Here is a 56,027-nt window from a genome sequence, read left to right on the forward strand (position 1 = left end):
GCCACCCGCTACGAGAAACGCGCCTACATCTACCTCGGTACCGTCACGCTCGCAGCACTCGTCATCTGGCTCAGAACATGATCCGAGAAACAGTGCCTAAGGCTCAGGCGGCAGCAGTTGCTGCAGCGACGGGATGCCCCGAAGCTCTGGGTGCTGCTGGACGAGGCGGTGCTGATGCGGCCGACGGGCGGCGCCCGGGTGATGCGTGAGCAACTCGCCCATCTGCTGGAGATGACGGAGTTGCCGCACGTGATCGTGCAGGTGGCCCCCTTCGCGGTGACCGCCCACACGTCTCCCGGCAACGGCATCACGTATCTGCGGTTCGCGATGGACGGGCTCCCCGATGTCGCGTACATCGAGCACCTGACCAACGCCACCTCCGTGAACAAGCAGGAGAGCACGGACGAGTACCGGTGGATCCTGGACTCGCTCAGCGCTCAGTCGCCGAGCCCGGCCGAGAGCAGGGACCTGTTGAGGCAGGCGCTCAAGCGCTACAGCGTGGGCAACCGGCTCTCCGACGGCTCCGCTGTGTGACCTCGGCATCGGTCCGCTCCCGCGCCGAAGACGCCGGCGGGCGACGGCCCCAGGTTGCGCCCGCTGCCGGACCGGTTGTTCGGCCGATCAGAGCCTCGTTGATCTGCCGGGTGGGTCTGTGCGGCGACCTGTGGATCGAGGAGCCCGAAGCCGGAATCCCGAGGCCGGATCCTCGTCCCACGGGGCTGCTCCGGCTACCCGGGCGCCGGCCCGGACACCACCGTCCCGCCGGTCGTACGACCCGTCACCACTTGCGGCCGACACCGCCGTACTCGATCCACTCCCGGGTCGCCTGCTTCGGCGCCAGATCCGAATCCGGCCGCCACGTCGACACCTCCACCAGGCCCGGCTCCAGGACGTCCAGGCCTTCCAGGAACTCGTGCACGTCCTCCTGCCGCCGCACGCGTCCCCACCGGTTGCCGGTGCTTTTCGCCATGAACTCCGTGACGAAGTCGCGGGTTGCCGCGTCCTCACTCACGAGCTGACAGACCACCAGGAAGCTTCCCGGGGCGAGACGGGCAGCCACCCGGCGAACCAGGCCCGCGGGGTCGTCCTCGTCCGGAACGCAGTGCAGCACGGACACGAACAGGGCGGCCACCGGCTCGTCGAAGTCGATGAGCCGGGTCACCTCAGGATGGCCGAAAATGCCCTCGGTGTCCCGCATGTCCGCCTGGATGACCGCGGTCCTGTCGTTCTCCTCGAGTATGGCTTTGCCGTGCGCCAGGACGATGGGGTCGTTGTCTATGTAGACGATCCGCGCATCGGGGTCCACGAGTTGGGCGACCTGATGGACGTTGTCCTGCGTCGGCAAGCCGGATCCGTGATCGATGAACTGGCGGATCCCGTACTCGGACGCCAAGTGGTGCACGACGCGTCGTAGGAACCTCCGGTTGTTCACCGCGAGCACCTTGGTGCTCGGCACACGCTCCAGGAGCTGCTCACACGCCACCCGGTCGGCGGGGTAGTTGTCCTTACCACCCAGGTAGTAGTCGTACATCCGCGCGACGCTCGGCACGTTCACATCGATGTTCGTCGGAATGGAGGTCTCCCCGTTGCTCATCCAGCGCCTCGCGGTTCAAAGAGAGTGAAGTCGGTGTCCGTGGAGGTCATGCTAGGGACCTCGCGGGGCGGCTGACAGCCCTCGGGCGAGTGAGGCGCGGCCACAGGGAAGTGAATCAGCCAAGCATGGACGAGGGAGTGACACCCTTGTCGCCGGGTCCGCTCCGGCCAGAGCGGCCGTTTCCCGCCACGGTGCGGCAACCCTGCCTGATGGAGGGCCTGTAGCCGTGCGGCAGTGGTTTCGTGGAACCTGTGCGACGGTGCACGAAACCTCAATTCCGGCGCGGCCGGAATTCGACGGCGTGCATTTCCGTGGTCTTCTCGGAACGGGTCCGACAGCACGGGCCTGGACGCGTCGGACGGTAGCCGCTCGAGCGTGGAGGTCTATCGTGGGGGCCATGTCCGTCCCTGAGCTGATCCGCATCGTCTCGCGCGACTCACCCATGGCCCTGGCCCAGGTCGAGCGTGTCAGGGCCGAACTCGCGGCCCTCCATCCCGACACGGTCACCGAAGTCGTCCCGGTCAGAACCACAGGCGACAAATGGATGGGAGATCTCTCCAAGGTCGAAGGCAAGGGGGCCTTCACCAAGGAGGTCGACGCCGCCCTCCTCGCGGGGGCGGCGGACCTGGCCGTCCACTGCGTCAAGGACATCCCCGCCGACCGTCCGCTGCCCGCAGGCACGACGTTTGCCGCGTTCCTCGAGCGCGACGACATCCGCGATGCCCTCGTCCACCCGGGCGGACTCACGCTCGACCAGCTGCCTGACGGCGCACGCGTCGGTACCTCGTCCGTTCGCCGGACCGCGCAGCTTGCGGCTTCCCACCCCCATTTGAACTGCATCCCCTTCCGTGGCAACGCCAACCGGCGACTGGCGAAGCTCGCTGCCGGAGAAGCCGACGCGCTCCTCCTGGCCGCCGCGGGCCTTCATCGCATCGGCCGGTCCGACGTGATCAGCGACATCCTCTCCCCGGAGACGATGTGCCCCCCGATCGGCGCGGGCGTCCTCGCTTTGCAGTGCCGCGAGGACGACACGGCGACCATCGACGCCGTGAGCGTGCTCAATCACCCGGGGACCTACCGGGAGATCACGGCTGAGCGCATGTTCCTCCACGTACTTCAGGGTCACTGCAACTCCCCGATCGCCGGGTACGCCAAAGCCCAACGCAACGGAGATCTCTCTCTGCGTGCCTGCGTGTTCACCCCCGACGGCAAGACCGTCCTCAACGCGCACGAATGGGCAGGTCCGCTCGATCCCGCCACCCTCGGCACCTCCGTGGCCGTGACCCTGTTGCGGCAGGGCGCCCGCGAGCTGATCGACAGCATCGCACACTGAGAAGGGGAGGGGCGGAGGATCCGCGCTGCCCGAAGACCGATCCGGCCTGGGCGGCAGCAGGCCCTGGTGGGTCTGTGAGTGGCGGTGCAGATGTTCCGAGCGCCCGCAGACCGGCGGGATCCACGTCCGCCGGGTTGCGGGCTCAGGCTCCGGACCGGGTGGGCAAGGCCGAGGAATTTTCCAAGGCAGGGACGGGGCCTCCGTCTCCGGTCGCATCGGCGGCGGTCAGGTGCCTGCTCCGGCTCGCCGACGACCGAGGACACCCGATTGCACGCCGGAAGCCTCCGCCCGGCTGCCGAGCGGCCATGGAGCACCGATCCTGGAGACAGCGCCCCTCCAGGGTGCGCCACGCCGCGCGCAACGCCCGTCGTACCTGAGGAGACCTCCATGGCCCAGTTCGAGGCGACGGTCGACATCGACCGTCCTGTCGCTGAGGTGTTCGCCTTCCTCGCGGACGGCGAGAACGACAGGAAGTTCAGCCCACGCGTCCAGAAGATCTCCAAGAGCCCGGCCGGTCCGACAGCAGTGGGCACCGTGTTCCGCAGCACGGTGAAGGACGCGGGCATGACGACACGGCGCGCGTTCCGGATCAGTGAACTCGTGGCCCCTACGCGCATCCGCTGGAACGAACTGTCGGCCAACCTCGTGACGGCCCGGGAAGGCGGTTACGACCTCGAGGCCCTAGGGCATGATCGAACAAGAGTACGGATCTTCAATGATCTGGAGGGCCACCGCCTGGGCAAGCTCCTTGTCGGGCTCGCTGTTGCTGCCGCCCGTAAGGACGCGCCGGCCTTCGGGCACCGGATCAAGGCTGCGGTGGAAGCCGCCTGACCCGCGCGCCTGACCTGCGGCGCGAAGGGTGCCGGCTCCCTCGCACCGGTCGGCGTAGGGTCGGCACCATGGTGCACGTACTGAGCAGCAGGGTGTTGCTGAGGCCCGCCGACCCGGAGGTCTCCCGCGACTTCTACGGGCGGACCCTCGGACTGTCCGTCTACAGGGAGTTCGGCACCGGCCCCGACCGCGGAACGGTGTACTTCCTCGGCGGAGGCTTCCTCGAGGTCTCAGGGAGAGCGGACGTACCACCGACCGGCACACTGCAGATCTGGATGCAGGTCGCCGACTGTGCGGCGGCACACGAGGAGGTTTCGGCCCGTGGAGCAGCCGTCCTGCGCCCGCCGCTCCAGGAGCCCTGGGGTCTGATCGAGATGTGGATCGCCGACCCGGACGGCCACCGCATCGTGCTCACCGAGGTGCCGGCCGGCCACCCCCTCCGATACCGCCCCTGAGCCTCCGGGAAGGCGATCAAGGGAGAGCGACGAGTGCGACGCGAGCCCTGCGCGACGAGCGGGACCTGGTGTTCCGCTCCGGAGGGCATCTGCGGACGGAGGGCTTAGGTACTCCGGCGGATATCGGGGCGTCAGGTCCAGCAGGCCGGAAACGGCCCAGCAGTGGCGTGGCGGACGGGAACCTGAGGGCTCAGGCGTAGCCGTGTGAGCCCGTCCTCGCCGACGGGTCCGCTGCCGGACTTGGCGCTTTCCGCCGCGCGGACAGGTGGGACCTGCTCGACTTCCCGGAGGGCGAGGTCGCTGCTTCCGTGACGTCCGGGAGCAGGGATGGCCGGCCGTCGGTCTCGTCGTCCGTTGCCGTTCGTCCAGGGAGGAGGGCGGGAGTGCGACGGTTGTGCGGACCCGGGGGAGGGGCGCTGCCTTTCGCAGTTGACCTTCGAGTTGGTTGAAGCCCGATGATGGCGACGTGCCAAACAGTGAACTGATGCCGATCGGCGTCTTTGCCCGACGCAGTGGTCTGACCTCCAGCGCGTTGAGGTTCTACGCCGACTCCGGGCTGCTTCCCGCCGCGGTGGTCGACCCGGTCACGGGCTACCGCTACTACAGCCCTGCCCAGGTCCCGAGGGCCACCCAGCTTCGCAGGCTCCGTGAGATCGCCATGCCCCTTACGACGGTCGAAACGCTCCTCGCCGCCGAATCCGACGAGGCGTCCCGGCTGCTCGACGAGCACGTGACAAGGACCGTCGAGGAGGCAAAGGCGGCGCAGCGGACAGCCGCCGTGATCGAGTCCTCGCTCGCCGGTGTGCCCAGCCTGCCGATCGCGGTGCTGAGGGGGCCCGTGCTTGCGGATGCGGTGGAACAGGTCCTGACCGCGACGGTACGTGAGACGGGGATGCCGGTACTCGCAGCCCTGTTCCTCGAGGTCAGTCAGGAAGCGGTCACCCTCACCGCGACGGACCGCTACCGGCTGGCGACTCGAACTCTGGCGCCGGTCGAACCACCGCTGCACACGTGGGCCGCCGCGGTCGACGGCGATGAACTGCGTACCGCCTCCGCCGCGATCCGCCGAAGTGGGACGGTACGGATCGAGGCGACCGCTCGAGGCATCCGGCTACGTCTGGCAGACCGGGAAGACCAGCACTGCCGGTTGATCGCCGACGAGGCATTCCCCGACTACCGACTGGTGCTCGCGTCACTGGGCGAAGCCACCACCCGAGTAAGGGTCTCGAAGGCCCTGCTTCTGCGATCCCTGGAGGAACTCCCCGGTGAGCGGGTCGCCTTGCGGGTCACTGACGGGGCGGTCACCCATCTGTGGGCAGGTGACGGACACTCTGGAACCCGGCTCCCGGCCGCCGTGACGGGGCTGGCCTTCCGGATCTGGTTCGAACTGACCACGCTCTATCCCGCGGTGAGCACTGCCATCGGTCCCGACGTGCTGCTCGACCTGAGGGGATATGACCAGCCCGTCACCGTCCGTTCTGCCGACCGTGGCGATCTCACCACCCTGATCATGCCCATCAGACCGGATCACCTCGAGCAGGACGACAAGGAGAACTCCGCATGACCGCTACTTCCCCCGGCCCGGACCCGACCATGGAAGCCATCGGCCGAGCCGTCACCAAGGGGCGAGCCGGGGACGTCGTTGTCGCCCGCCAAGACCTGTTGGGCCGCTGGTCCGTCATCGGCGTCACGGGCGACCCGCTGCACCGCTGTGCCCTGGCGCACTACTTGGCAGATCTCCAGGAAGACCCTGTCGAGGCCCTGGCCTGGGACATTCGCGCCCTGGATGCTGCCGACGCTGTGACCGAACAGCGGGTCCGGGAACACCACGCCGACCTCCACATCGCCGGCTTCTATCCGTCCCTGCACCTCAATCTCGCTGACAACTACCGGCGCCTCGCATCCTTCGAAGCCGCCGCCGAGCACATCGAGGCTGCCGAAGCACACCTTCCCGACCTTTCCGAGGACGCTTACGGAAAGCTCATTCGCGGTGCCATCCGGGAGGTCGCGGAGGCCATCGCCGCGCGGGACACCACGAAACGGCCTTCCGCACCCGGTCACACCGCATGACGCAGCGGCGCCGCCGACGTGGCGGTCCCTCCTTGCGGCATGATGAGGTCATGCGGACGCGACCTGTACTCATCTACGACGGAGACTGTGCTTTCTGCACCTCCTCAGTGACGTTTGCCGAGCGGCACATCCGGCCACGCTGCGAGGTCACCCCATGGCAGTTCGCGGATCTGAACTCCCTCGGCACGACCCGAGAGCGAGCTGAACACGAACTGCTGTGGATCACGCCGGCCGGCGTGACGCACGGTGGCGCGCAGGCCGTCGCAAAGCTGCTGCTGAACGCGGGAAGACGCTGGGCTGTCCTCGGAGCGCTGCTCAGCCTGCCTCCCCTGCGCTGGATCGCTCACGGGGTCTACCGGCTCGTGGCGAACAATCGCGAAAGGATGCCAGGTGGTACGCCCGCCTGCGCGCTTCCTGCGGACGGCCGGCCGCGCACCCAGGCATCTTCGCCGCCCACCGCACACTGAGTGCCGGGCCGGGACCGACACAGGCAGCGGTGCGTCCGGTCGGCCGGGCAGAAGCGGCACGGGGTGACCGCTCGCGTTTCCCAGGTGACACCTGCTGGTGCAGCCGCGAACCATCCCGCTGATCGCTCGGGGGCGTTCGAAGTCGTTCACCGGCACGTCCACAGGTGCCGGGCACCTACCTCACACGGACGCTTACGGCGCAGGTTGCCGGCCGCCCTGTGTGGGGTGGCCGGCAACCTGTTCGGTTCAGAGCTGGAATTCCGCGGGGGACAGTCCCAGCGCCGTGCACGCTTCACGGAGAACCATGTGCTCGGCCTGGGAGAAGTTGCCGTCCGCACCGGCGATGACGATGCCGGTCTGCAGCACGGCCCTCGCCTCCGTCGGCTTCTTGGCGGCCTTGGCGATCTCCTGCATCACCTCGGCCTTGCCCTGCTGGAAGTTGAAACTCAGCTGGTCCACGTGCTTGTTGAAACGCGTGCGCAACTGCTCCGGCGGGAAGTTCTGCAGGACCTCGTTGCCGAGGATCATCGACTCCACGTGCTGGCGCTCGGCAGGGTCCACCTGTCCGTCCGCAGCTGCGACGAGTGCGCACATCGCCATGCTCGCGTCCCGGTAGGCGCCGCTCTTCAGCTCCGTCTTGAGGGAGGCGAGCTGTGTCTTCAGCGTGCCGACCAGCTGCGCGCGCGAGCCACCGCCGGATCCCTGTCCGCCGCTGTGTCCGGCTGCCGGCCCCCGTGCTCCTTGGGACTGCTGGAGAGTTTTGGCCTGATCCTTGAGCCGGTCCCACACTGCCATTGAGGTCACCTCGGTCTTCGTCTTGGTTGTCGGTCGCGAGCCCGTGCGCTCACCCAGCCAACGGCCGGTAACGGGTAAAGGTTCCGCAAAGTGCCGGTGTTTTATGGTCGGACCGCTTCTGGCGACGTAGCCCTCCCGTCGTCCTTCGGGCCGACGCCGGCGAACGGGCCGGGGCGCATCCCGCGGGAAGTGCGCCCGGTGTTCCCTTGATGATCAAGGTTCTGGACTTCGGCCATGCCCAGCGATCCTCTCCAGCTCACCGTTCTGGGGTCGGCGACGCCCTATGCCGACGTCGGCAACCCGTGTTCCGGCTACCTCGTCTCCGGTGACGGCACCCGGATCTGGATGGATGCGGGCAGTGGAACGCTGGCTCAGCTGCAGCGACATCTACGTCTCGATGAGCTTGACGCGATCTGGATCTCACACCTGCACGCCGCCCACAGCGCGGACCTGCTCACGGCCTGCTACGCCGCGCTCTACGCGGACATCCAGCTCCCCGCGCCCATCCCGCTGTACGGCCCGCCCGGCACAGCTGACCGGCTGGCACACTTCCTCACCAACGGCTCGACCCGCAGCCCGGTGGAGTCCGCCTTTGCCTTCCATGAGCTGCACGACGGGCATCAGGTTCGCGTCGGCACGCTCAACCTCACCAGCCGAGCGGTGGCGCACGGCCTGCCTGCGTTCGCGGTGCGCATCGAGGCCGCGGCCGGATCGTTGGTGTACTCCGGGGACACCGCGCCGTGCGCGAGCCTGGTGGAGCTCTCCGAGGGATGCGACGCGCTGCTGTGTGAAGCGGAAAGTGCGCAAGCGCCTCTTGAGGAGGAGCAGGTGCACCACACGCCCGAGGATGCCGGGGAGACGGCCGCGGCGGCCCGGGTGCGCCGCTTGATCGTCACGCACGTCGGCCGTTCCCTCAGGCCACAGCAGGCGGTGGAACGTGCTTCGGCTCGGTTCGACGGCCCCGTCGACCACGCCTCTCCCGGGGCTGCCTTCCCGATAGGTGACGAGGGCTGACGGAGAGCGCCGGGCCCGCAGCGGAGCATCCCCGGGGGCCGGCACGGCTCCCGGCCGTGGACCCGGCACCCGTCCTCCACCTGCTGAGTCCCGGGAGGTCCACCTCCGCCGTACGACCGTTCCGTGCCTCTGTGTAAATGCGGTGCAACCTTCCGTGCCGTTCGCGGGTCACATCAAGTGGGAGTAAACCGCTCTCAGGGACATAAGGGGGAAATATGAGAATTGCTCGTAGTATCGCGGCTGTCGGGGCATTCGCCGCACTGGCGGTGGGCGGAACCACTGCGTTCGGTGCGACGGCCTCCGCCGCACCGAACGTCACACCGCAGGGAGTCTGTGGTAAGGCGTACAAGACCGTGAACTCCGTGCCTGTCGGCTCGCTGGGCACCGTCTACCTGACGTACAACTCGTCGAACGGCATGAACTGCGTCGCGACCATCCGCGCCAATCCGGGGTCGGCCAAGCCCATGTCCGCGTACATCTATGTCCCCGCAACCGATGAATGGGCCGGGGACGACGGGAACTTCACCTCGTACGCAGGGCCGGGCTACGTCTACGGCAAGGGCTACTGCGTGAGCTGGGGCGGCAGCATCAGCAACGTGTACGTGTCGGTGGAGAACTCCAACTGCGCCGCGCTGAAGGAGCAGCGGACCACAGAGATCCGCTGATCCCGTTCCATCGTCCGCCGCGTGGCCAGGGGCCGGCTTCACTCTCGTTCCGAATGGTGGAGCCGGCCTGTCCGTATGCGCGGTGGTGGGGCCCGGCAGGCACGTCTGCCGGGCCCTGGGTTCGTTTGCTGTCAGCAGCACCGCCTGTCTGCCGGCTCGGGCAGCAGTCGGCGAGCTCCGGGTTCATGAAGGGGCATGCGTAATGGCGTCAGGACCTGCTGCCGATTCGGCATGCCCACACTCTGATGCCTGGGAGGTCCCGGCTCGGTGCGCCGAGGAACGGTCACCTTGTTGGCGATGACTTTGCTCAAGTGAGAGAGTCTCTCCTTCGAACACTCTTCCGGACACACGCGCATTCCGGTCGAGGTGTAATGCAGAACACGGCTCGTGACAGGAGACTCGCCCTTATGACTGGTTCGGAACCGGCAGCAGATCGCAGCCCAGGGACCGAGGTCTGGCCACTGATCCATACGGAGCGAGCGGCACTGGCAGCCGATCTTGCAGATCTGTCTGACGATCAGTGGGCGACCCCGTCACTCTGCACCGGGTTGATGGTGCGTGAGGTGCTGGCGCACCTCACTGCGGGGGCGAGCCTCACTTCTGTGCGCTGGCTTGCGGGCGTGATCCGCTGCCGATTCGACTTCGACAAACAGGTAGCAATGCGGCTGGCCGAACAGCTCGGCGCGACCCCGGCCGAGACACTTGAGCGGTTCAGGCGTGTCGTCCCCAGCAGAACCAAGCCTCCCCTCCCTGCCGTGGCCATGCTTGGCGAGACGATCGTGCATGCAGAGGACATCCGGCGTCCGCTGGGCCTCCATCGCGACTACCCGACTGAGACCGTCACACGGGTGGCTGAGTACTACCAGGGGTCCGATCTGGTGGTCCTCGCCAAGGGACGCATCGGTGACCTGCAGCTCGTCGCAGATGACGGGCCGTTCAAGACCGGCGTCGGGGCACTCGTTTCCGGCAGTACCTTGGCCCTGACGATGGCCATGACCGGGCGCGCGGCGTATCTCGACGACCTGGAAGGCGGCGGTGTCGAGCTCCTCCGCGAGCGCTGCGGAACGGCGTGACCGTGAAGGCGGCCCACCGCTCGTGAGGGCGGCGGGCCGGCCGAGGTCGGCATACGGGAGTCAGCTGACTCTGAGGGGTTCTTCGGTGCGCTCCCGGGCCACGAGGCGTACGCGGTCGCACGCGCAGTCCCCTCGCGATCGAACATCGAGGTAGCACTCCGAGACGGCCCTCCAAGATCTGAGCCAGAAGCCACTCCTCGGGAACAAGGCCGGAGGGGAGTCAGCGGGAAGTGACGTAGCCTTCGCGGAGAGGCCCGCCTGCCAGGTTCAGGACGTCGAGGACCGAGGTCGACAGCGGTCCAGGGTCAGCCCGTCTTGCCAGTGCGAGGTGCCCGTCGAGCAGGCGTCGGCCGAGCTCGGGGTCCGCTGCACTCAGGCGCCTGGGAAGCCATTTGCCGGCGCCGTTCCACTTGCGGTGATGCGCCGTAAGCAAGTGCGCCGCCTCGCGCAGGGCCCGGTCAGCCACGGCCAGTTGTTCGTAGGGGTCGCTGTCGGGCCCGGTGTCCGTGAGGTCGTCCCACAGGTCTGTGAGCAGGGCTCGCTGGGCGTCCCGCTCGGGCTCGGTCAGGGGATCCGGACCCGCAGCCAGCAGGGCCTCCGCCTCTCGGTGCAGTGCCCCGACATGGCCGTGGGGGTCGTGGAGAACGACGGAATCGGCGAAGAGGAAAAGAGCCGTCGCCCTGCGCGTGGTGCGGCTCTCCTCGAAGGCCGTCCGCAGGTCCGCGCGGCTGTTGAGGAAGACCTCCGCCGGCCGGCCTTCGTACCGAAGCACTTCGCGACGTCTCCTGCCGTCGTCAGGGAGAAGGACGGTGATGTCGAGGTCACTGCTGGGCGTGGAACGCCCCCTCGCGGCTGAACCGCCGAGCACCGCCCCGGTCGCTTCCGGGTAGCGGGAGGAGACGAGTAGACAGGCCGTACGTACGTCCGTGGATGTCCGGTCGGGTTCGGACCCACGGTAGGGATCCGGCCGGCGGTTCGTGGCCGTCATCGTGTCAGGTGCGGGCCATGAGGACTTCGGCCTCGCGGCTTCACTGCCTCGCATACCGCCGCGTATCACGGTGACAGACGTGCTCAGCCGACATGCCTGCCTCCCGTCGTACGAGCGGCCCGCCCCTTTCGCGCCCGGGCCGAGGATCACAGCCCGGTGACCTTGGCACTCGCCGACACCTCGTAGACCAGGGTGACCGTGCGGTGTCCGTCGGGTGGGAGACACACGTCCCAGCGGGCGATGCCGTCGGAGTCGACCGAATCGGGCTCGGGGAAGCAGGCCTCCTTACGCAGACGGACCTCCACGGCCGAGACTTCGGAGACCGGGAGCCGCTCCCGAAGAGTGACCACCAGGTCACCCCGCTCTTCGGGGGGAGAGAAGCGGGACACGTGCAAGCGTATGGTGCGGGTGATCACGGTCCGCTGGGTGAGTCCGGCTGTGTCCCGCGTCTCTTCGGCATGCCGGACCACGCGGTAGTCGTCGCAACTCCCGAAGGCAAGTTCGACGGCGGCGCCGGGTGCGGTGAAGTCCAGCGTTCCGCGCCCGCTGAACCCGCTGTCACGGACCAGGTCCACGGGTCCGGCGAGCAGTGCGTGGCCGGCCAGGTTGTCGAACCGCACCACCTGGGTGACCAGGGGGGACAGCTCAGGTGAGCAGGCGTACTCACTGCGTGCGCCCGTGGCGAAGGAGGACAGCGGCACGCGGTGGGCACGGCCGTCACCGGGCACGGAGACCTGCGCCGGGGACCGCAGCACCCTTGCCTCGCCGCCGTCGTCCACCCCCGGCAGGCCGAGCACCGGGGAAGGGCCGAGAGTGCCGGTCTCCTCCTCGCGCAGTTCGACGCTCACGGTGCGGCGCTCCGCGACGGAGCGGTCCGTGAGCGTCAGCCGGTCCTCGCCGAACCGCGGCGGTTCGGTGGCGAGCGCCGAGCGGGCGGTCGACAACGTCAGCCGTACGTCCGACCAGTCCTCCCCGGTGCGCTGCCAGACCATGGCATCGGTCTCCAGCGTGAGGGACTCCCCCTCGAGCACCGCACGGTAGGCGGGCCGCCACAGCGCACACGGGGTGAGGTGGCTGAGGTGCAGCCCGACCGGACCGGCGGCCGCGGTCTCCACGGTCAGTTCGATGTGGCCGACGAGTTCGGCGGGCTCCTCCTCGGATACACCCACGGCCCGCTCGGCCTGCCCGAGCTCGTCGTCCAGGGCGGCCAAGCCTGCCTCCACAGCGCGCAGTCGCTCGCCGCACACGGCGCGCTCTTCGTCGGCCCGGTCGAGTTCGCGGCCCCAGCGGGGTCTGTCGGCCTCCCCGGCACCGGCGCCCTCACCGATCTCCCGAAGCAGATCACCGGCGAGTCGGCCGAGCAGGTCCCGACGGGCGTCCAGCCGCTCGCGCTGCTGTTCCAAGGCGCGTCGTTCGTGTGCGATGGCGTCCATCCGCCGGCGCAGGGCCGAGACGTCGTCGGCGTGCGTCAGCGCCCTCCGGGGTGTCCAACTGCGGGTGATCCGCACATCGAGGACGGTCGCCGGGTGGCGGGCGGACAGTTCGGCGTGGAGGGTCCGGTCGACGGCCAGCGCGCTGACCGGACCGAGACGCAGTCGCTGGACCCCTGCTTCCAGGTCGAGCACGGCGGCACGCTCCACATGGGCACGGTCCTCCAGGCAGGTCACGGCGGTGACGGGAAGGGCGATCGTCTTCTGGTTCGTGGTCATGGCGCTTGTCAACTCCTGCGGTTGCCGCCGGTGAGGGCCTTACCGGCCGGCACCCGGATCTCGTAGCCGCCGTCGAGCACGGCGGTGCCGCCGGCGGGCAGGTCCACCCGCCAGACGCGGGTGCCCGGGGCATGCCGATCGGGTCCGGGGCCGTCCTCGGGTGTTGTCCAGTCGGCCCGTTCCTCGATCCGGACGTCCTGCTCGGAGGTGACGGGCACCCGCTCGCGGACCTCGACGGTGACCTGCCCGGCGAGTCGGTTGGCCAGTTCCACGTGGACGCGGTGGTCGAGCACCGTCGTGTTGTTGCGCAACCCCGAGGTGGACTCGTGCAGGTTCGTACGACGGGTGACACGGATGCCCTCGGCCGGTCCGAGCCCGACCCGGCGGATGCCGCCGGGGGCGAGAGTGGGCAGCGCGGCGGTGAGCAGGAAGTCGTCGTCGACCGTCACTTCCACCGGGCCGGCCAGGAGAGCCTGGTCGGTGGCGTTGGAGAGCACCAAGGTCGCGTACGCGGTCTGTTCCACGGACGGTACACAGAGGTATTCCGTGTGCATGCCCACGGCGATCTCGCCGACGGTGACGGTGTGCCAGGTGCCGTCCGACGGGATGTCGGCACGGGCGGCGGCATCGAAGCGGTGATCGAAGGAGCCCGCCGACTCGCGGGGCCGAACACCGTACCCGGGCAACGCCAGGGCGGCCACCGATTCGGCACGGCGGCGGTACTCCGCCGCCACCGGGTCGAGGGGAGCGCCGGGGAACAGCCTGCCCCGGCGCCCGTCCCGCTCGCCGGGGCCGCACAGGACGAGGGCGGCGTAGTCGAGCTCGGCGCCGCTCGGCCGCGGCTGACCGGCCGTCGGCCGGAGAGGAGGCGACGCCGGCGGCGGGGCTCCGCCAGGGGCCATGGGGGCAGGAGACACGGAGGAACTGGGTGCGGGGCCCCGACTGGCACCCGTACGCGCCCGGGCAGGCGGCGCGGTCGCGGGGACCTGGCCTGCGAAGGGCTCGGGCGGGACACCGCCCGGCGCAGGGGGAGGCCCGCCGTAGCCCTGTGGCGCAGGCGGCGGCAGAACGGCCCTGGCCCCCGCGGCGGCGGGAGGCACGGTCGTGGCGGGCTGATGACCTGCCGCGTCGTACCCGGCGAACAGGTCGGCGAGACCTGCCGGAGGCTCGCGCCAGCCAGAAGGAGCGGAGCCGGGCTGACTGCGTCCGATCCGTACGGAACGGAGCCGGGGCAGGTCCGTGTCTCGTCGCAGGTCGGCCGTGGCAAGGCCTACGGACACGCCGGTCCAGTCCTCGCCTGTGCGCTGGGCGACGGAGGCACGCAGCACCAGACTGCCGCTGCTCCCGCCCTGGTGACAGGCCAGACGGTAGGTCGGCACCCAGATGGCGCCCGGCGTCTCGTACTCGAGTTCGATCTCCACTTCTGCGTCCGGGGCGTCGGCACCGGAGACGTCGACGGTCAGAACGGCCGAGACCGTGGTCTCCACGTGCGTGGACGGCGCGTCGGTGGAAGCGCGCGCAAGCTTGTCCACGGCGACGTCGCGCCTGTGCTCGGCGTCGAGCAGCGCTTCCTCCAGCTCGTCGAGGCGAGTGTGCAGCCAGGTCAGCCGCCCGTCCACGAACTCGGCGAGTTCCAGCCACGCGTCGACCGGGGTACGGCGATGCGCGTCCTCACGTCTGCGGGGCGGCGGAACAGGGCGCAGGGCCCTGACTTCTCCGATCAGGCTCAGCTGGTGGTCCCGGCGGCCCTTCGCCGCCGCGCACTCGTCGCGCAGCCGTTCGACCTCGCTCCGCAATCCTTCGGGCGTAGACGGACCCGGCGGCCCGGCCTCGACCTCCACGCGGGCCTCAGTGACGCGCACCCCCCGGGCGCCCTGCACGCGGGCCCGCAGCGACCCCGGGGCGAGAGAGCGGGGCAGGCCGACCACTCTCACCCGCCCGCCCGGGGGCACGCTGCCCCGGGCCAGGCGGCGGCAGAGCGCACCCCGCTCGTACACCACCACGGAATCGAGGGTGGACCCCCACCTCTGCACTGCCCCGGCCGTCATGTGTTCCGCCCCCCGTCGGTGCCGAGTTCAGATTATGCCCGGACCGCCCGGTGCTTCCGCGCCGAGTCCTGGAGTCGGGTCACCTCCGGTCCGAGGGCGGCGGAGACGCCACGGGGGTGCGGAACGGCCACCGAGCAGCCGGATCCGCACCCGCGTTCGGCGCCGCGATCCTCCGGATGTGGGGTGCGGCGAGGGTGACGCCGCCGGGTTCCGTCTCTGCCGACTCCGGGCTTTCCGTTCAGGACGCCGTGCGGTTCCCGCTGCCGAGGGCCCAGGCGTCGACGTCGCGGTAGTGGATCGGCCCGCGGCTGCGGCCGACGTTGCTGCCGACCAGGTGCAGTCGTTCGGCAGACCACCGGCAGCCGGTGAACTCGGCGAACCCCTCGGCGATCTCTGCGGCGGACGCGCGGTCTCCCCGGCGGGCACGGGCCAATGTCAGATGGGGGCGCAGGGGCCGGTCCTCGAAGGTGACGCCGCAGCTCCTGACCACCGCGCGCACGTCGGCGGCCAGGGTGTGCAGCTCGTCGAGGTCTCCGTCGATTCCGCTCCACAGCACCCGGTCGTCGAAGCTTCCGCTGCCGCGCAACGCCAGACAGGGTGGCCGGCGGCCCGCCGCGAGGACGGCGAGCGGCCGGAGCAGGAGCGGAACGATCTCGGTCGGCAGCTCCCCGAGGAACGCCAAGGTGATGTGCCAGTCCTCGATGCGGTTCCACCGCACGTGGGGGTGCGTGTCATAGGCGGGGCGCAGCTCCCGGGCCAGTTCTTCCTTCGCGTGGTCGGGCGGTGCCAGGGCGATGAACACGCGAACGGTCGCGGGCTGAGTCTGTTCGTTCACACCGGACTTCGTACCGCATTCCGGAGCGGGACTGACGACCCGGGTGCCGGTAGGGCGCCCGTGGCCCGACCGCATCACGGGCAGCGGGCGTGATGCGGTGTCGGGACGGCCGGACTCACGGATGGCAACGGCCGCAGACGGACTGACGGGGTCGGCGACGGCACAGTGTCCTGTCGTCTGTGTGACGGCCTCGGCGAGCAGCGTCGTGAGGCCCCGGCGGCCCACGCGGCATGATCGCACGGCTGGAGGCGGCGCCGGGGGACTCGGCCTGATCAGTTCGGGTTGTCGCCGTGGGTCAGCGTCTCCCACGCCACGAAGAGGTTGTTGCTGCCGGCCGGGCGGTTCTGCTGGGTCAGCCTCCGGGTGTTGGTCATGGCGATGCCGAGGCGGTTGTGCAGGGCGTTGTAGCCGACCTCGGTGACGGGTCCGAGGCCGAGATGGAGGGATCCGCCGCACAGCCAGTCCGGTGCCGGTTCGCCCAACTGGTACGTGGACTGGAAGCCGAGTGCCTGCCGCAGCCGTTCGCCGACATCCGTCCCGTACAGGTCGTGCCCCTGGATCCGGCTGGTCTCGGCGATGTGGGCGATGGCCGAGATGCCGTAGCCGGCGTGTGTGAAGTCGCGGCAGGTCTCCTGAGTGAGACCTGTGACGAAGGTGGACTGCCCCTGCCAGTAGCCGACGATCTTCGCTTCGGTGTCGAGGTTCTGGCTGGGCACGGTCTTGGGCAGGGGGCCGTCGGAGCCGAGGTAGACGTACGCGGCCGTTCGTGTCCGGAACTTCGCCATGGCCTTGTCGTACGACGCCCTGTCCTCCAGGAAGACGGAGATGCCGACCGCCGCCTCCATCATCGACAGCTCCCAGTTGCCGTTGGAGTTGGAGCCGTTGATGACCTGGGGGAGGTAGACGTCGCGGAGCATCGTCGCGAAGCGCCCGGAGTTGGCCCAGGACCCGGTGTAGGTGTGTTTGATGATCTCGGCCGCCTTGGGCCAGGAGGAACCGGCCCAGCCGGTCTGCAGTGGAGCGTTGCTGTTGGTGTGGCTCTTGATCACTGCCGACCACGCGTCCATCAGTTCGATCGACTTCTTCGCGTACCGCTCTTCACGTGTCACGTACCAGGCGAGAGCGTTGGTGTACGCGGCTATCGCATCCTCGCGCTCATCCGTACAGCCGTGGTTGGGGTTGGAGTACGAACCGCATTCGACGACCGCGCGAGGCTTGGCGGTGCGGGACGGATCGGCGAATCTGCTCGCCGCCAGCTTGTCGTAGGCGCCCTTCCAGGGCTGGGCGCCGGCGTTGACCTTGCTGCGTGTGAAGTCCAGCTGTGCCTTGGACACGGTGACACCGGGGTGTGCGAAGGAGGCCGGTGCGGCCTCGGCGCGGGGGGCGCCGGGCGCCGAGAGGAAGCACGCCACCATGACGGCTGCCGCGGTGGCCAGGAGCGTCGGCCGAGGACGATGGCGGTGAACTGCGAGGGTGTCGGGCATGTGGGGGGCCCATCCGTTCTCATGTGTGAACGATGCACTGGATGTTGAACGCTCGCGCTGACCGGTGACCATAGGTACAGACCAGGGCCCCGTCAAGCCCCGCAACAGTTGCGCGACTCGCCTGCCCCGAAGCCGACTCGTCAGGAGGGGAGAGTTCTCGACGTACGGCGTGACTTGGTGGGGGCGGCGTCGTTGGGCCGTTGATCGATATCGGACGGCGAGTTCGGGGGTCCTGATGGTGACAGTGCGGCAGAAAGGCACCTGGGCGGGTGTGGTGTCCCGGTGCGGTGCCGGGATGTTCGTCCTCCTCCTCGCCGGCTGTGGTGGCGGCAGTGAGGGCGGCGAGTACGACGCGAAGCCGGCTGCGGGCGTGTCGCCAAGGTCCTCGGCCACCGCGTCGAACACGCCGGACTCTCCAGGCACACCGACTCCCTCGGCGCCCGGGGTGTCCGTCACCGCGGTCAAGGCCGAGGTGCTGAAGGTCTACGGCCTGATGTGGGCGGAGAAGGTGAAGGCGTACCGGGCGGCGTCGGCGGAGGGGACGGACCTGAAGCAGTACATGACGCCGGACGCACTGAGGGCGCTGGAAGCAGATCTGGCCCGCATGAGCAAGGAACACACGGCGATGCGTGGTGACCTCGGCCACGAGCCGGAGGTGGCCGCCCTCGCTGTCGACGCTCAGCCGCCCACGGCAACGGTGAAGGACTGTGTGGACGGGGCGAGATGGCAGACCCTCGATACGACGACGGGCTGGCGCATCCCACCGCCGGCTGATCAGCCTGCGCGGTATGCGGCCACGGCGAGGATGGAGCAGAGGGCTGGGGAACGCTGGAAGGTGGCTGAATACACCGCGGACAGAACCCGCTCCTGTTAGGCGGCCTTCCGGACGAGGGCGAAGCTCCGCGGTATCCATGGCGTCCGGGCCGGGCGCGGACGACCCTGGAGCGCCCCGCCATGCAGTCCCCGAGCTTCGCGCACTGGTACGGCACGGCGTGCGAAGTACGTCTCAGCTGCGCAGGGCCTTCGTCCCGGCGCCCTCGGCGACCGGTACGTCGAGGGGGCGGGCGAGTCCGACCACCCCCTCGTCGAGGCGCTGCAGGTGACGCAGCACCCGGGAGGTCACCGTGCCGGAGGACGCGCTGCCGGACCCGGCGTCCCGCAGTGTCGAGGCGATGCTGGCCCCCGCCTGGACCTCGCCCGTAGCCCCGTCGTCCGCGACATGCGCGGCGAGTACGTCGATGTTGTGGGCGATGCGCCGCCCGGCCCGGAGGAGGCGGGGGTCGGCCGCGACGGTCTTGCTGTGCGGCACGAGCTCGGCTGTCGCCGCGAGTGACCGGGCGTGATACGCGCATGTCTCCAGGAGCGCCACCAAATAGCGGACGGTCTGCCGTCGGCCACGCAACGGGGTGATGGGGTACGTCAACGGGCCGGTGGAGTCGCGCAGTTCGTCCAACGCCGTGTCCAAGCTGCGGGCCCTGCTGAGCAGGTCGGACGCAGGCCCACCACTGAGCTGCTCCACCGCCGCGGAAGCGACGTCACCCAGCCGTTCCAGGACGGTCCCCAGCAGTTCGTCGGTACGGCGGTCGGTGTGCACCGGCAACACCAGAACGGCGGCGATGATGCCGCACGCGGCGCCGATCGCCGTCTCCTCTATGCGCAGCACCAACACGTCGAAGCTGTACGAGTTCAGCAGGGTGTAGAGAAGGCCGAGCATGGCAGTGACGAAGAAGGACATGACCGCGTAGGACAGCGGAGCGGTGTAGAACATGGCGAAGATGAAGACGAGGACCAGGGCGAATGCGACCCAGGTGTGGTCTCCGACCAGTCCCGCCAGGGCGACCCCGGCGACGGCGCCCAGCAGCGTGCCGAGGAGTCTCCGGTAGCCCTTGACCAGAATCTCGCCGGTGGACGCGGTGTTGAGGAAGACCACCCAGCAGGTGAGAACGGCCCAGTACCAGCGTTGGCTGGAGAGGAGTTCTCCACCGATGATGGCCAGGACCGAGCCTACCGACACCTGGAAGGCGGCCCTCGTGGTGGGACGCTGCAACCCCGTACGGTCCTCGCCCTCGGACTTTTCTGACGAGGCGATCGAAAGGTCTTCCGCGTCGAATTCCTCGCGGGAACGCGTGGTCGCCGGCGAGTCGTCGGACTCGTCCTGGGGACCGTCCAGTGCGAGACGCAGACCCAGGACGGACCGGGCTGCCTCACCGATTCCCCGGAACGCATCCTGGATGCCCGCGGGCGCGGGGGGAAGCTTCTCCTCGTCGCGGTAGCCGAGCAGTCTGTTGCGGATATGAGCGACTGCCGTGCCTTCGTCGCTCGACGCCGGCCGGACCACCAGAAGTTGCAGAGCCTTGAGATCCCGGCGCAGGGCGATGGTCGCGTCGTCCTCAGCCGGCCTCCAGTCCCCGGTGAGCGGCACGGGCGCGTGCGGCAGATGAAGCGTGAGGGTGTCCGCGCCCTCGGCGCTGCGGGCGTTCAGCAGGAGCATGCCGAGGCGCTCCGTGGCGATCTCGGTGTCCGCGACCCGGCGCTGGAGCAGCGCCGCCTTGTCCGCGTCCTGTGTGCCTTCCTCCAGCCGGCCCTGGATCATCAGAGCAGCTTCGTGCAGCCGCGCGGTACGCCGTCGCAGGTCGTCGAGCACCTTCTCCAACTGCTCGGGCCCGGCGTCGAGCAGTTCGATCTGCATGGAGACGACCTGAGCGGCTCGCGTACGGAAGGCGTCGCGCAGCCGTGTCAGAACGCGTTGGGGCGTTTCCGGGACGATGGCGAACCGCGCCAGCGCACTGCAGCCGAACGCGATGGCCAAGGTCAGACAAAGCTCCGGCAGGGTGGAGGTGGAGGCTCCGACGAAGAGGGAGAGGAAGTAGATCTGGAAGCCGACAAGGCCCAGCGCGGTACCCCGCTCACCGAACCGCCGACTGTAGACGGCCCCGAAGATGAGGGCCACGAAGAACACATCACCCGCGATGACCTGAGAGGTCAGCAGCGCGCCCAGACACATCGCGACGAGCGCGACCGGCAGCCCGAGGGCGAGTGTGGCCGCTTGGTCGCGTACGAGCTTGTCCTTGATCGCGAACGTGGCTGTCATCGCTGTCATCGCACCGGCCACCATGTGGGTGACGCCGGTGTCCAGCGGGGCCAGAACCACGAGGGTGAGTGCGATCGCCGAGACGGTCCGTAGCCCCGCTGTGAGCCGTAGCAGCCCCGGATCGGACGCCGCGAACCGATCCCACACGATGGTCCCGCCCCGCCGCCGCACTGCTCTCACCCTGCACTTTCTCCAGCTGCCCGCCATGATCACGTGCCGTTCAGCATCGCACGGAAGGGAACCCCAGGACCAACGCAGGTTGATGACGACCACGACTCCCCGCGAGAAAACCGGACGCGTGCCCGGAGTGAACCCGGGCATGCGCGGAGCATGGCAATTCTGAGGACAGTCGCCCGCCCCCTGCTCGCCTCCGTCTTCATCTCCGGCGGGCTCCGCACGCTCCGAGATCCGCACTCCGTGGCAGCCGCCGCCGAGCCGGTGGCCCAGCCTGTCGCGGGACGCGTCCCGCGGCTGCCGAACGACACGGTGAGCCTTGTAAGGATCAACAGCGCCGTTCAAGTCGGCGCCGGCGCACTTCTCGCGACCGGCCGCTTTCCGCGCGCCTCCGCTCTGGTGCTGGCGGCCTCGCTGGTGCCCACGACCCTGGCTGGGCATGCCTGGTGGAACACCGACGACCCTGCCGAACGGGCCCGTCAGCGTGTCCAGTTCACCAAGAACCTCTCCCTGTTCGGCGGCCTGCTGATCGCGGCCGCGGACACCCACGGGAAGCCCTCGCTGGCCTACCGCTCACGTGCAGCGGCCGCTGCGGGCGGCCGCAGCGCCCGCAAGGCCGGGCAGACGGTGGGCACCACCTTGGCCGAGAGTGCCCACGGGACCCGGTCGGCCGTCGGCACCTTGCGTGATCACGCCGTCCACGCGGTGGGGAAGTAGGCCGCTCCCGGGTTGCGTGACGCCGGGGACGCCGCCGGGCCGCGACGCCGGTCCCGGAGGCGTTGAGCGTGTACACGCCGGGTCCCGAAAGCGTGCCGTCCCGAGCCGGTCATGCCGCGCGGCGCGGCAGGCACCGCAGGGCATCGAGCGATGCTTCCGGCTCAGGCGGAGGCAGGAACGTTCGGTCAGAGCGTAGGCCGATCGTCACTACTCGGTGCGTGGCTCAGGTCCACCACGCAGAAGATGTTGCCGTCCGGGTCGGCGAGAACAACGAAATCCGGTTCGGGCGGGTAGAGCTCCCAGTCGACGGTTCGCGCACCGAGGCCGACCAGCCGCCCCACCTCGTCCCGCTGTTCCTCCGCCGAACTCGTGAAGAGGTCCAGGTGGAGACGGGGGTGGGGCTCGGCCGGGGAGGTGCTGAGTATCAGGCCGAGGGCCCGGCCGGAACCGTCGGCATGGTTGAGCGTCTGCCATGTCTCGCTCCGCCCCTCCGGGGTGGCGACCAGGTTCAGAGCCGCGGTCCAGAAGGTCACCGCCCGGGGGAGGTCCGTGACACCGATGACAGGGATTCCGAGTTTCAGCATGCCGTCGAGCCTATCCGGCGCACTGTGGTATCAGGCGGAGCCGGGCAGGCGGCGCAACGCCCGTCGCGTAACGACCGCTGGTCGCATCGGAGTTCGTGGCCACCTCGACAAGCTGGGCCTCGGCGCGGGGCGCGTCGTACAGGTACCCCTGAGGTGACCAAGGCGGTGGGGCGGCGCCCCCAAGCCGTTCAGGTGTTGAACAGGGCGGCTCGGGCCGAGGGCTTCACGCCGAGCGCCCCGCCCTACGATGTCCATCCGGGCAGAATGCCTCCGACAAGCCGGTAGCGTCGCGGCCATGGGGAAAAGCGATCAACCGGAACGCGGTCTGCTGACATCGGTGAACCGGGGGATCACCTGCTGCGGCTGCTTGTTCACCGCGTTGCTCGGTTTGCCCATCCTCTGGGGCATGATCGGCTTCGTGCTGCCCGAGAAGGTCTTCTGGTTCCCGTTCTGGCTGACGTCCGTCGTGTGGAACGGTGAGGACGGCGACGGGGGCATCAGCAGCCTGTGGGGATAGGCAGCGGAGCCAGGCAACGTGGCAGGCGCTTCAGATGCCTCGTCCCCGACTCGCCGCATACTCCGGATCAGCCACCAGCGGTGGGCTCCTGTCATCGGATTCGCCACCGGGGCGACCGAACGCGTGGGGATGTCACTGCGGTCACGTCCCGCACGGGCTCGTCGGAACCAGCCACAGGCGCGAGGAACCTGCTCCGGGACCGGCCGGCTGCGGGCCGGGTCATCCGGAAGTGCAGGCCGCCGTGCGTGGCAACGGGCCGGCCGGGACAGGGATATGACGCCCTCGGCCCTCACGCGCACACCCACTGGGGGCGATCAGCTCAGCTTGCCCCCGAGGGACTGCCGTAACCAGGCGTCTGCCTCCCGCGATCGGGGGTACACGCCTGTCAACAGACCGAAGGAGTCCACCTCATGCTGGCGATAGCCGCGGCAGTACTGTTCGCCACCGCTGTCCTGATCAACGTTGCCGACATGACGGCCAACGAAGTTCTTGCCTCAGCGAACGCGATGCTGCTCGGCCTGGGCCTGCTGGCCTTGCACGCCGCCGGCATCGGCAGCGGATGGCGAGCAGGTCGACGGTGACTGCCACATGACAATCTGACCCCAGACCCCATGTGGACCGGCCGGCAGCGCTGACCCACAAGCTCCGCGCTGCCGACACCGTTCCCGGGCACGCGCACGTTCCGCACCGGCGCCGGTCTCCGAGTGTCTGTGTCAGTACCCCCTTGGACACACGCGAAGAAGGAGAGAGCGCGATGACCTCGATCATGACGACCACAGCCGCAGACGCCTCAGCCGCTCCCGCATGGCTGCACCTGGGTGGTGATGGCAGCGGCACTCCTGATCCTCATCTACAGCCTTGCCCGGCGCAGCAGCTGACTCGTCGGCTGCTCTTCCCGGGTACGGAGCCCGCAGACGCGGCCGGTGCCAGACCCCTGTCGTCCCGGATGTCTCGTTTCCGGCGAAGGCCATTGCCCGTCCGCCTGCTTCAGTCGCCGACATCGGTGTGCGCGTCTCACGTACGGTGCGGTGAAGATCGCCCTTCGGCGGTGGCTGGTGCCCTTGTGGACGCCCGAGGCCGGTGCCGAGGGGACAGGCATCCGGATGCACGTGATGGTCGACGGTGCCGGAATGTCGTCCGGTGAGCGGCTGGACGCGTACAACGCCGTTTCCACCTCCCTGGCCCTGCGCAGTGATCGAGCACTGGACGAGCACGTGGACGGTGCCGCACCCCTCGGTTCCGGTATCCGCGGGAGATCGGCACTGCCGAAGGAATGCGACTGCCTGCCGGTCCGCCGGAGGCCATGAGGGCGCTCGTCCGTCACGCGCCGCTTGCGGTGGTCGTGACGGACTTCTACTTGCAGCTGCAGTATGAGAGCCGGGAGACTGCGTACCCGCTGACGGGAATCCGCCAGATCTTCGAATCGAGTTACCGCTGAGCGTCACCGAAGGTCGGTCGGCGTTCGCCTCGCCTGCCGCCCAGCGTGACCATCGAAAGGCGGGACAGGCGTGGCCGATGTGCGGCAGCCCCCACCCAGTCGTAGGTGCCCGACCGCACGGCGTGGGCCGGGCACCTGGCGCTGTTGTCGTCCTGGCGGCTGATACGCGTCTAGTACGCGTCCACCAGAGTGCGGCCGTCGGCAGGAGTGAGTGACACCAGGCCGTTGGCGTAGGCGGACTCGACGCGAGCCCGTTCAGCAGCGTTCGGAACCGCGTTCCTGCAACTGGTGCCTGCGCTCGAACCTGACATCAGCTGGGAGCACGGGCCGGGTTTGGTGTCGGGCAGGCCCAGGCTGTGCCCGATCTCGTGGGCGGCGATGCGGGTCTTGTCATGGCCCTGAGATACGGCCTGGCTGCCCAGTTCGACACGCACCTGGCCGCCCGGGCGCACCGGGCCGAGTGTCGCCTGCGGCCATCCGCTGGTGGCGACGATCTGGATCTCGGCCCGGGTGCCAGGTGCGGCTTCGACCAGCCTGACATTGCCGACGTTCTGGTTCCACGAGGCGACTCCGGCGGATATCGCCGCTTCCCAGCCGCCTGCTCGGCTGTCGTCGTAGCGAAGTGTCACTACCGCCGCCGCGTTCTGAGTGGTGGCCGGCTCCGTCGGTGGTGTGGCGTGCGCTGCTGTTGCTGCGGCCAGGGTGACCGCGGCGGCGGTGCCGGCTGCCTTGAGCCATAAGGAGTGCGGCATTGGCGTCCCTTCACTCGTGGGGGGGCTCGGCCCCGCTCGGAACCGAGAGCGGGGGAGGGGGACTGCATCAGCCGACTGGCCGGTTGCAGCTTCTCCCGGGGCCTGAGAACTATGCCCACCGGTTGGCATTAGTCATGCCCCTGTCATCGAGATTAGGCCGGAAAGCGGTGTGTGACGGGCCGTATCAGACCGCCGGTTTGTTGTTGTCCAAACGTAAAGTACCGCCGGTCTGATGTTAAGGGACTGGGGGTCCGTAAAGTATGGGTATGACGAGTTTCCAGCGTGCGCGCAGCGAGGAGCAGCGGGAGGTCCGGCGGCGGTCGATCCTCGACGTGACCGCCGCGATGCTCGACGAGATGCCCGTCGCGGAGGTCAGCCTGAACGAGCTGAGCCGCCGGGTGGGGCTGGCCAAGTCGAACGTGCTGCGGTACTTCGAGTCCCGCGAGGTGATCCTGCTGGAGTTGCTGGACCGGGCGTGGAAGGAGTGGGCGGCCGACCTGCCGACAGCCCTGGCGGGGGCGATCGACGCGGACGCGTCCCAGCAGGAACGCACCGAGCAGTTCGCCGCCGCGCTGGCAGCTTCTCTGGCGGGGCGCACGGTCTTCTGCGACTTGCTCAGCGCGCAGACCGCTGTGCTGGAGCACAAGGCCTCCCCGCAGGCAGCAGCCCACTACAAGCGGGCAGCCATCGCGAACATGGGCGATCTGGCCGCCATCGCCGTCATCCACCTGCCGGCCCTGGGGGAGCGGGCTTTCCACCTGGCGGCCTCGATCACCATGATGATCGGCGCGGTGTGGACCCACTCCCGCCCCTCGCCCGCGATGCTCGCAGCCTACGAGGCCGACCCCGGTCTGGGCATGGCCAGGATGGACTTCGCCGTCTCACTGCAGGACACGGTGGCCACGCTCGCCGCCGGATCGATCGCCAGATCCACCCCATCCCGCTGAGACACCCTCCGGGCACCCGTTCGCCCCGGCGGCATTCGTGTAGCCCGTGAGACCCACACCTTCGTAAGAAGTGATGAAACCGTCCTTGTCCCTGTGGGGCGAGGCTGACCGGAAGGCACACCGAACATGACTGGACAACGCGACCGTTGGGCGGAGCTGACCGGGGGACAAGCCGGCGAGGAGTACGCTCAGCGTTTTGCGCGGCTGGCCGAATCGGGCCACGACATGCACGGTGAGGCAGCCTTCTGCGCCGCATTGCTGAACCCCGCCGCCCGGATACTCGATGCCGGCTGCGGCACCGGTCGGATCGCGGTCCGGCTCGCCGAGCTCGGCCACCACTGCACCGGTGTGGACATCGATTCCTCGATGCTCGCCGTCGCCCGGCGGGACGCCCCCGCGCAGGAGTGGCTCCTCGGTGATCTGGCCCGTCTGGAGGACCTCGGCCTGAAACCGGGCTTCGACCTGGCGCTCGCCGCCGGAAACGTCATCCCGCTTCTGGCCCCCGGCACCGAATCGGCTGTCGTCCGGCAGCTGGCCGCCGTACTGCGACCAGGTGGTCTGTTGGTCACGGGCTTCGGACTGGATGCGGCGCACCTTCCGTTGCCGGAGCCGCCGGTGACCCTCACGGAGTTCGATCACTGGTGTGCCCAGGCCGGACTGACCTTGCGGCAGCGCTACGCCACCTGGAGCGGCGATCCCTACGACCAAGGCTGCGGCTATGCCGTCAGCGTGCACTCCCGCCCGCCACGTGAGCCCTCTCCCGCGACGGCCAGCCCCGGGCACGCGCCGGAGTGATCCCACGCCTTGGTCGTCTGCACCGGCGTGATGCTCACCCCGGCGCTGCACACCACCGACGTCGGCCCGTTGCACGAGCGGCAGGCCGGCCGACGGCGCCCCGGGCTGCTTACCCACAACCGTGGGACCTGCACAGACCCTTACCGGCTCCGCAGGGCTTCGGCCGTGTGGGGGTTCTGCCCTCGCCGCGCACGTTCCAGGCACTGACAACGCGGGCCGAGCGGTGGCCCGGGATCAGCCCTCCACCCGGGCACCGGGCGTGGTGGAGGCAGGGAGCCCCGCTGCAAGGCCACGAAGACGGCAACGGGGCCGCAGGCCGCCACGAGCCGGACCACCGGCGCCCGTGTTCCAGCGGCGGGCTGAGGGCCTGGATGCGGCGCTGCCCGCTCCCGTCACCCCGGTCGGCGGACCGGGCTCACGGTCCGCGCCAGAGGTTGGCGAAGGCAGCGTTCTCGATGGTTCGCCTCTGGCGTACGGCTTCCAGCTCCATCACCGCGTCGTGGACGGCGGCCACCACGGTCGCCACCGCCTCGTCGTCGAGGCCGGCCTCGTCGTCGGATCCTGCGCTGTCGATGCCGACGACCGAGGCGAGGTGGGCCAGGACGGGTTCCTTCTCCTCCCAGCGGTCGGTCGCCCGGCGTCGGCTGGGCGTATCGACCAGTTCCAGGCGTTCCGAGCCGAGGGACAATCGGCCGCTCCGTTTCCGCGTCAGCTCGTGGTCCTCCTCCAGTGCGGTCCGGTACACGTCCGCGAGGTCCCGGCCCCGACGCCACAGCCAGTCCTCGATCCGCTCGTAAGGCGGTTGCCGAGTGAGCAGTGCCGCAGCCTCGCCGAGGAGCCGGTCGTCCGGAGCCGGCGGCCCGCCCGGCACGATGCGATCGCCGTCCACGGTGATGGTCCCGGCGGCGCTGAGATCGATCAGTTCGGCTCCAGCGAGTGCGAGCGACAGGTCACCCTGTCCCACAGCATGCTCCAGCCTCGGGTCCATGGTGACGATGAACAGGTCTTTCGCAGTGGTCATGAACGGCTCCCCTCGGGGACATCGGCAAAGGTGCGTCTCCACCGGCCCGCCCGTGTCCCGAGCTGGTCCGGCGGAGGCGTCTGTCACGTCAGTATCGCCTCCGTCCGGGCCGCCGAAGCCCTGTCACACGACGCCGCTGCCGCCGACGGGTGAAGCGGGCCCGACCGACCTCCTGCTCTTCGCCGAGATGCTGCACAGTCATGACCCAGGAGATCGCGGCGTGGCCGACGCCGGCCACCCTCTCCCCCCAGGATCGCCGGAAGTCCGGGAAGCGGCGGACCGATCGCCGGCCGCCTGCGGCCCCGCATCCAAGGACCGCCGCGCGACGGGTGGAAGCCGCACCACTGCTTCCCGAGCCCGGGAGCCCGGAGGCCAGGGCCGGATCGCCCGGCGCCGTGTCATCGGAGCCGGTGGAAGGTAAATGCGTCGACAGCACCCTTTGGCGCCCGGCAGAGTGGCCGCCCGTGACGAGCAGTGAGCTGTGGACCCGTGCGACCGCCGACCGCTACGACGCCGAGGAGGCCGAATCGTCCTCGGCTGCCGCTCTCGAACCGACTCTCGCCTGTCTGGCAGAGCTTGCCGGGGACGGCCGGGCACTGGAGTTCGCCATCGGGACCGGACGCGTGGGAGTCCCGCTTCGGGAACGCGGCGTACCGGTGGTGGGCATCGAACTGTCCGAGCACATGGCCGCGGTGCTGCGGCGCAAGATCGCCGAGGACGTGCTTCCGGTGTTCGTCGGGGACATGGCTACCACCGTCGTCCCCGGCGAGTTCACCCTGGTCTATCTCGTCTACAACACCATCTCGAATCTGCTCACGCAGGACGAGCAGGTCGAGTGCTTTCGCAATGCGGCACGTCATCTGGAGCCAGGCGGCCGATTCGTCATCGAGCTGGGTGTGCCGCCGCTGCGGTTCCTGCCGCCAGGCCAGGTCGCGGTGCCGTTCGACCTCTCTGAAGGGCATCTCGGCTTCGACACCTTCGATCTCGTCGAGCAGATTCTCGTCTCGCACCACTTCACCCGTGATGGCGACGACGGCCGATACCGTCGTGGCAACTCCCGGCATCGGTATGCCTGGCCGGCAGAGCTGGACCTGATGGCACGGATTGCTGGGCTCGAACTGGAACGTCGCGTCGCGGACTGGGACGGGGCGCCGTTCGCCCAGGACTCCGCGAAGCACATCTCCGTGTGGCGCAAGCCGACCTGAGCCGACCGGGGGCCTGTCGACCGTGCACCGCGCCTGTTCTCAGGCTCCCGTGGCGAGTTCGGGCGTCACCAGCGGATCAGTGCACCTCCGATGGTGGGGCAGCCCTGTGGATGTCGTCGCCTATCTCCCAGCAGATCTGTGAGCGGCGAACCGGTGCGGGAGGGCGAATGACCCCTCGGAGCCAGCAGTCGGACGCCGGGTCGGGAGGCCACGTTCGGGCCCGGGCGGGCGATGTACGGCCTCACGCCGTGGGCCAGGACGAGGCGGCGGTACTTCGGCGCGGGCCTAGCCACGGTTGCCCAGCACTGCATCCGGGCGAAGCCGGGGCCGGTCCGCGCCGGCGCCTGAAGCAGAGGCATCAGCTGAGTGGATCAGGCCCGCCGTGTGGCGGGCCGGATCAGAGCCAAGGGCCCCAGCGCCGCCGTCGCCATTCCGTAGGCGCCTGAGGGGCATTCCGCCCGGAATTCTTGGGGGGCGGTTGGCCGTCGAGGCAGGTAGCGGCGGGAGCGGGACGTACGCGGCCGGCGCGGTGTGACTGAATCAGAAGGGCCGGCGTCGCCGCCCACCCATCGGCGGGCCCGCCGCTCCTGTCGGCCACCGCGGCCGCCCGGCCACCGATCGAAGGTCCTCCTTTGCCGCCGCTGGACACAGTGCTGATAATCGCGGGATGCAACGCGCGATCAACTTCCGTACCCGAGTCGGAGCGCCCGTGTCCGACCGGGGCAGGCTGCCGTCTTTGACGGGGCTCCGTTTCTGGGCCGCTCTGCTGGTCGTCCTGTACCACCTGTCCCGTCAGGCCGGGGAGATACCAGGGCTCAGCCAGGCCGTCTGGTATGGCCGCAGCGGGGTCACCTTCTTCTTCGTACTGTCCGGGTTCGTCCTGGCCTGGACTTATGACGGGGCGACGGTTCCGACGAGGGTGTTCCTGTGGCGGCGCTTCGCCCGGATCTGGCCGCTCATGGTGGTCACGAGCGCGGCGTCCGTCGGAGCGTGGCTCTGGCTGGACAAAGCGGTGTCCGCGAAAGCCGTGGTAGCGAATCTGCTCCTCGTGCACGCCTGGATCCCCGAGACCGAGTACCTCAAGGGCGCCAACCCCGCAGCATGGTCCCTCACCCGCCGCCGCGCAGAGCCCCCAGCCGACTCCGCCGCGCACCCACTGGTTCATCCTCGTGCCCCCGAAGAGGCGGCCAAGGGGGCGGCCGGCCCGTAGCTCCGCTCTGCCGTGAAGCCTGCGCGTGACAGTCCCGGAGTGACGTCAGGGCTGATCGGAGGCGAGGACCCTCAGCGTGGAGCCTCGGCCGGTAGAGGCCCATGGACCGACCGGCAGGCGCCCGCGCCAACAGGGGTAGGTGCTGTCCGAAGAGATTCCGTCCAACTCATGCCCCCAGCACGGGGAGGAGCACGGCAGAACAGCTCGGCGGCTACCGCGAGTTCACTGTGACGCGCCCCTGCCACACCACCGAGGTGCGCGCGCGTCTGCTCGTCTTGTGTCCGGGGCCGCTGTGGCCGCCGGCTCTGAGCCGAGCCATGGGCACCGCCACTCGCGCCCGCCGGCGTTGCAGAAGGTGACGTGGTCGCGGTCCATCGAGAGCTGACGGCCGGCGGCGCGGCCCGGCCCTCCCCGCCTGCGGCTTCACCGCTGTCCCCGCATACCTTGCACCGGGCTACCCACGGCGATCCGACGCCGGGGGGGACATCCAGATCTGGCCACCGAAGGACCGGGCCGGAGTAGGCCTGCGGGCATGGTCCGTGAGGTCTCGACCTTGAGCGGGCAGGTCCGCGGGAGTGCGCGCTGTCTCCGTTAGGTACGGGTCGGCTCGGCCTGGTTGTGGCGCCGGTAGTAGCGGGCGACGCGGGTCCGGTTGCCGCAGCGGGTGGGGGAGCACCAGCGACGGCGGGGGTGTGCCGTCAGGAACACCATGACGCAGTCGTCGGCCTCGCATTCTTTGAGCCTGTCGATCGCGGGGGTGCTGAGCATCTCGGCAGCGGCCTCGGCCAGCAGTGCGGCGAGGCGGGTGCCGAGGGGGCCGTTGCGGCGGGGGATGGCTGTGACTGCGGTGCCGTCCCAGTCGAGTTCGCGTACGGGTGGTGCCGCACGCTGGGCCTCGGTGAGTCCGCGCAGGGCCCGCACGGGGGGTTCCGATCGGTCCAACAGTGCCCGGACAGCGGCTTCGGTGTGTGCTCGGACGGTGTGGAGGGGGGCGAGGTCGGACCGGGTCGGTGCGGTGTTCTGGACCTCTCCCTGGAGGCGGTCTCTCTCCAGGAGCAGCCAGCCGGACAACTGCTGTGGGGTAGCAAGCAGGTCCACGCGCCCGTGGGCGCCTGCGGGGCGGGTGTTGACCAGGTCCAGCGCCAGGGCCTCACCGATCAGAGGTTCACTGTCAGCCATGCCCTAATGCTACATCGTGCCCTTGACGCGTTAGCCGCAGCGAGGGCTTAATGCTAATGCGACTTCGCGCTGAGGAGGCATGTGCTTTGATGACCGTGACACCATCCCCCATCGCTGTTCCGGCCCGGACCGCCCACCGGTTCATCGAGGTAGATCAGGTGAAGGTCTTCTACCGGGAGTCCCTGCCTGAGCGCCCCGACGCTCCCGTGGTGCTGCTGCTGCACGGCTTTCCCTCCGCCTCGCACCAGTTCCGTCGCCTGATCGACACCCTCGGCCACCATTACCGGCTCATCGCCCCCGACTATCCGGGCTTCGGGCACACCCGCACCCCGGACGGGTTTGTCTACTCCTTCGAGCGGCTCGCAGATGTCGTGGAGCGCTTCACCGAACGCCTGGGCCTGACCCGTTTCGCGATGTACCTCTTCGACTTCGGTGCCCCCGTCGGCTTTCGCCTGGCGCTCCGCCGCCCGGATCGTGTCGCGGGCCTGATCGTGCAGAACGGCAACGCATATGCCGAGGGGCTGTCGGAGCCGGCCCGCAAGTTCACCGCCCTCGCCCCCGACACACCCGGCGCCGACCAGGCCGTCCTCGACATGTTCACATTGGACGCCACCCGCGCCCAGTACGAGGGCGGCACCGTCGACCCCGAACTGATCGCGCCCGAGGGCTGGCTGCTCGACCAGCACTTTCTCGACCAGCCCGGCCGCAAGCACGCGCAACGCGCGCTCGCCTACGACTACAAGAGCAACATCGCCGCCTACCCCGACTGGCAGGCGTGGCTGCGCAAGCACAGGCCGCCGACCCTGATCACCTGGGGCCGCGGCGACCCGTTCTTCCCCGAACCCGGCGCGCTGGCCTACCTTTCCGACCTGCCGGACGCCGAACTTCACCTGTTCGACACCGGTCACTTCGCCTTGGAGGACCACTTGCCCGAAATCGCCCCGCTGGTTGCCGACTTTCTCACCCGCACCTGGGCCTGACTGACCCGTACACACCCGTCGACGTGCCGTCCGTGGCGGACGCAGATCGGACCGGCAAGCGACGAGGCGGTCCGGGGATGATCTTGTCGGGCTCGCTGGCTCGAACTCAGAGGAGGTGGAGGGTCGCATGGCCACCGGGATCGGTGCACGTCCGGCGCCCGCTTTGCGGGAGTACGTCGACTCGTATGTCGGCTTCGACCTTCGCGGGCTCCCTACGGGGGTGCACTGCGGCCCGCCCAGCCGCGCGCTCACTGCGGTGATCAGCCTGTCAGATCCCTTCGAAGTGGCGTCAGGCGTTGACGACGGGTCACCAGTCACCCGATTCGGCAGCGTGGCCGGCGGTCTGATGTGCCGGTCCGTCGCGATTCACCACGACGGACGCCAGCAAGGTGTTCAGCTATCGCTGACACCGCTCGGTGCCCGGGCGATCTACGGCATGCCCGCCGCCGAACTCGCCCACACACTGGTCCCACTGGAGGACCTTCTCGGAACGCTTGGCGTCGAACTGGCCGACCGACTCCGAGACGCATCGACATGGGCGGCACGGTTCACCGTACTGGACCAGTTGCTCCTGCGAACTCTCGGTCGTGGCGCCGGCAGTGACCGTGTGCGCCGGATGCACCCCGAGGTGGCCGAGGCCTGGCGCCGCCTGGTTGCCGCGCGTGGCTGGGTCCAAATCGGTGCAGTCGCCGCAGAATCGGGTTGGAGCCGCCGGCACCTTACCGAACGGTTTCGCGGCGAGATGGGCCTGACACCGAAAACCCTCGCCCGCGTGCTCCGCTTCGAACACGCGCACGACCTGGCGACGGCGCGGGACCCGCTCCCGTGGGCCGATGTGGCAACCACCTCCGGCTACGCCGACCAAGCCCACCTGGTCCGGGACTGGAGCGAGTTCACGGGCCGAACGCCGACGGCCTGGCGTCACAGCGAGGTCCTCCTGGGAACCCGGCAGTCGCCGGCCGACCGCCCGTAGCGCCGGCTTGTGTTCCCATTCCTTCAAGACCACCCGATCGCTGCGATGTGACGATCGTCGGCATGAGACCTCTCATCAACGAACCCAAGGCCATCGACCTGAGGACCATCCCTGTGCACCTCGGACTGGGATCGGCAGCAAGACCCATCGAGGGCTTCGCCTGGGACCCAGAGGCGCTCCAGGCCTACAGCGCCGCGGTCGCGGCAGACGGCGCCGAGGGCCGGATGGTCATGATCTTCGACGGCGAAGGCCCTGGCGCCCAATGGGAGAGCCACCCCGCCGGCGACGAGCTGGTCGTCTGCCTCAGCGGGTCGGCGACGGTCACCCGCGACCTGGACGGAGCGCCCGACCGCGTTCTGCTCGGGCCTGGCGAGGCCACCATCAACCCGGCCGGGGTATGGCACGCAGTCGACATGACCGGGCTGACGTCCATCCTGACCATCACCGCCGGCCTGGGTACCGACCACCGTCCTCGCACCGCCCCCCACCCCACCGAACGCGTCGGCGTGCCGGGACCGGAAGCACCATGACGGTACGCATCGCCTGCCTCGGCGACAGCCTCACCCGCGCCCTGATCAGCGTCGACTACCTGGATCTCCTCGGACGACGCCACCCTCCCGGTGATCTGCACCTTGCCCGCTTCGGCGCAAACGGTGACTTCGCCTACAACCTCTTGCGGAGCCTCGACGCCGTCATCGCGAACCCGCCCGACGTCATCACCGTGTTGATCGGGACCAACGACGCCCGAGCGAGCCTTGCCGGCTACCGCGTCGAGAAGGCCATGAAGCGCAAACAGCTCCCCGAGCGCCCGTCCGCCAGCTGGTTCCAGCAGTGCCTGGGATCCGTCGTCGAACGACTGCGAGCGGAGACCGACGCGACGATCGGTCTGCTGTCGCTCCCGGTGCTCGGCCAACAACTAGACGGAGCAGCGGCGCAGGCATCGCAGCGCTACAGCCGAATGATCGCCGAAGTCGCCACCACCGACGAGGTGACTTACCTTCCGCTCCACGAACGCCAGACGGAGGAACTGCGCCAAGCGGACCCACCGCCGATTCCCTACCGGGAGGTGACCCCCGCGGCGGGCCTCGGCGTCTTCGTCCAACACGCCGTGTTTCGCCGCAGCCTCGACACGATCTCGCAGCGCAGAGACCTCGTGCTCACGACCGATCACATCCACCAGAACAGCCGAGGCGCCGCCTTGATCGCTGATGTCATCGACTCCGGTCTACTGACCCACAACGCGTAGCGGATTCCGGAGCCGCAGCCAGATTGATGCACCTACCGCGCGGAGATAGCGTGCAATCCGTACGCCGGTGCCGGTCCGGCCCCCGGCCGCGCGCTCAGCGTTCTCGACCTGCCACCCCCGCCGGGTGCGCTCCGGGGCAGGAACTCAGAGGTGAAACGCCGCGACCTGCAATTTTCCAAATATCGCCTGGTGGTTCGGGGGGCGATTCTTGAAACCGGCCTCGATTCTCGTGGGAACTGGTGCCGCTCTGCAGAGTGTTGGAGTGCGGGAGGGCCTTCCAGCGTCGTGTGCCCGGGGGAACGCTTGGCGGGCCGGTTGGAATTCGCCGGAGAATTAGGCCTCCGGCAGTGTCCGATCGTGCCGCACGTTCCGGAGAGAGCGCAGGAGGGCGATACCCGGTCCGCAGCCGGTACGCACCAGGCCCGCACCGCCGTTCGTGGCCTCCGTGGTGGTTGACGCTCCTACGATGTCCTCCGGGACACCTCGCCGCGTCCTTGGCGTAGGACCCCAGGCTTCCGGGGCCAGCAGTATCCGCGCAGCCGAAGCCGACATCAGCGATGCACTGCCCGGCGTACCTCTGCCGGACCTTCTTGAACTACGTCCTGTCAGCACGAGCACGACGGCGGGTGACGCCCACGGGTGGCGCCGCAGGACGTCCAGCCAGCCGGGCCCTCGTGCAGCCTCGGTGGCGGCGTTCCCGGCGAGCGAGGCAGCCACAGGAGCTGCGGCCCCGAGGGCCGGCCCAATCATGGCTCCGGCGACCTCACTCACGTGTTCTCATGACTCCCTCAACCACGCGAGCGTAAGCGGCTGAGGGCCTCGGGGCGGCTTGCGGCAGGCAGCGAGGGCGGCCCTGCCACGCGTCTGCCCTCGAGCGAGTGCGGCTGACGAGGTGTACGCCCACGCAGTGCTTCTCGGATCGTGTCCGGAGCCAGATCGTGAGGGCCGCGAGTGTGACGCTGCCGTGCTGGTGGGATCGCACCGCCGTCGAGTGGATGCTGCTTCACAGTTGCTACCGCTCGGCCGTCCGGCCCTGTACGCGTGTCGTTGGACAGCGCAGGATCTGGCCTGCGCTGGTGCCGACGAGGATCGTGCCGTCGGATGCCGCGTGCAGGCAGAGCGGTTTATACGGGGGCAGCGGACGCCGGTGGAGTACCGTCCCGTCGACCGCGTCGAGGGACACGAGGCTGTCGTCGGCGCACAGGACGTGCAGGACCCCGGCACGGGAGTCGAGGTCGACGACCTCGGATTCCAACGGCCTGCTCCAGCGGACCGGCTCGATGCCCCACGCCGGGTCCGTGAAGTCGACGCGGTGGCCCGTGTCGCACTCGAGAAGGGTGAGGCCCCCTTCGCGGCCGTACTCGTGGCCGTTGTCGAGGCCGATGGCCAGGAGGGGCAGCGTGGGGTGGAAGGCGATCGACTCGGCCTCCTCCGTGAAGGTCAGGAGGTGGACGCAGGACAGGTCGGCGGCGCTGTATACGGCGACCCGGCTGTACCGGTGCATCACCGAACTGCCCGCGATCCACTGCCCGTCGCCGCTGATCACTACCTGGCACGGGTATCCGAGCAGTTCGGGGAACGGCTGGTCGTGGAGTGGGGTGGAGTGTGAGTCCGGCCGGTCAGCCATGATGCTCCGCAAGATGGGCGTACGGGACCCGGCCAGGGTATCGAGGGCTTCCGGCGTCGCGGCTGGACGAGGAGTCCGGAACGACGTGGCGAAGGGTCGCACCGCGTGTGGGGCCTTGTCTCCGGCGCCTGAGTCGCGCGGGGGCCAACTCGTAGTGACAGAAGGGGTGCTCGGCTGTGTTGAAGGTCAGCAGGCTCTCGTCGTGCGTCCCGTGCTCCCCGTCGTGGGCCCAGGAGCCCAGCGCGAGCAGCAGCGGGAACTGGCCCGCACCTCCCACCGGCCGGCGGGACGCCGTCGTTGTCCGGCGGGCGACTGGCGGTCTGCGAGCCGCAGCAGCATCGCGAGCTCGGTCATGCACCCCGGCACGCTCCTGGTCCAGGCGGCCGCGCTCCATGCCCGGCGCACGTCCGGCCGGCAGACCGCGAAGAACTCCTCGCTGAAGGCCGTGGCCCAGGTAGCCGCTGGACCTGCCTCGAGCGGGCGGCGTCCACCGGCGGGTGCCGGCGGTGCTGAGATTGCCGGAAGAAACGGCTGACACCAGGCGCTCGCCGAAGCCCTGGCCGAAGCCGGGGGTGAGCATCTTGGTGTGCGGGGCCGACGGAACCGGGTAACGTCTTCGTCATGTTCTTCCAAACACCGATTTACGAGTGAGAGCGTGATGGGCCCCTGCTGACGTCTTCGACGTCGCGGCGACCGTCCCCCACCATGAATCCGTAGATCACTTCACATCATTCCGGGAGAACCCGTGAGCAAGAACATCAACAACCCCGTGGGTATGGGCGGCGGCCAGCGAAAGAAGCTGTCCCGCGCCGAACGGCAGAACAACGGTCCGCACCGCAACCTCGACCGCCAGGGTGCCGCCGACCAGAAGGCGGAGCTGGTGCGCAAGATGCGCGAGAAGGCGGGCGCAGGTGACGGCGCCGGGCAGACGGGCGACGACACCGCGCAGAGCTGAGGCACCGCCGCCGCAAGGCGGCTCCGCATGGAGGCAGGGCCCGGACCGCGACGCGCGGTCCGGGCCCTGCCGCCTCCGCGGCCGGACCGGCCGGCCTGCCTCGCGGCCCAGGGCCTCGTGGCACCGCCCAGCGGAGCGATTTCGTCGCCGCGGATTGAGGCCCGTCCATGTGGGAATGCGCACTTCAGCATGGTGGATGCCTTGCCCTCCGAGCGAGGGCGGGTGGCAGGGGCGAGTGAGTGAGGATGGCCGGGCGATTGACTGTGGCACAGAAGCGATGGTCCCCGCTGGGGGACCGCAGTGGCGTCCCGACGCCACCCTTGCGGCCGGGCGGCTACGATCCGGCCGACTACGCCGAGTACGTGGTGCGCAGCGCAGGGGAGTTGGAAGTCTCACCTCTGCTCGTGATGACCGTGCTCCACAACGAGGCGTACAAACCGCACCATCCGCTCCTGGAGCGGCTGTGGCAGTGGTGGAAGCCCGGGGCGGCCTTCGGAGTGGCGAACATGCACCGTGCGACGTTCGAAGAGGTTCGGCGGACGCACGGCCTTTCGGAGCGGTGGCAAGACCTTCGCGACGACCCCGCGTTCGCCGTTCACGCGGCTGCCTTGCACTTGAAGGACCTCGACCGAGGCCTCCCGGGGCGCCACGTGCGCCGCTACACCCGCGACGAACTGCTGGCTCTGGGTTACAACGCGGGCGAACGCAACATGCGAGCCTTTGCGCGTGGTGTACCACCAGGCCCGATGGCACGGTCGTATCTGCGTCGTTACCGTACATATCGCAGTCGGGCGGCCACGATTCTGGCGGACTGCGGCGGGCCGCGCGACGCCGGGCTCGGCTGAGCTGTCCTGGGCGTTGATCGTCGTGGCGACGGCCGTGAGCCGGATGCCCCGCTCCGGGCGGCGACGCGTTCTCGGCGTACGGTCGGCGCTCGCGTGCGGCTGCGAGGGCTCCGGGCAGTGGTCACAGCGGCCCGTCGAGGGTGTTGTCCGGGCACTGCCAAGGAGGAGCGGAAGCAGGCCTTCGGCCGGCTGGCATGCTCCGGATCTGCCGCAGTGTCTCCCTTGGTGGGTGCGCGGCCGTGGTGAGCAGGCTCGGAACTCCAGCCGTAGATTCTGATCTTGCTGGTTGTGGTTGTGGCTGTGGCTGGACACCCCCGTCAGCGTGCTCAGCCGAGCAGCCCCGGCTACGCTCCGGCCATGGAGCAGGACGAGCAGGACCACCCCCTCATGCGCGACGTCTTCCCAGACCTCGTCACCGAGCTGACTGCTCTCCTCGAGGATGAAGGAGAACGTCAGCTGGCCATCTGCGCGCGGGATCTGCGTCTTGTCGACGAGTGCGGCTGCGGCGACGACTTTTGCCAGAGCATCCGGACGGCAGATCATCCGCAGGGGGAGCCCTACGGTCCGGATTATCGGTGCGTACCTCTCTCGCCCTCGAAAGGCATGCTGATCCTCGACGTCGTGGGCGGCCGGATCATGTACATCGAGATACTCGATCGGCCCCCATTGCACCGTCAGGGCGCACAACCGTGAGGTTCGCCCGAGCGGAACACGAAGTGCGGGCTCGGCTCGCCGCATCGGTTGCCCGGGCCTATTGACGGGGCCTGGGCCCGGGAAGCGAATTCGCATGGCGTGCAGCATCTGCCGTGCCCGGCCGCTCGGGATGCCGACGCCGCCCGTGAGGACGGGCGCGAATACGTCGGCGATCACCTGCACGACCAGGAGCATCCTGCCAAGGCTGGAGACCGGAGGGGCAGAGGCGCAGAGGCTGTGGTGGAGGCGATCCGCGCGGCAGGTGAGCCGACGTGCCGGATCGCCTTCGGCCTCGATGAGGGTGTGGTTTCCTTCCACAACCGTGGTGGTGGAGAGTCACGCGGATGCGAAGGACGGTTCGGGTCAGCCGCAGGCTGACGGGACGGGGTGGCAGGGCTATTTGAGTGACTGCCATACCTCGGCGGTCGCGATCGCGGACAGCTGGGCCTTGGTGAACGGGGGCGTGGAGAGCACAGGAGCCTTGTGCGGATACTCCGCGTTGTAGGAGGTGACCGTCACCCGCAGGCCCTTCGCGGTCACGGTTTCGGCCGTCCGTCCCACCGTGCCCGCGTGCCGGCCGGCTTCGTTGCGGGTGATGACTTTGCCGCCGTCCGGGGTGCCGTGGCCCAGTCGCACCTGGAGGAATGTCTTGGCCTTCGTCTTCTTGTCGCGCACGATTGCGTAGCCTTCGTCGCCGCCACCACCCCGGCCGACCACCTCTTGCCCCGTGGGCACCAGGTTGCCGAGCGTCTCGAAGACCTCCCAGCTGTTCTGGACAGGGCGCGGGCTGGTGAACGCTTCGGCGTTCATGACGCCGTACTTCGTGAACGCCCCCTCCACTCTCGCCGCCAGTTCTGCCAGCTGGAGGACGCTCAGCGGGGGTTCGTTCCGGGTGGGAGCGCCCGTGGGGGAGGCCGCGTTGTACTCGACCGCCTGCAGCAGGAAGCCCTCTGCCGAGATGCGGGTGGACTTCCAGACTTTCACGCCGCTGGATTTGCCGCCCACATGTCCCTGTTCCGTCTTCTCGCCGGAGGGACCGACCGTGCACGGGGAACCGTCAGCGGTCTTCCCGCACTTCAGCAACTGCCGGATCTTCGAATCCTTCGGATCGATGCGCCGGGCGGAGATGGTGACGAGGGAGGCCCCGTAGCTGTCGTCGTAGACCAAAGAGGCGTCGGCCACGCCAGGACCGCCCATGTTGCTCGTGCCCCGCTGCTTGCTGAACTCCCCTTTCGGAAGGACCGGGAGGCTGATTTCCAGTAGCTTGATCATCTGGTTGGCGTGTGCCCGCATGAAGGACGCGGGGTCCTCCCTCTGGCCGCTTCCCCCGGAGCCGTCCGGATTACGGGATGGGCCATCCGGCGTCGAGGAGGGTGTCCAGGTCGGAGCCGCGTCGGCCACCGACGCGCTGTCGCCCCCGACCTCGCCAGTCACGTACACCCCGGCCGTCCCCAGCGCGGCCAGCGTCAGCCCTCCTGCGGTCAGCGCCGTGGCACAGCGGCGGGCGGCCTTGCGACGGCCACGAAGGGCCCCCGCTTCGAGCAGCGCCCGCCGGTCGGCGACGAACGTGCCGCCGGTGCGCCGCATGATCTCACCGAGGTCGTTCTCGAAGCGGTTCTTCGAGGTGCCTACGGTGTCGTTGTCCGTGTCGTTCTCGAGGGGCATGGCGGTTCACCATCTCCAGTCGGCGCCGGTGGGCCTGAGTTGAGGGCGGTCTTGGCTGGCTCGGATACGGCGGTGGATCGGGGGTCTCGGTGCAGACGGATCGCCCGCCGCTGCTTCAGGGGTGAAGGCTCAGGAAGCGGGGACGAGTTCGGTGAGACTGCCGCCGAGCTGGGCCCGCAGCCGGGCCAGCGCCCGTGATGCCCGGGTCCGGACGGCGGACGAGCTGATGTTCATGGCGTCGGCCGTCTCCTCGATGCTGCGGTCCTCCCAGTAGCGGAGCACCACCACGGCCCGGTCCTTCGGCGGTAGTTGTCCGAGTGCCTGGAGCAATGCCAGCCGCAGCAGCGGATCGCTTCCGGTGATGACCGGGACGTCGGGCAGTTCTGCCACCGGGCGTTCGTCCGAGGAACGTCTGCGCCGGTATGTGAGGAAGGTCCGTACAAGAACCGTCTGGGCGTACGCGGCAGGGTTGTCCACCTGGGAGATGCGCCCCCACTTCAGGTACATCCGCCCCAGCGTCTCCTGCACCAGATCCTCGGCGAGGTAGGTGTCACCGCTGGTGAGAAGGCATGCGGAACGAAAAAGATGCCCCGTGAGGCCGCCTGCGAACTCTATGAACCCGTCTTCGCGAGACTTTCTCACGCTTACCCGTCCCTCCTGTTGCCCACCGCGGCCGAAGGCTCCGGCCCCCCACCTGACCGACGCGCCAGCCCTGGCGAAATGTTGCACCGGCCTTCTTCCGCGGTGGCGGCGGGGGGCGTTTCCACTCTCACGACGCGGACGGGCGGTCTGCCTGGCCCATGCTGCGTCCATGACCACCTCGACCCCTGTCACGGCCACCGGCGTCGCACGTAGTCGCTCCGTATCGTGCCGCCTGAGAAGCGTCGGACCCGCAGACGGAGGACTGACTGCTCTCGGATCACTCCCGGCAGGCGGACCCGAGCGCCGTCGTCACTCGACGTGCCCCTTCGACGGATAGGGAGCCAGACCCGGCTCCTGCATGGACAAAGCCCCATGCCCGGTGCAGTCGGAGATCAAGACCATTCGGTTCTACTCCGATCGCGGAATCGTCGTGCCGACGGACCGCAGCCCGGCCGGCTACCGCCTCTACAACGACGACACCGTTGCACGCCTGCAACTCGTGCGCACTCTGCGGGAGCTGGGGCTGGACCTACCCACGATCCGCAGGGTCGTGGACCGCGAGCTCTCGCTGCCCGAGGTCGCGGCAGCGCACGCCGAAGCACTGGCAGTGCAGATCCACGTCCTGCGCCGGCGGCGCGCGGTGCTGACGGCTGTGGCCGAGCGTGGGTCCACACCTGCCGAGACGGAGCTGATGCACAGGCTGGCCCAGCTCTCCGAGGAGCAACGCCGACATCTGATCGGCGATTTCCTCGACGTCGTCTTCGGCGGTATGGACGCCGCCCCTGCCTTCGCGGGGGTCACACGGTCGATGACACCCGAGCTGCCCGACAACCCGGAGGCGGAGCAGGTTCAGGCGTGGGTGGAGTTGGCCGAACTGTCTCTGGACCCGGATTTCCGCGCCCTCGTGCGGCGGATGGCCGAGTACCAGGCAGCTGAGCAGGCCCGAAGCGACACCATGGGCCCGCGTCGCGACATTGCCGCAGCCGTCCGGGACCATGTCGGCCCGGCTTCGGCCGCCGGAATCGCCCCGGACTCATCCCTGGCCGATCCGATCGTCGTGGCGTTCACGGCGCAGTACGCGCACCTTCTCGCCGAACCCGACGACGCTGCCCTTCGCCGTCGGCTGGCGACTCGACTGGAGAGCGTGAACGACGCCCGCTGGGAGCGCTACGTCCAGCTGCTTGCTGTGGTCAACGGCTGGCCTGCCCCGGAGAGACTGGCTCCAGTGCTCGACTGGGCCGTCCAGGCTCTGCGCGTGCGGACACAGCGATGACGGGGCAGTCGCCAGGCGGCAGGGGCCGGACGCAGGGCCTCTGGCAAAGCCGCCGCACCCAGCGACGCCGGCACAACGGATCGTCCTCGATCGCCCGCCACGCCACACCGGCCACCGCTCCTGCGCGGCCGCCACCTCCGCAACCCCCCGTAGATCTGGGTGCTCCAGCGGATCGTGGGTGTCCGCGTTCGACATCCACCGCCGGTTCCGTATGGAAACCCGCTGCCACCGAGGCGCATAACCGCACTCCCCACACCGGGCCGACGTCCACCGCGCCGTACACAGTGGCGGCCGAACGCTTCCGGTCCCGCCATCGTGCCCCCGACCCGCCGCGAGGCCGGCCAGGCCCTGTCCGGCCGCGCAGTCTGCTCGACGCCAGCCACTGTCCACGACGCCAGTGCTGACCACGCGGCTCCGACCGGGCGAACCTGTGCATCCACTGACCCGCAGCCTCAGCTCGTCGGGTTGCTTACCAGGCGGTCGCCCACGATGCCCGCCAGGTCGGGACGGTAGTACTCCTTGATGGCCTCGGCCCAGGCCGGCACCGCAACCTGGTCCGTGGCTGTCGGCTCCAGGCTGTCGAACAGAGCGTGGATGTTAGGAAGCGCGAAGCCGATGGCGGTCATGACCTCCGCGAAGACCGGTCGCGCGATCAGCCCGTCCCCGTCCGGATCCGCCAGCGCCGTGAGTGCCTCGGCGAACTCCCCGATCGCCTCGTCGAACCGTTCCGGCGCGAGCACGACCGCCTGGAACTCATCGAAATCGACCCTGCCGTCACGGTTGGTGTCCAGTTCTTCGGCGAGGGCCCCCCAGAAGGCCCGGAAACCACTCAAGGCCGCGCTTTGCCTCGCCTGGGCTGCCTCGGGCACCGCCGCGATGACGCGGTTGGCCATCAGTTCGAAATCGTCGGCGTCGATGAATCCATTGCCGTCTGCGTCGAACAGGGTGAACACCAATCGAACCCGGTCGACCGCTTCTGTACGCATGAATGTCCTACTTCCCGATCCGCGAATTTGGCGTTGTCACGTTATCGAGGAGCGATCAGGAGGCGTTGGTGAATACATGCCATTCACGCGAAATGGTGAAGTGCGAGGGTTCGTGCGGATGCTGTCGCCGGCTGGCCCGATGGGGGGAGCGGTGGGTGCCGCGGGTCGGCAGGGTTGCACAACAAGTTGGCGCTGGCCGTCGACCACAAGGTGGGCTGACGGAACCTGCCGAGGTCTCTCGGCATGCTGACCCTCATCGGCCTCCGTCACACTCTGCGCCGGAAAAACTCCGTCGAGCACACCTGGTGCCGGATCTTGAAGACGGTCATTTCCTGCTTGCTACGGCGCGGATCTTGGCGTCGGTGACGTTGTGCCGCTGCCGGAGCAAAGGGGAGCGTATGAGGTCGGCGCACGCCGCAAGGCTCCTCGATCCGTAGCAGGTGGGCCATCGGAGTGGAACCAAGGCGGCGGCTGGAATAAGCGTTCATGGGGGGTATGCATTCATGCATCGATTCTTGACAGTAGTGGAAAGATCAGAGCGGAGTGGCCATGCCCGACCACGCGCACCTGCGGCGGGCTACCGCCTGGATGAGGCGAAGCGCCGACGTCGACGCCACCCGCTCCTCGGCTGCCCTGGACGACACGTCCGGCCACGCCCTGTTGGGGCTTGAAGGCGCCGACGACGACTTCGGTCCCGGTTCCACCGCGCTGGAGCCGGGACGGCTGTACCGCAGGGTCAGCGGCACGGATGACCACGCGCGGCCCGTCAGCGACGAGGAACTGGCGGGGTTGGGAGATCCGATGGCGGTCGAGTTCTTCCGGGTGGGCACGTTTCCGACAACGGTGCAGGAACTGCTGTCCAATCTTCCCGCGACGGCCGCCGCCTCACGCAAGGTGTATCTGGTCAGCGAGGCCGGGCAGATTCCGCCGGGCGCCATCGGCGAGCGCGACATGCGGTTCGCGATCACGGCCGCCGTGGGAGGCAGCCAAGTCGACCTTCTGATCAGCGCCCAGGCCGGCGGCGACCCCAAGCAGGGATTCCTTCAGGTCGCGGCGTGGGATCCCGGAGAAAAGGTTTTCAACTTCTATGCGCGGTTCGAATCGAGCTGGGTATGGGCGGGCAACTCCTGGCACGCGCTGGAGCCGGACTCACGGGGAAAGGGCTGCTTCGACAGCCACGTCAACGGCAGCGTTGTGATGAAGGAGCTGCGGATTCCCTGGATCAACTGGCAATCCGAGCGGGCCACGATCCGGCTCGCCGAGGACGACCCGCTGCGCCATGACCCGCTGTTCCAGCAGGTGACCGGAGCTCAGCGGCTGGAACTGACCGTCAGGTCCCTCATCACCCGGTGGACAGCGGCCCGTCTGACCGCGATCACCGCGAACGGCGTTGTGAACCACCCCGACCGGCTGCTGCGTCACCTGTTCACCAGCACCACGATCAATCTCGCCAGCACCGACAGACAAAGCAGCAACATCACGGCGGACAGTCCCGACCTGACGCTGCCCACAGGCTTTTGGTTGAATCAGGACGTCCTGTTCGACGACCTTCGCCTGTCCACACAGGCCGCCCCGCCCAGGGCACCGGCCACACGCTATCTGGCCGGCTTGAGCCGATTCGGTTTCCACCTGGAGGAGAAGCACAGCGGTTTCTCCCAGCCAGGCGACACGTTCTTCGCCTTCGTGGTTCCCGAGGCCGCCCACGAGGACAACGAGGTGGTCCGTCAGGCGGTCCGTACCGGGCTCATCTCGGCCAAGTTCGCCGCGTGCGTGCTGATGGTGGACTTCCCCAACCCGGTCTGCAGTCCTGCCCGCAGTCACCTTATGCAGTACGTGCCGACCATGCCGACCAAGACGGTGAAGTTGTGTGACAAAGTCGCCAAGGCCATCTTGGACGCCGTGCGAGCGAAAGACCTGCCCGCCGACAGTCCCGAAGGCCGCTTCGCCGCGTGCTGGCAGGAACCTGACGACGCCTGGCGGACGGTGTTCGGACAGCGGGTGGACGCCTATCTGCGTGCGGTCACGCAACAGATCCAGACCGCATCCGGATTCGACGACTACGTCCGTCTGGCCGAGTTCCGCCGTCGGCAGTTCCGCCTCATGAAATTGAATGAGTTCGAGCTCACCCTGCCGGTCACCAACATTTCCAGCAGTGCCCCACCGCTGGCGATGCGCGAGGACGCCACCGTCGCAGAGCTCAGCTGAAGCCGCCCTCACCAGCCGGCACGGCATCACCTTCCGCGGCGCTGCCGACCGCTGCGTTCCGCCCCTCCGCCCTCACGAGCAAGGACTACGTCATGCCCACACTGGATGCCTACGCACCTCCCGGCAACCTCGACGATCTGGACGACTTCGGCCGCAAGGCATGGAACACGTTCATCTCCAACACGGTCGACGAGGCCATTCAGGGCCCCGATCCCCAACAGGTACTGAACGACAGCCCAAGACTGCAGTTCTACAACCTGACCAGGACGAACACGGACACGGATGTCCGGCATGCCCCTATCAAATGGACGGCGTTCCCTCGCGTCATCAAGATCACCTCCATTTCGGACCTCCAGCGATGGCAACGTGCCGACGCCAGCCGTGACGTCCAGGACGAGTACTGCGAGTGGAGCGTCATCCGTGATGGCGCAGGAAAGATCACCCAGGTCACGTTCACCAGTGAAGGCCCCGAGTATTGGGAGATTCTGGCGCAGACGAACCCGGGCAAGGTGCTCGAGCTCTACCAGAAATTCATCAGTCCGGACGCGCGCAAGGAGGACTTGTTCTCACCCAGCGGCAGATACGAGCCGCGCAACAAGTGGAACAACTCCACGAGCCACGGCGCCATGCACTTGATTCAGCCGAACAACACCCTGGGTGCAGAGATCGAATTGGCTGCAGCAGCCACCATCAGGCGTGTCATCAACGGCCAGGAGCTGACCACTGAGCAGGAGTTGATCGCCTGCAGCAAGTACGGCGCCCCCGAGCGCAACAGCGATCCGCATATCGGCGCAGGGGTCAACGCCCTGGCCCGCCAGAAGGCCGACATCAGCCTCGCCGACCCAGTTGGCCTGTACTTCGACGACTTGTCGACGGATGGCTGGGAGACCCCGGACGGCTCCGACCCAAAGAGCTATTGGACCTATCTGAGAGGCGACTCGGAACACCGTGTCCGCGCCGTGTACGAAGTGCCCCCGGACAAGGGATTTGGCGTCGGGGACATCACCATCGGCGGGAGGACCATCGAGTTCGGCGCCCAGATCGCGGATTTCATCACCATCAGGCTCACCGGCATCGCTTGCCGCTTCGGCGACTCCACCGTCCCGCCGCAGATCGCATGCAAGGAATTCTCCGCTGTCGACATGCGGGAAGAGAGCTTCAACGCAGCCGCGTTCTCCTCCTCCGGTCGCTTCCTGGATCCCCGTCCCACCCTCTCTTACCGCTCTTCCCGCGTCAGTTGACAGGTTCCATCGCGGAGCACGTCGCGCTGCGCGAAACACGGCACGCCGACACGGATCTTGCGGTGCGACCTGCAGAAATCCCCTGCCCTGGGCCGGTTCAAGTGGATCTCCCACCATCTATGCAACTCGGGCACCTCGACGAGGGATTTGTTGAAGCTGACGTCGTCGGGTGTCGGTCGGCGGTGGGCCGGCCGTGCATGGTCCCGCCGGCCCCCCGCCTTCGCTGCGGTGTCGTCGTCACCACCTACCAGTCCACCGACGGTCGCCCCTTCACGTCGGCGGCTTCTGCCAGCCGCCCCCCATTCAGGTCGTCAGCACTCCGGTGCCCGCCGTGGAGGAGCCGGCCTCCCCTCCATGGATCCCGTCTCGCCGGCTCCGATGCCCAGGGCAGTACGCCCGGAGCGCCGTGCCCGCTCGGCCGCCCGCGCCCAAGAGGAGGCGACCGGGGCTCATCAGCCGCGTCGTACACGCGGAACCGAGCGCGTCGACGGTGACATGGACGTCGCGCGCAAAACCCTGATCAAGCGTGCGATCCCCGACGTGCACCTGTTCAACGAGACCCGGGCCACCGCCCGTTACGATTACACCGCCTACCCGGCGCTGCCCGACATCCTGAAGAAGCCCTCGAAGAAGGACCCGGACGTCCAGCTCGTCGCGCTTGACGGTGTTCGGCTGGCCGGACCACAGGCCCGACATCTTTCCCGCGCTGATCATCACGGCCGCTCGGCGAGCATCCGTTGGAGTTCGCCGGCTCCCGATGCCGTGGTTGGCGGCCGTCAGGCGAAGGCCTCACTTCACTGGGCCAGTCCCCTCCATCGGTCGATGGCCCGCCGCTGTCCGGCGACCCAGGCGTCTTGGGTCTCCAGCAGATGTCCACTCATATGTTGGAAAATGCTCTCGCTGTCCGTTCCCACTCGACATCCTGGCAGGCGGGGTCGAGTGGGAACGGAGGTGACGGCGGCCACGCCGACTCCCGATGTGTCGCTGTGGGGGAGCCGACGCGGTCTGCCGGCTCCGGGCACGCTCGTCGTATCAGGCCCTGAGGACTCGTTCAGCCTCAAGTCGGGCCCGGGTATTCGGCCCAGGTGCCACCGTGATGCCGGATCACGCCGGTTCGGGCGTTACTGCCAGATGAACAGATCGACGACCAGTCCGTTGTTCTGGCAGTAGAACTTGGTCGTCACCCCGGCGTTCTTCAGAACTGATCCCGCAGCATTGCAGTTCGCCCTGGTCCAGTACCAGTCGTAGTAGACGTAGCCAGCGGCGGTACTTGTCGCTGCCTTGGCGCTGACGGGTGCCGCCGCGACGGCGGTGGGCTTCTCGGCCGCCTGTGCTGCCGAAGCTGTCCCCAGCCCGGTGCCGACCAGGGCCGCAGCTACAGCCACGGTAGAGAACATTCTGCGTATCGACATGACGTCGGTCTCCTTTCGTTGACAGGAACTCATGCGTGCTGCTTCTGGAGCTCTGTTGAGCGGTGAGGTCACGGCCGAGGCCTGACCGTGCCCACCTGCGGGGGTGGACGAGCCCGCCCCCGCACACCCGGCCCCGGCACCCCCTCTTTGGATTCGTGCGGTTGGGGTGTTCTCACCGTGCCGGGGCAGCCTGCGGGAAACCTTCGGGAACTCCAGAATCGGGCGATACCCGGTGGACAGCGGCGGGTAAGCAGGGTGACCGCCGCCGTCCCCGCCGCCATTCCCGTCGGCAAACAGCGCAGGTCACTGGGAATGACGCACGTATCCCCGCGCAGCCGTCGGCATGAATCTGCTCGTCGAGACGGACGACAGCGAGGGCGGCCACACAACCGGCCAGCCCTTGAGGACGTCGCCGTCGAGCTCGGCGGTCCAGGCTCCGTCGCGGATCTCGCCACCCGGTTCGACGGCGGCCACCAAGCGGAGGCGGGAAGCTTCAGGACAGTCTGGCGGCTCCCTGGTGCCGCGCGGCCGTGATCGACGAAGCCTGTCGGCCGATGGTGCCGGTCGGTCTTCTTCCAGGTGGCGGCGGCGCGTGTGCTGCTCGGAGTGCGCCAGTACCAGCACGCCATCCAGGTCCACGATCAGCCACCCCCGCCCGATGCCTCGTTCGGTGCCAGCTTCCATACGTACTCGCGGGCATAGGGCCGAGCGGTGCGGACCGCATCCAGGGCCATCGGCGCCGCAGCGGCGAGGCTGTCGATCAGACGGGAGACGGTCGGGTCGGAGACCACCGGCCGGACCACGTCAGGCTTGGCCCGCAGCATGCCGGCACCGGCCAGACAGTCCCCGCCCAGCGCGACCGCGAGCGCCACATGCAGCAGTAGCTTGCCCGGATCGTGCACCGCCAGGGCGCGAGCGCCGCCGATACCGCGGTATCCAGGCCGCTCGTGCGGGCGCTCTCGACCAGCAGCACACCCCCGGCCCGGGAGACCGCCGTGACCGCCGCTTCCGATACGGACACGCGGGTACGACGCCCTACGCGTCCTCACCTGAGGAGTGCCTCTCATCGGGGCGGACAGACCCCTGGACGAGCCCTGCCTGCCCAGTTCAGAGGCACTCTCCGGTGAGCTGACCGGCGGGTTGGACTCAGTTCGCACGTGTCACAGGACCCAGGATCCAGGCAGTTCCGGCAAAGTGTCGCCGACGATCAGACGCGGTCGCCGCGAATGCCACCGCGCATTGTCCGCCTGGCCGCGCAGCGGCACAGTAGCCAGTCGGAAGCGGGCATCCAGCGCATCGAGTTCCGCCTGGCGCGCGGCCCGAATCCTTTCGGTGAACACGGGCCATGCCTCCGCCAGCCAGCCGCGGCAACGAAGCATGTTCGCGTACTCCCAGACGAGTTCGGCGTCTAGGCCCTCTTCGACATCCTGCACCAACGCCTGCCACGCCTCCATCATGGCGTTGAGCGTCACCATCCCGTACCGCGCGGCCAAACCTCGGCTTGCCCGATGCACCGACGCGTAGTCGTCTTCGGTGAGCACCCCCATGTCCATGGACACAGCCTGCCAGCTGTTCCACACGGGATGGATGCGTCACCTCACCAGATAGAGCACCGCGGCCAGGATGAAGGCCGGGCCGAGAGGCAACAGCCCGGATCACAGGTAGTGGAAGCAACCGGCCAAGAGGCTGACCGAAGAGTCGTCATGAAAGCCCGAGGCTGACGGAACATCGCTGCGTACATCGCATGGAAGAGCACACCAATGCCTGGCGCATCTACGTGCGTCTTCTCCCAGCATCATGGTTGTGGGCGGCATCAACGATGCCCAGTGCTCCCCTCGATGGCTCGCCCCGTACTCTGCAGCCGTGCCCCAAGAATCCGACGCATCCAGTCCATCCGAACCGCTGACCACTGACGCGGTGACACGTGTCGTACTTCGTCCAATTGCCAGCCCCCTCCCGCTGGGCTTCTTCGCTCTCGGAATTGGCAGCGTGGTCCTGTCCTCACTCCAGCTCGGGTGGGTGCCGACCGGACAGAGCGGCATGCTGCTGCTCCTGGTCCTCATCTTTGTCGTGCCCCTGCAGTTTGTCGCCGGACTGTTCGCCTTCCTCGCCCGTGACGCCGGCGCGGGCACGGCACTGCTCCTTCTCGGCGCCGCTTGGGCCGGAACGAGCGTGACATCACTCGACTCCCCACCCGGTCGACCGGTGGCAACGCAAGCCGTGTTCCTCCTGGCACTCGTCCCATTCGTTCTGGCACTTGCGGCTGCGGCGGCACTGGCGAAACCGCTGTTTGCCGGGCTGCTGACGCTCACCGCCCTGCGCTTCGGCCTGACAGGCCTCTACGAAGCGAGCCTGGGAAGTGCACTGCAGGTCACAGCTGGCTGGACTGGCATCGCTATCGGTGTCTACGCACTGTATGGCGGGCTGGCGCTTCTCGTGGAGGATGGCAAACAGCGCACCGTGCTGCCGCTTTTCCGCCGTGGTGCCGCCCGCAGATCAATTGAGGGTGACCTGCGTGAACAGCTCACCCCAGCCCAACAGGAGGCCGGAGTCCGCCACCAGCTGTGATGTTGAGAAGCCAGATCGGCGAGGGGCGGATCGGCGAATGCGGCACCTTGCCGTTGCTGCCGTCGGACTGCCCGCCGATGTGAGGTGTGGGCGGCGGCGAGTGAGATGGCACCGGCGTTGACCGCCGCCAGTCCGAAGACAGGGGTGAACGGCCTGACGTGCTTGCTCTGAATACGCTCGATGTGCCCAGCCGTCGGAAGGGTTTCACCCTCCCGGCTTGCGGTGGGGTATGAGGGCCTTTCGGGCCGGTGTAGACATCGAAATGACACGAACCCAAGATGACGCTCACTGGTTGAGGATCCCCAGATCGCGACCACTGTCACCGCTCCCGACCTCCGGACCCAGGACAGGTGTATTGACCCGCAGAGTTGTGCACTCGGCTGATCGGGAGCTGGCCTCCGAGTGCGGTGTGGCTGCGCTGGTGGTTGTACGTGTGGAGGAAGTCTTCCAGGGCCGCTGTCCTCTCGTGGTTGGAGGCGCAGGGCCGGAGGTAGGCCTATTCGTCGGCGAGGGTGCGGTTGAAGCGTTCGACCTTGCCGTTGGTATGAGGCCGGTAGGGGCGGGTGAGCTTGCCGGTCGCACCGAGGTCGGCCAGGGCCTGCTTCCAGGCCAGGCCCTTGCGGTAGGCCCATGCTGTGAGCGGTCGCCCGCGAAATGCCCGTGTCGGCAGCGACATGGGAGACCGGACGGCCCTGTGCGGGGATGTGAGGGTGGGTGCCGGAGGCCGGGTGCTGTTCGGCGCGGTGCTCACCGTTGGGGGCGGGGCAGTGGAGCCGGGCGAGAGCAGCATCGTGAACGCGGTCCCGCGTGGTACCCGACGGGATCCGCTGATTCTGGGACGGCAGGTCCTGGTGGGCCCACCTCCTGCCCGACCGGCTGCCGGGTCGAGGGCAAGGTTTTCCTGGCCACCGGCAGCCGGGGCTTCAAGGGAGCACGGATCGGGACCGGCTCCGAGGCGCGGATCAAACGGCATCGTGCATCTGCCACCATGCTGCCCGCCGACTCGATGGTGCCGATCGGCTGGGTCGCCGTCGGCCAGCCGGTACGCATCCTTCCGCCGGAGGACCATGCCGGAATCCGGGCGGTGCAGCAGAACCAGGACTTCCCCGGCTCCTTCTTCGGCCTGGACCGCCCTGCCGACGGCAAGAGCCTGATGCCGACCATTTCCGAACGCTTCGGCCGCGGCCTCGGCCGCGACAGCAACGACCCACAGATCTGAGTCGCGCTGGAGGAGGGCCGGAACAAGCCTGGGGCGAACCGGTCGGAGCTCGCGCTGTCGCTGAAGCTCTTCGACTGAAGGGCCGGTCCCCGGAGAACACTGCGGTCATCCCGTCGCCGACGGTGGCGCAGGTTGCGCAAATCCGGTGGCGGCCCCCGCTGCCGGTCGTGAAGATCGCAGCATGAACATCTTTCTGGAGACCGATCGGCTCGTGCTGCGCGCGTTCACCGAAGCCGATGTCGACCACCTGGTCGCACTGGACAATGACCCCGAAGTCATGCGTTTCATCAACGGCGGTCGGCCCACGAGCCGCGAGGTGATCCAGGCACGGGCCTTGCCCAGGCTCCTCCACGATCACCCGTGCTTCGGGACCCGCGGCTACTGGGCCGCACAGGAGAAGGGCACCGGTGCCTTCCTGGGCTGGTTCGAATTCCGTTCCCTGCACGAACACAGCCCCGCCGTCGTGGAACTCGGCTACCGGTTGAACAAGGCCGCCTGGGGGAGCGGCTACGCCACCGAGGGATCACAGGCCCTGATCCGCAAGGGATTCACGACCCTCGGCGTGGAGCGGGTGACCGCGAACACCATGACGGTGAACGCGGGGTCCCGGCGTGTGATGGAGAAGGCAGGGCTGTCGTTCCTCCGCAGCTTCACGGGGGACTGGCCGGAGGCGATCGAAGGCTCCGAGCACGGCGAAGTCGAGTACGAGCTCACCCGAACCGAGTGGGAGCAGCGTTCGTGACAGTCAGCCACTCAGCTCGAAGGACCCCGGCACCGCACCGGAAGGCAGCCTTGCCGTCAGCAGCCTGATCGGCGCTCATAGGGGGCTCCTGTGGTTCGTGGCCCTGTGCATCGCCATGACGACGCGGGCCCGTGCAGTGGGCGTCACCGCCTTGAACGTCCCCCCGCCCACAGATCATGGCGAAGGGGAAGAACCATCGAGCCTGGCAAATGCCGTTGCGTCTCTCGGCGTGCACACCATCGGTCACACCACGTGTGAAACCGACGGTGACGCAAATTCTGAGGGCATCTGGTACCTCCGCCGTGCCACGGGACAGCCGCACATCGTTCAATGAGGCCAGGTCAACTGCATCCGCCCATCAGCCTCGTGACGGTCCGGCTCCGTCAGGCCGAACCGAGAGGGCGTCCCAGTCGGTCACCCCGTGGTTCGGGGCGTGGTGCGCCGGGGCGGGGCGGAGCTTGCAGTCCCGGGGCGGTGGCCGTCAGGTAGGGGAGCCCGTACCTGCCGGGGGGAGGGGCCGACAGCTCGATGTCTCGGAGGTATCGACCTGGTCGTGGCCGATGGCGACCAGTGCGCGGTTCAGGACCTCCTGCACGTGGCCGAGGGCCGAGATGGTGGTCACCACACCCTGGGCCCGGTAATGGTCGAGGACCGGTGCCGTCTGGCTGCGGTAGACCTTCATTCGCTGACGAATGGTTGCCTCGCGGTCGTCTTCGCGCTGGTACAGCTCACCGCCGCAGACGTCACAGGTTCCTGCCACTGCAGGCGGGCTGTGGTCGACGTGGAAGCTGTGTTCGTGATTTCGACGGCACAGTCGTCGTCCAGCGATCCGTCCGACCACCTCGGCTTCGGGAACCTCGAGGTCGAGCACCGCATCCAGCTTCGACCCGGAGCCGGCCAGGATGCCGTCCAGCGCCTTTGCCTGGGCGAGGTTGCGTGGGAAGCCGTCCAGCAGGAATCCGCGCTCGGTGTCCGGGCGGGAAAGGTGCTCCTTGATCACCCCGATCGTGACTTCGTCCGGTACCAGCAAGCCGGCGCGTATGTGCGTGTGGGCGTTCTGCCCGAGCTCGGTGCCCTGGGTGATGTGCTCGCGGAACAGGTCACCGGTGGAGATGTGCTGGATCGACAGATGCGCGGCAAGGCGTACGGCCTGCGTGCCCTTGCCCGCTCCGGGCGGTCCGATCAGGAGGATGCGCATCGATGAGGTGTCCCTTCGTCATGCGTCGCCAAGGTCGGGCCCAGGCCAAGAGTCCGAAGCAACTGGGTGTCGTGGCTGCGTAGACGACCTTCGTGCATTCCAGCAGATCTATGGGCATCGTGAGGTTCTTTCGCCTGGGTGCCCAGGTATGTCCCTGGCGTACCCCGGGGTGCCGCACAGGTGCGGGGCGCTTGTTCGCCCGGCGCGCGAGAGCAGCGGGCAAGTAGCGGGGCGGGGCGCGGCCGACTCACCCGGTTCCAGTTGCTCCGACGTCGTCGCACCGGAGGCGGGACCACCCAGGGGGAGAAGCGCAGTGACCCTGCCCCGCCAGCGAGGCTTGACCGAGCAGGCCGCAGATGCAGCCATCGACACTGCCTGCCGCCTGCTGCGGCCGCCGTCGATCCGCAACGAGTTCAACGAGATCGCCGACCGGGCGGTCAAGGACCAAACTCAACGTGGCTTCCTCGCCGAGCTGCTGATGGCCGAGCGGCGACGATCGGCTCGTCGCCGCTCGGAACGGCGGATCAAGGCGAGGTCTCCCACTCCGAGCAGGGGACTCCTCTGGTTAGGTGCCAAGGGGCTGCTGATCAGGAGGTCAGTGGCGCTGGATTCCGAGCAGGTTCGCGGCGGCGTCCACGGTCTGCGCCGGCAGGATGGCGATGGTCATCGGCCCGACGCCGCCGGGCACCGGAGTGATCAAACGGGTGCGGGTGGAGGCGGTGTCGAAATCCACGTCGCCGACGTTGCCCGGGTCGTGTCCGGCGTCGACCACCACCGCGCCGGGCTTGACGCCCTCGCCCCGGATCAGCCGGCGCCGTCCCACGGCCGCTACCACGACGTCTGCTTCCCGGACGATCGCCGACAAGCCCGCCGTGCGGGAGGGGCTGTACGTCACCGTTGCGTTCATGACGAGCAGGAGCATCCCGGCCGGGTTCCCGAGAATCGCGCTGCGACCCACCACGACGGCGTGCTTGCCGGCGAGGTCGACGTCGTACGCCTCCAGCAACCGCATGATCCCGCCCGGAGTACAGGACACAAAGCCCGGCAGCACGAAGCTCATCGCGACGAACGAATGCATAGTGACCCCGTCGACATCCTTCTCAGGGGCGATGGCTTCGAACGCCGCTCGCTCGTCGATGTGCGGGCCGCACGGATGCTGGAGCAGGATCCCGTGCACGCCCGGATCGCTGGACAGGCCAGCCAGGGTGTCGATCAGTTCGGCGGTCGTGGTGGTGGCGGGCAGACCGATATGCCGGGACCGGCTGCCTGTCTTCGCGCACCGGGCCTGCTTCATGCGGACGTACGTGGCCGACGCGGGATCCTCTCCCACCAGAACCGTCGCCAGGCAGGGACTGGTCCCCGTGCGTGGTGAGATCTCCGCCGCCCTGGCAGCAGCATCTTCGATGCGTTTGGCGAGGCTGGTGCCATCCATGAGTTGGACCGTCGAAGTCGCGGACATGGTTGCCCTCCAGGCGTCACTGACCACTCGCCCAGGCGCACGGCAACGACGTCTCGTCGGACCGCTCCCCGGTGGTGCTCCACCTCAGCGCCAGTCACGGCCCACACTGCACCGCAGTATGTGCTTGGCCTCGCGGGTGATCTTCCTCAACCTGGCCTTCAGAACGCGGCCGGGGTCCAGCCGGTGGCTCTCGCCCAGGCTTCGGCCCGCGCGCTGATCTCGGCGATCAAGGTGCCTTTGGCCGCCGCATAGGCGTTCATGTCGGGCCACTCCCGCTCGGCGAGGCGCTGCTTGTGATGGCTGTAGGCGTCGCGATCGGCGACGTCTTCCCGCAGCCAGTCGCGGAACAGCAGGTGCCGACGCTCCCACTCGCTTCCTGCGGTGCAAATGTGCACATGGACGTCCAGGTGGGGAGTGCGCACCATGCGGTGGCCGGGCTGGCGCACGCGCAGCATGTATCCAGCGCTCTCCAAGGCAGCGAGGCAGGCGTCTTCGTCATCGGCATCCGACACGCTCACGTCGATGTCGATGATGGGCTTGGCAGCCAGCCCGGGCACGGCCGTCGAGCCGACATGGTCGACCCTCCGGGCGACAGGGCCCAACGCGTCGATGATGCGCCGCCGTTCTCCCTCGAACGCGGCAGGTCACGCAGGGTCGTAGGCGACGACGCGGATCGCACGCCTTTCCCGGCCGCCTATGAACTCGGTCTGGTCGTTCATTACTCCACTACCTTCCAGTGCTCTCTCCGACCCCCGCCAGAGCCCTGCTGATCGGAGGAACCTGCAGGGCAAAACTGGATGTTGACTCGGCGGGCCGTCCGGTCTCCTGCACGCCGAACAGCGAGCCCGGCCCACTCCACGGGGGAGACGACCACGCCCGCGCCCATTACGGCGATCACCGGAAGCGGGAAGCGCAGGGCTGCCTTCGGCGGGACCAGGACGGAGCGGAAAGCGGCCGGCCGCCCCAGCTGGAGGGGGGACGAGGCGAGTTGCAGCGGACCGCGTCATCACGTCAGGCCGGAGAAGGTTGCTGACCACCCTTTGGCGGGCACATCGGGGGGTTCCTGGGGTGGTAGGGAGCGGCCTAGCATTACTGCCGACCGTCTTT

50 protein-coding genes, 5 pseudogenes and 1 riboswitch are annotated in these 56,027 nt (G+C 68.6%); of the genes and pseudogenes, 32 read left to right on the top strand and 23 right to left on the bottom strand.

Annotation, left to right across the window (positions count from 1 at the left end):
- Nucleotides 1-105: 105 nt before the first annotated feature.
- Nucleotides 106-534: pseudogene (locus OO67_RS32855) on the top strand (DUF5753 domain-containing protein); the annotation flags it as partial.
- Nucleotides 535-778: 244 nt separating this feature from the next.
- On the opposite strand, the gene OO67_RS32860 reads toward OO67_RS32855, so the two are convergent.
- Entirely contained in the window at nt 779-1,594 is an 816-nt protein-coding gene (locus OO67_RS32860; protein ID WP_033305477.1) for an SAM-dependent methyltransferase, read from the bottom strand.
- Nucleotides 1,595-1,991: 397 nt separating this feature from the next.
- Here OO67_RS32860 and hemC point away from each other — a divergent pair, with 397 nt between their 5' ends.
- The 6 genes from hemC (at nt 1,992) to OO67_RS37365 (ending at nt 6,750) form a co-directional block, all read left to right on the top strand.
- Nucleotides 1,992-2,927, top strand: coding sequence for a hydroxymethylbilane synthase (gene hemC / locus OO67_RS32865; protein WP_033305478.1), 936 nt, complete (start codon nt 1,992-1,994; stop codon nt 2,925-2,927).
- Between the two features lie 387 nt (nt 2,928-3,314).
- Complete coding sequence (locus OO67_RS32870) at nt 3,315-3,758, top strand: SRPBCC family protein (protein WP_033305479.1); 444 nt, start codon at nt 3,315-3,317, stop codon at nt 3,756-3,758.
- A 68-nt stretch (nt 3,759-3,826) separates the two neighbouring features.
- Nucleotides 3,827-4,213, top strand: coding sequence for a VOC family protein (locus OO67_RS32875; RefSeq protein ID WP_033305480.1), 387 nt, complete (start codon nt 3,827-3,829; stop codon nt 4,211-4,213).
- A 466-nt stretch (nt 4,214-4,679) separates the two neighbouring features.
- Nucleotides 4,680-5,777 carry a DNA polymerase III subunit beta family protein gene (locus OO67_RS32880; protein ID WP_033305481.1) on the top strand — a complete coding sequence of 366 codons (1,098 nt, stop codon included), beginning with the start codon at nt 4,680-4,682 and terminating at the stop codon, nt 5,775-5,777.
- On the top strand, nt 5,774-6,283 hold the full coding sequence (locus tag OO67_RS32885) for a hypothetical protein (protein ID WP_033305482.1): 510 nt from the start codon (nt 5,774-5,776) through the stop codon (nt 6,281-6,283). Before OO67_RS32880 ends, OO67_RS32885 begins: the two co-directional genes overlap by 4 nt.
- Nucleotides 6,284-6,333: 50 nt before the next feature.
- A complete protein-coding gene (locus tag OO67_RS37365; RefSeq protein WP_078598428.1) occupies nt 6,334-6,750 on the top strand; it encodes a thiol-disulfide oxidoreductase DCC family protein in 417 nt (138 codons plus the stop codon).
- 246 nt (nt 6,751-6,996) lie between these two features.
- Here OO67_RS37365 and OO67_RS32890 read toward each other — a convergent pair whose 3' ends face one another.
- Nucleotides 6,997-7,545 (bottom strand): tellurite resistance TerB family protein, encoded by a 549-nt coding sequence (locus OO67_RS32890; protein WP_033305483.1) that lies wholly within the window; start codon nt 7,543-7,545, stop codon nt 6,997-6,999.
- Between the two features lie 234 nt (nt 7,546-7,779).
- Here OO67_RS32890 and OO67_RS32895 point away from each other — a divergent pair, with 234 nt between their 5' ends.
- The 3 genes from OO67_RS32895 (at nt 7,780) to OO67_RS32905 (ending at nt 10,297) form a co-directional block, all read left to right on the top strand.
- Nucleotides 7,780-8,559 (top strand): MBL fold metallo-hydrolase, encoded by a 780-nt coding sequence (locus OO67_RS32895; RefSeq protein ID WP_033305484.1) that lies wholly within the window; start codon nt 7,780-7,782, stop codon nt 8,557-8,559.
- A 215-nt stretch (nt 8,560-8,774) separates the two neighbouring features.
- Complete coding sequence (locus tag OO67_RS32900) at nt 8,775-9,224, top strand: hypothetical protein (RefSeq protein ID WP_033305485.1); 450 nt, start codon at nt 8,775-8,777, stop codon at nt 9,222-9,224.
- A gap of 407 nt (nt 9,225-9,631) precedes the next feature.
- Nucleotides 9,632-10,297, top strand: coding sequence for a maleylpyruvate isomerase family mycothiol-dependent enzyme (locus OO67_RS32905; protein WP_033305486.1), 666 nt, complete (start codon nt 9,632-9,634; stop codon nt 10,295-10,297).
- 220 nt (nt 10,298-10,517) lie between these two features.
- On the opposite strand, the gene OO67_RS32910 is transcribed toward OO67_RS32905, so the two are convergent.
- The 5 genes from OO67_RS32910 to OO67_RS32930 all read right to left on the bottom strand — a co-directional run bounded on the left by OO67_RS32910 (nt 10,518) and on the right by OO67_RS32930 (nt 17,361).
- The gene (locus OO67_RS32910; RefSeq protein WP_078598430.1) at nt 10,518-11,285 is read right to left on the bottom strand and encodes a nucleotidyltransferase domain-containing protein; all 768 of its coding nucleotides are present in this window, start codon (nt 11,283-11,285) and stop codon (nt 10,518-10,520) included.
- A 146-nt stretch (nt 11,286-11,431) separates the two neighbouring features.
- Nucleotides 11,432-12,994, bottom strand: a complete 1,563-nt coding sequence (locus OO67_RS32915; protein WP_033305487.1) for a mucoidy inhibitor MuiA family protein — start codon at nt 12,992-12,994, stop codon at nt 11,432-11,434.
- An 8-nt stretch (nt 12,995-13,002) separates the two neighbouring features.
- Entirely contained in the window at nt 13,003-15,042 is a 2,040-nt protein-coding gene (locus OO67_RS32920; protein ID WP_051710107.1) for a DUF4139 domain-containing protein, read from the bottom strand.
- Between the two features lie 238 nt (nt 15,043-15,280).
- Nucleotides 15,281-15,877, bottom strand: coding sequence for an RNA 2',3'-cyclic phosphodiesterase (gene thpR, locus OO67_RS32925; protein WP_033305532.1), 597 nt, complete (start codon nt 15,875-15,877; stop codon nt 15,281-15,283).
- 272 nt (nt 15,878-16,149) lie between these two features.
- Nucleotides 16,150-17,361 carry an alginate lyase family protein gene (locus OO67_RS32930; RefSeq protein ID WP_033305488.1) on the bottom strand — a complete coding sequence of 404 codons (1,212 nt, stop codon included), beginning with the start codon at nt 17,359-17,361 and terminating at the stop codon, nt 16,150-16,152.
- A 295-nt stretch (nt 17,362-17,656) separates the two neighbouring features.
- On the opposite strand from OO67_RS32930, the gene OO67_RS32935 reads away from it, so the two are divergent.
- Complete coding sequence (locus OO67_RS32935; RefSeq protein ID WP_244300411.1) at nt 17,657-18,235, top strand: secreted protein/lipoprotein; 579 nt, start codon at nt 17,657-17,659, stop codon at nt 18,233-18,235.
- A 132-nt stretch (nt 18,236-18,367) separates the two neighbouring features.
- On the opposite strand, the gene OO67_RS32940 is transcribed toward OO67_RS32935, so the two are convergent.
- Nucleotides 18,368-20,632 (bottom strand): FUSC family protein, encoded by a 2,265-nt coding sequence (locus tag OO67_RS32940; RefSeq protein ID WP_033305490.1) that lies wholly within the window; start codon nt 20,630-20,632, stop codon nt 18,368-18,370.
- 150 nt (nt 20,633-20,782) lie between these two features.
- Here OO67_RS32940 and OO67_RS32945 point away from each other — a divergent pair, with 150 nt between their 5' ends.
- The gene (locus OO67_RS32945) at nt 20,783-21,343 is read left to right on the top strand and encodes a DoxX family protein (RefSeq protein ID WP_033305491.1); all 561 of its coding nucleotides are present in this window, start codon (nt 20,783-20,785) and stop codon (nt 21,341-21,343) included.
- 185 nt (nt 21,344-21,528) lie between these two features.
- Here OO67_RS32945 and OO67_RS32950 read toward each other — a convergent pair whose 3' ends face one another.
- Complete coding sequence (locus OO67_RS32950) at nt 21,529-21,927, bottom strand: VOC family protein (protein ID WP_033305492.1); 399 nt, start codon at nt 21,925-21,927, stop codon at nt 21,529-21,531.
- Between the two features lie 927 nt (nt 21,928-22,854).
- On the opposite strand from OO67_RS32950, the gene OO67_RS39185 reads away from it, so the two are divergent.
- Nucleotides 22,855-23,025, top strand: coding sequence for a hypothetical protein (locus tag OO67_RS39185; protein WP_167748687.1), 171 nt, complete (start codon nt 22,855-22,857; stop codon nt 23,023-23,025).
- A gap of 447 nt (nt 23,026-23,472) precedes the next feature.
- Nucleotides 23,473-23,751 (top strand): hypothetical protein, encoded by a 279-nt coding sequence (locus OO67_RS39415; protein ID WP_208861117.1) that lies wholly within the window; start codon nt 23,473-23,475, stop codon nt 23,749-23,751.
- 301 nt (nt 23,752-24,052) lie between these two features.
- Here the strand turns inward: OO67_RS39415 and OO67_RS32965 are convergent, their stop codons facing one another.
- Nucleotides 24,053-24,634 carry a snapalysin family zinc-dependent metalloprotease gene (locus OO67_RS32965; RefSeq protein WP_033305495.1) on the bottom strand — a complete coding sequence of 194 codons (582 nt, stop codon included), beginning with the start codon at nt 24,632-24,634 and terminating at the stop codon, nt 24,053-24,055.
- A 266-nt stretch (nt 24,635-24,900) separates the two neighbouring features.
- On the opposite strand from OO67_RS32965, the gene OO67_RS32970 reads away from it, so the two are divergent.
- Nucleotides 24,901-25,581: a TetR/AcrR family transcriptional regulator gene (locus OO67_RS32970; RefSeq protein ID WP_033305496.1), complete on the top strand. Its 681-nt coding sequence runs from the start codon at nt 24,901-24,903 to the stop codon at nt 25,579-25,581.
- A 126-nt stretch (nt 25,582-25,707) separates the two neighbouring features.
- Nucleotides 25,708-26,376: a class I SAM-dependent methyltransferase gene (locus OO67_RS32975; RefSeq protein WP_033305497.1), complete on the top strand. Its 669-nt coding sequence runs from the start codon at nt 25,708-25,710 to the stop codon at nt 26,374-26,376.
- Between the two features lie 415 nt (nt 26,377-26,791).
- Here the strand turns inward: OO67_RS32975 and OO67_RS32980 are convergent, their stop codons facing one another.
- On the bottom strand, nt 26,792-27,397 hold the full coding sequence (locus tag OO67_RS32980) for a GOLPH3/VPS74 family protein (RefSeq protein ID WP_033305498.1): 606 nt from the start codon (nt 27,395-27,397) through the stop codon (nt 26,792-26,794).
- 464 nt (nt 27,398-27,861) lie between these two features.
- Between OO67_RS32980 and OO67_RS32985 the strand changes: the two genes are divergently transcribed.
- Nucleotides 27,862-28,602, top strand: coding sequence for a class I SAM-dependent DNA methyltransferase (locus OO67_RS32985; RefSeq protein ID WP_033305499.1), 741 nt, complete (start codon nt 27,862-27,864; stop codon nt 28,600-28,602).
- Nucleotides 28,603-29,269: 667 nt separating this feature from the next.
- Nucleotides 29,270-29,812 (top strand): acyltransferase family protein, encoded by a 543-nt coding sequence (locus OO67_RS32990; RefSeq protein ID WP_078598432.1) that lies wholly within the window; start codon nt 29,270-29,272, stop codon nt 29,810-29,812.
- Nucleotides 29,813-30,403: 591 nt separating this feature from the next.
- Here the strand turns inward: OO67_RS32990 and OO67_RS32995 are convergent.
- Entirely contained in the window at nt 30,404-30,991 is a 588-nt protein-coding gene (locus OO67_RS32995; protein ID WP_033305500.1) for a CGNR zinc finger domain-containing protein, read from the bottom strand.
- An 89-nt stretch (nt 30,992-31,080) separates the two neighbouring features.
- On the opposite strand from OO67_RS32995, the gene OO67_RS33000 reads away from it, so the two are divergent.
- From OO67_RS33000 to OO67_RS33015, 4 genes are all read left to right on the top strand, one after another.
- Nucleotides 31,081-31,971, top strand: coding sequence for an alpha/beta fold hydrolase (locus OO67_RS33000; protein WP_033305501.1), 891 nt, complete (start codon nt 31,081-31,083; stop codon nt 31,969-31,971).
- A 127-nt stretch (nt 31,972-32,098) separates the two neighbouring features.
- Nucleotides 32,099-32,944, top strand: coding sequence for an AraC family transcriptional regulator (locus OO67_RS33005; protein ID WP_033305502.1), 846 nt, complete (start codon nt 32,099-32,101; stop codon nt 32,942-32,944).
- A 62-nt stretch (nt 32,945-33,006) separates the two neighbouring features.
- Nucleotides 33,007-33,474, top strand: a complete 468-nt coding sequence (locus OO67_RS33010; RefSeq protein WP_033305534.1) for a cupin domain-containing protein — start codon at nt 33,007-33,009, stop codon at nt 33,472-33,474.
- Nucleotides 33,471-34,190: an SGNH/GDSL hydrolase family protein gene (locus OO67_RS33015; protein WP_033305503.1), complete on the top strand. Its 720-nt coding sequence runs from the start codon at nt 33,471-33,473 to the stop codon at nt 34,188-34,190. The genes OO67_RS33010 and OO67_RS33015 overlap by 4 nt, the downstream gene beginning before the upstream one ends.
- Before the next feature lie 1,012 nt (nt 34,191-35,202).
- Here OO67_RS33015 and OO67_RS33020 read toward each other — a convergent pair.
- Nucleotides 35,203-35,817: a PQQ-binding-like beta-propeller repeat protein gene (locus OO67_RS33020; protein ID WP_033305504.1), complete on the bottom strand. Its 615-nt coding sequence runs from the start codon at nt 35,815-35,817 to the stop codon at nt 35,203-35,205.
- A 745-nt stretch (nt 35,818-36,562) separates the two neighbouring features.
- On the opposite strand from OO67_RS33020, the gene OO67_RS33025 reads away from it, so the two are divergent.
- The 3 genes from OO67_RS33025 to OO67_RS33035 all read left to right on the top strand — a co-directional run bounded on the left by OO67_RS33025 (nt 36,563) and on the right by OO67_RS33035 (nt 38,310).
- Nucleotides 36,563-36,772: a DUF6243 family protein gene (locus tag OO67_RS33025; protein WP_033305505.1), complete on the top strand. Its 210-nt coding sequence runs from the start codon at nt 36,563-36,565 to the stop codon at nt 36,770-36,772.
- A 362-nt stretch (nt 36,773-37,134) separates the two neighbouring features.
- Nucleotides 37,135-37,617, top strand: a complete 483-nt coding sequence (locus OO67_RS33030; protein WP_244300412.1) for a lysozyme family protein — start codon at nt 37,135-37,137, stop codon at nt 37,615-37,617.
- Between the two features lie 357 nt (nt 37,618-37,974).
- The gene (locus OO67_RS33035; RefSeq protein WP_033305507.1) at nt 37,975-38,310 is read left to right on the top strand and encodes a hypothetical protein; all 336 of its coding nucleotides are present in this window, start codon (nt 37,975-37,977) and stop codon (nt 38,308-38,310) included.
- Between the two features lie 396 nt (nt 38,311-38,706).
- Here OO67_RS33035 and OO67_RS33040 read toward each other — a convergent pair whose 3' ends face one another.
- Both OO67_RS33040 and OO67_RS33045 read right to left on the bottom strand, forming a co-directional pair.
- Nucleotides 38,707-39,975 carry a hypothetical protein gene (locus OO67_RS33040; RefSeq protein ID WP_033305508.1) on the bottom strand — a complete coding sequence of 423 codons (1,269 nt, stop codon included), beginning with the start codon at nt 39,973-39,975 and terminating at the stop codon, nt 38,707-38,709.
- A 129-nt stretch (nt 39,976-40,104) separates the two neighbouring features.
- The gene (locus OO67_RS33045) at nt 40,105-40,617 is read right to left on the bottom strand and encodes a SigE family RNA polymerase sigma factor (protein ID WP_033305509.1); all 513 of its coding nucleotides are present in this window, start codon (nt 40,615-40,617) and stop codon (nt 40,105-40,107) included.
- Between the two features lie 358 nt (nt 40,618-40,975).
- On the opposite strand from OO67_RS33045, the gene OO67_RS33050 reads away from it, so the two are divergent.
- Complete coding sequence (locus tag OO67_RS33050) at nt 40,976-41,890, top strand: MerR family transcriptional regulator (RefSeq protein WP_033305510.1); 915 nt, start codon at nt 40,976-40,978, stop codon at nt 41,888-41,890.
- A 452-nt stretch (nt 41,891-42,342) separates the two neighbouring features.
- On the opposite strand, the gene OO67_RS33055 is transcribed toward OO67_RS33050, so the two are convergent.
- Nucleotides 42,343-42,876, bottom strand: coding sequence for an EF-hand domain-containing protein (locus OO67_RS33055; RefSeq protein WP_033305511.1), 534 nt, complete (start codon nt 42,874-42,876; stop codon nt 42,343-42,345).
- 549 nt (nt 42,877-43,425) lie between these two features.
- Between OO67_RS33055 and OO67_RS33060 the strand changes: the two genes are divergently transcribed.
- Together OO67_RS33060 and OO67_RS33065 are read left to right on the top strand one after the other, a co-directional pair.
- The gene (locus OO67_RS33060) at nt 43,426-45,081 is read left to right on the top strand and encodes a hypothetical protein (RefSeq protein WP_157841755.1); all 1,656 of its coding nucleotides are present in this window, start codon (nt 43,426-43,428) and stop codon (nt 45,079-45,081) included.
- A gap of 92 nt (nt 45,082-45,173) precedes the next feature.
- Nucleotides 45,174-46,322, top strand: a complete 1,149-nt coding sequence (locus tag OO67_RS33065; RefSeq protein ID WP_033305512.1) for a hypothetical protein — start codon at nt 45,174-45,176, stop codon at nt 46,320-46,322.
- Between the two features lie 1,121 nt (nt 46,323-47,443).
- Here the strand turns inward: OO67_RS33065 and OO67_RS33075 are convergent.
- The 3 genes and pseudogenes from OO67_RS33075 to OO67_RS33085 form a co-directional block, all read right to left on the bottom strand.
- Nucleotides 47,444-47,707: a hypothetical protein gene (locus OO67_RS33075; protein WP_157841756.1), complete on the bottom strand. Its 264-nt coding sequence runs from the start codon at nt 47,705-47,707 to the stop codon at nt 47,444-47,446.
- A gap of 417 nt (nt 47,708-48,124) precedes the next feature.
- A pseudogene (locus OO67_RS40270) lies at nt 48,125-48,783 on the bottom strand (transposase); the annotation flags it as partial.
- A 111-nt stretch (nt 48,784-48,894) separates the two neighbouring features.
- Nucleotides 48,895-49,287: a hypothetical protein gene (locus tag OO67_RS33085; protein ID WP_157841759.1), complete on the bottom strand. Its 393-nt coding sequence runs from the start codon at nt 49,285-49,287 to the stop codon at nt 48,895-48,897.
- 364 nt (nt 49,288-49,651) lie between these two features.
- Here OO67_RS33085 and OO67_RS33090 point away from each other — a divergent pair, with 364 nt between their 5' ends.
- Nucleotides 49,652-50,302, top strand: coding sequence for an acetate uptake transporter family protein (locus OO67_RS33090; protein ID WP_208861122.1), 651 nt, complete (start codon nt 49,652-49,654; stop codon nt 50,300-50,302).
- A 319-nt stretch (nt 50,303-50,621) separates the two neighbouring features.
- On the opposite strand, the pseudogene OO67_RS40275 reads toward OO67_RS33090, so the two are convergent.
- A pseudogene (locus OO67_RS40275) lies at nt 50,622-50,876 on the bottom strand (integrase core domain-containing protein); the annotation flags it as partial.
- A gap of 414 nt (nt 50,877-51,290) precedes the next feature.
- On the opposite strand from OO67_RS40275, the gene OO67_RS35850 reads away from it, so the two are divergent.
- Nucleotides 51,291-51,521 (top strand): hypothetical protein, encoded by a 231-nt coding sequence (locus OO67_RS35850; RefSeq protein ID WP_051710121.1) that lies wholly within the window; start codon nt 51,291-51,293, stop codon nt 51,519-51,521.
- A 181-nt stretch (nt 51,522-51,702) separates the two neighbouring features.
- Nucleotides 51,703-52,263 carry a GNAT family N-acetyltransferase gene (locus OO67_RS33105; protein ID WP_033305516.1) on the top strand — a complete coding sequence of 187 codons (561 nt, stop codon included), beginning with the start codon at nt 51,703-51,705 and terminating at the stop codon, nt 52,261-52,263.
- Between the two features lie 481 nt (nt 52,264-52,744).
- Here OO67_RS33105 and OO67_RS33110 read toward each other — a convergent pair whose 3' ends face one another.
- Nucleotides 52,745-53,461: an adenylate kinase gene (locus tag OO67_RS33110; RefSeq protein WP_051710123.1), complete on the bottom strand. Its 717-nt coding sequence runs from the start codon at nt 53,459-53,461 to the stop codon at nt 52,745-52,747.
- A gap of 313 nt (nt 53,462-53,774) precedes the next feature.
- Between OO67_RS33110 and OO67_RS40280 the strand changes: the two are divergent.
- Nucleotides 53,775-53,993 (top strand): annotated as a pseudogene (locus OO67_RS40280) (IS21-like element helper ATPase IstB); the annotation flags it as partial.
- 63 nt (nt 53,994-54,056) lie between these two features.
- On the opposite strand, the gene OO67_RS33115 reads toward OO67_RS40280, so the two are convergent.
- On the bottom strand, nt 54,057-54,920 hold the full coding sequence (locus OO67_RS33115) for a bifunctional 5,10-methylenetetrahydrofolate dehydrogenase/5,10-methenyltetrahydrofolate cyclohydrolase (protein WP_033305517.1): 864 nt from the start codon (nt 54,918-54,920) through the stop codon (nt 54,057-54,059).
- A 22-nt stretch (nt 54,921-54,942) separates the two neighbouring features.
- Nucleotides 54,943-55,028: riboswitch (ZMP/ZTP riboswitch) on the bottom strand.
- A 50-nt stretch (nt 55,029-55,078) separates the two neighbouring features.
- Nucleotides 55,079-55,552, bottom strand: a pseudogene (locus tag OO67_RS33120) (GrpB family protein); the annotation flags it as partial.
- Between the last annotated feature and the right edge of the window lie 475 nt (nt 55,553-56,027).

The organism is Streptomyces atroolivaceus (assembly GCF_000717025.1).
In the GTDB taxonomy this organism is placed as follows: domain Bacteria; phylum Actinomycetota; class Actinomycetes; order Streptomycetales; family Streptomycetaceae; genus Streptomyces; species Streptomyces atroolivaceus.

Bases quoted from the DNA above. Each gene is read 5' to 3' on its own strand.
- OO67_RS32860 (WP_033305477.1), bottom strand. From the start codon at position 1,594: ATGAGCAACGGGGAGACCTCCATTCCGACGAACATCGATGTGAACGTG.
- hemC (WP_033305478.1), top strand. From the start codon at position 1,992: ATGTCCGTCCCTGAGCTGATCCGCATCGTCTCGCGCGACTCACCCATG.
- OO67_RS32870 (WP_033305479.1), top strand. From the start codon at position 3,315: ATGGCCCAGTTCGAGGCGACGGTCGACATCGACCGTCCTGTCGCTGAG.
- OO67_RS32875 (WP_033305480.1), top strand. From the start codon at position 3,827: ATGGTGCACGTACTGAGCAGCAGGGTGTTGCTGAGGCCCGCCGACCCG.
- OO67_RS32885 (WP_033305482.1), top strand. From the start codon at position 5,774: ATGACCGCTACTTCCCCCGGCCCGGACCCGACCATGGAAGCCATCGGC.
- OO67_RS37365 (WP_078598428.1), top strand. From the start codon at position 6,334: ATGCGGACGCGACCTGTACTCATCTACGACGGAGACTGTGCTTTCTGC.
- OO67_RS32890 (WP_033305483.1), bottom strand. From the start codon at position 7,545: ATGGCAGTGTGGGACCGGCTCAAGGATCAGGCCAAAACTCTCCAGCAG.
- OO67_RS32895 (WP_033305484.1), top strand. From the start codon at position 7,780: ATGCCCAGCGATCCTCTCCAGCTCACCGTTCTGGGGTCGGCGACGCCC.
- OO67_RS32900 (WP_033305485.1), top strand. From the start codon at position 8,775: ATGAGAATTGCTCGTAGTATCGCGGCTGTCGGGGCATTCGCCGCACTG.
- OO67_RS32905 (WP_033305486.1), top strand. From the start codon at position 9,632: ATGACTGGTTCGGAACCGGCAGCAGATCGCAGCCCAGGGACCGAGGTC.
- OO67_RS32910 (WP_078598430.1), bottom strand. From the start codon at position 11,285: ATGACGGCCACGAACCGCCGGCCGGATCCCTACCGTGGGTCCGAACCC.
- OO67_RS32915 (WP_033305487.1), bottom strand. From the start codon at position 12,994: ATGACCACGAACCAGAAGACGATCGCCCTTCCCGTCACCGCCGTGACC.
- OO67_RS32920 (WP_051710107.1), bottom strand. From the start codon at position 15,042: ATGACGGCCGGGGCAGTGCAGAGGTGGGGGTCCACCCTCGATTCCGTG.
- OO67_RS32930 (WP_033305488.1), bottom strand. From the start codon at position 17,361: ATGCCCGACACCCTCGCAGTTCACCGCCATCGTCCTCGGCCGACGCTC.
- OO67_RS32935 (WP_244300411.1), top strand. From the start codon at position 17,657: ATGTTCGTCCTCCTCCTCGCCGGCTGTGGTGGCGGCAGTGAGGGCGGC.
- OO67_RS32945 (WP_033305491.1), top strand. From the start codon at position 20,783: ATGGCAATTCTGAGGACAGTCGCCCGCCCCCTGCTCGCCTCCGTCTTC.
- OO67_RS32950 (WP_033305492.1), bottom strand. From the start codon at position 21,927: ATGCTGAAACTCGGAATCCCTGTCATCGGTGTCACGGACCTCCCCCGG.
- OO67_RS39185 (WP_167748687.1), top strand. From the start codon at position 22,855: ATGCTGGCGATAGCCGCGGCAGTACTGTTCGCCACCGCTGTCCTGATC.
- OO67_RS32965 (WP_033305495.1), bottom strand. From the start codon at position 24,634: ATGCCGCACTCCTTATGGCTCAAGGCAGCCGGCACCGCCGCCGCGGTC.
- OO67_RS32970 (WP_033305496.1), top strand. From the start codon at position 24,901: ATGACGAGTTTCCAGCGTGCGCGCAGCGAGGAGCAGCGGGAGGTCCGG.
- OO67_RS32975 (WP_033305497.1), top strand. From the start codon at position 25,708: ATGACTGGACAACGCGACCGTTGGGCGGAGCTGACCGGGGGACAAGCC.
- OO67_RS32980 (WP_033305498.1), bottom strand. From the start codon at position 27,397: ATGACCACTGCGAAAGACCTGTTCATCGTCACCATGGACCCGAGGCTG.
- OO67_RS32990 (WP_078598432.1), top strand. From the start codon at position 29,270: ATGCAACGCGCGATCAACTTCCGTACCCGAGTCGGAGCGCCCGTGTCC.
- OO67_RS32995 (WP_033305500.1), bottom strand. From the start codon at position 30,991: ATGGCTGACAGTGAACCTCTGATCGGTGAGGCCCTGGCGCTGGACCTG.
- OO67_RS33000 (WP_033305501.1), top strand. From the start codon at position 31,081: ATGACCGTGACACCATCCCCCATCGCTGTTCCGGCCCGGACCGCCCAC.
- OO67_RS33005 (WP_033305502.1), top strand. From the start codon at position 32,099: ATGGCCACCGGGATCGGTGCACGTCCGGCGCCCGCTTTGCGGGAGTAC.
- OO67_RS33010 (WP_033305534.1), top strand. From the start codon at position 33,007: ATGAGACCTCTCATCAACGAACCCAAGGCCATCGACCTGAGGACCATC.
- OO67_RS33015 (WP_033305503.1), top strand. From the start codon at position 33,471: ATGACGGTACGCATCGCCTGCCTCGGCGACAGCCTCACCCGCGCCCTG.
- OO67_RS33020 (WP_033305504.1), bottom strand. From the start codon at position 35,817: ATGGCTGACCGGCCGGACTCACACTCCACCCCACTCCACGACCAGCCG.
- OO67_RS33035 (WP_033305507.1), top strand. From the start codon at position 37,975: ATGGAGCAGGACGAGCAGGACCACCCCCTCATGCGCGACGTCTTCCCA.
- OO67_RS33040 (WP_033305508.1), bottom strand. From the start codon at position 39,975: ATGCCCCTCGAGAACGACACGGACAACGACACCGTAGGCACCTCGAAG.
- OO67_RS33050 (WP_033305510.1), top strand. From the start codon at position 40,976: ATGGACAAAGCCCCATGCCCGGTGCAGTCGGAGATCAAGACCATTCGG.
- OO67_RS33055 (WP_033305511.1), bottom strand. From the start codon at position 42,876: ATGCGTACAGAAGCGGTCGACCGGGTTCGATTGGTGTTCACCCTGTTC.
- OO67_RS33060 (WP_157841755.1), top strand. From the start codon at position 43,426: ATGCCCGACCACGCGCACCTGCGGCGGGCTACCGCCTGGATGAGGCGA.
- OO67_RS33065 (WP_033305512.1), top strand. From the start codon at position 45,174: ATGCCCACACTGGATGCCTACGCACCTCCCGGCAACCTCGACGATCTG.
- OO67_RS33085 (WP_157841759.1), bottom strand. From the start codon at position 49,287: ATGGACATGGGGGTGCTCACCGAAGACGACTACGCGTCGGTGCATCGG.
- OO67_RS35850 (WP_051710121.1), top strand. From the start codon at position 51,291: ATGCTGCCCGCCGACTCGATGGTGCCGATCGGCTGGGTCGCCGTCGGC.
- OO67_RS33105 (WP_033305516.1), top strand. From the start codon at position 51,703: ATGAACATCTTTCTGGAGACCGATCGGCTCGTGCTGCGCGCGTTCACC.
- OO67_RS33110 (WP_051710123.1), bottom strand. From the start codon at position 53,461: ATGCGCATCCTCCTGATCGGACCGCCCGGAGCGGGCAAGGGCACGCAG.
- OO67_RS33115 (WP_033305517.1), bottom strand. From the start codon at position 54,920: ATGTCCGCGACTTCGACGGTCCAACTCATGGATGGCACCAGCCTCGCC.